This window comes from Pirellulales bacterium (assembly GCA_036499395.1).
Classification (GTDB): Bacteria; Planctomycetota; Planctomycetia; order Pirellulales; family JACPPG01; genus JACPPG01.
Window position 1 is genome coordinate 57672 of record DASYDW010000066.1, and the last position, 49820, is coordinate 107491.

At 59.9% G+C, this 49820-nt stretch carries 41 protein-coding genes and 1 other RNA gene (1 of these 42 only partly in view); 11 read left to right on the forward strand and 31 right to left on the reverse strand.

Annotated elements, in window-relative coordinates:
* The 3 genes from VGN12_12320 to VGN12_12330 form a co-directional block, all read right to left on the reverse strand.
* Window positions 1–124: the 5' end (the start) of a YgiQ family radical SAM protein gene (locus VGN12_12320; protein HEY4310227.1), read on the reverse strand. 1784 nt of this gene lie to the left of the window's left edge; only the first 124 of its 1908 coding nucleotides appear in the window; the start codon lies at window positions 122–124; its stop codon lies off the left edge, out of view.
* 609 nt (window positions 125–733) lie between these two features.
* The gene (locus VGN12_12325) at window positions 734–1150 is read right to left on the reverse strand and encodes a hypothetical protein (protein ID HEY4310228.1); all 417 of its coding nucleotides are present in this window, start codon (window positions 1148–1150) and stop codon (window positions 734–736) included.
* 41 nt (window positions 1151–1191) lie between these two features.
* Complete coding sequence (locus VGN12_12330; protein ID HEY4310229.1) at window positions 1192–1515, reverse strand: hypothetical protein; 324 nt, start codon at window positions 1513–1515, stop codon at window positions 1192–1194.
* A 224-nt stretch (window positions 1516–1739) separates the two neighbouring features.
* On the opposite strand from VGN12_12330, the gene VGN12_12335 reads away from it, so the two are divergent.
* Entirely contained in the window at window positions 1740–3821 is a 2082-nt protein-coding gene (locus VGN12_12335; protein HEY4310230.1) for a redoxin family protein, read from the forward strand.
* Between the two features lie 46 nt (window positions 3822–3867).
* On the opposite strand, the gene VGN12_12340 is transcribed toward VGN12_12335, so the two are convergent.
* The 5 genes from VGN12_12340 to VGN12_12360 all read right to left on the reverse strand — a co-directional run bounded on the left by VGN12_12340 (window position 3868) and on the right by VGN12_12360 (window position 14205).
* Window positions 3868–4791, reverse strand: coding sequence for a PfkB family carbohydrate kinase (locus VGN12_12340; protein ID HEY4310231.1), 924 nt, complete (start codon window positions 4789–4791; stop codon window positions 3868–3870).
* Window positions 4788–5990: an iron-containing alcohol dehydrogenase gene (locus tag VGN12_12345; GenBank protein ID HEY4310232.1), complete on the reverse strand. Its 1203-nt coding sequence runs from the start codon at window positions 5988–5990 to the stop codon at window positions 4788–4790. The genes VGN12_12340 and VGN12_12345 overlap by 4 nt, the downstream gene beginning before the upstream one ends.
* Before the next feature lie 32 nt (window positions 5991–6022).
* Window positions 6023–10102 carry a PVC-type heme-binding CxxCH protein gene (locus VGN12_12350; GenBank protein ID HEY4310233.1) on the reverse strand — a complete coding sequence of 1360 codons (4080 nt, stop codon included), beginning with the start codon at window positions 10100–10102 and terminating at the stop codon, window positions 6023–6025.
* Between the two features lie 227 nt (window positions 10103–10329).
* The gene (locus VGN12_12355; GenBank protein ID HEY4310234.1) at window positions 10330–10719 is read right to left on the reverse strand and encodes a hypothetical protein; all 390 of its coding nucleotides are present in this window, start codon (window positions 10717–10719) and stop codon (window positions 10330–10332) included.
* A gap of 432 nt (window positions 10720–11151) precedes the next feature.
* The gene (locus tag VGN12_12360) at window positions 11152–14205 is read right to left on the reverse strand and encodes a serine/threonine-protein kinase (GenBank protein ID HEY4310235.1); all 3054 of its coding nucleotides are present in this window, start codon (window positions 14203–14205) and stop codon (window positions 11152–11154) included.
* A gap of 522 nt (window positions 14206–14727) precedes the next feature.
* Between VGN12_12360 and VGN12_12365 the strand changes: the two genes are divergently transcribed.
* Together VGN12_12365 and VGN12_12370 are read left to right on the forward strand one after the other, a co-directional pair.
* Complete coding sequence (locus tag VGN12_12365) at window positions 14728–15588, forward strand: sugar phosphate isomerase/epimerase family protein (protein ID HEY4310236.1); 861 nt, start codon at window positions 14728–14730, stop codon at window positions 15586–15588.
* Between the two features lie 405 nt (window positions 15589–15993).
* Entirely contained in the window at window positions 15994–16374 is a 381-nt protein-coding gene (locus tag VGN12_12370) for a toxin-antitoxin system HicB family antitoxin (protein HEY4310237.1), read from the forward strand.
* Between the two features lie 49 nt (window positions 16375–16423).
* On the opposite strand, the gene rnpB is transcribed toward VGN12_12370, so the two are convergent.
* Together rnpB and VGN12_12380 are read right to left on the reverse strand one after the other, a co-directional pair.
* Window positions 16424–16877: RNase P RNA component class A (gene rnpB, locus VGN12_12375), an RNA gene on the reverse strand.
* A gap of 69 nt (window positions 16878–16946) precedes the next feature.
* The gene (locus tag VGN12_12380) at window positions 16947–17906 is read right to left on the reverse strand and encodes a TIGR01212 family radical SAM protein (GenBank protein ID HEY4310238.1); all 960 of its coding nucleotides are present in this window, start codon (window positions 17904–17906) and stop codon (window positions 16947–16949) included.
* 100 nt (window positions 17907–18006) lie between these two features.
* Here VGN12_12380 and VGN12_12385 point away from each other — a divergent pair, with 100 nt between their 5' ends.
* The 4 genes from VGN12_12385 to VGN12_12400 all read left to right on the forward strand — a co-directional run bounded on the left by VGN12_12385 (window position 18007) and on the right by VGN12_12400 (window position 22977).
* Window positions 18007–18465, forward strand: a complete 459-nt coding sequence (locus VGN12_12385; GenBank protein HEY4310239.1) for an FHA domain-containing protein — start codon at window positions 18007–18009, stop codon at window positions 18463–18465.
* Window positions 18466–18654: 189 nt separating this feature from the next.
* Window positions 18655–19785 (forward strand): ribosome small subunit-dependent GTPase A, encoded by a 1131-nt coding sequence (gene rsgA, locus VGN12_12390; GenBank protein HEY4310240.1) that lies wholly within the window; start codon window positions 18655–18657, stop codon window positions 19783–19785.
* A 160-nt stretch (window positions 19786–19945) separates the two neighbouring features.
* Window positions 19946–21289 carry a GTPase HflX gene (gene hflX, locus VGN12_12395; GenBank protein HEY4310241.1) on the forward strand — a complete coding sequence of 448 codons (1344 nt, stop codon included), beginning with the start codon at window positions 19946–19948 and terminating at the stop codon, window positions 21287–21289.
* Between the two features lie 233 nt (window positions 21290–21522).
* A complete protein-coding gene (locus tag VGN12_12400) occupies window positions 21523–22977 on the forward strand; it encodes a Gfo/Idh/MocA family oxidoreductase (protein HEY4310242.1) in 1455 nt (484 codons plus the stop codon).
* 88 nt (window positions 22978–23065) lie between these two features.
* Here the strand turns inward: VGN12_12400 and VGN12_12405 are convergent, their stop codons facing one another.
* The 9 genes from VGN12_12405 to VGN12_12445 form a co-directional block, all read right to left on the reverse strand.
* The gene (locus VGN12_12405) at window positions 23066–24184 is read right to left on the reverse strand and encodes a Gfo/Idh/MocA family oxidoreductase (protein HEY4310243.1); all 1119 of its coding nucleotides are present in this window, start codon (window positions 24182–24184) and stop codon (window positions 23066–23068) included.
* Window positions 24181–24987: an acyl-ACP--UDP-N-acetylglucosamine O-acyltransferase gene (gene lpxA, locus VGN12_12410; protein ID HEY4310244.1), complete on the reverse strand. Its 807-nt coding sequence runs from the start codon at window positions 24985–24987 to the stop codon at window positions 24181–24183. Before lpxA ends, VGN12_12405 begins: the two co-directional genes overlap by 4 nt.
* A gap of 127 nt (window positions 24988–25114) precedes the next feature.
* The gene (gene lpxC, locus VGN12_12415) at window positions 25115–25990 is read right to left on the reverse strand and encodes a UDP-3-O-acyl-N-acetylglucosamine deacetylase (protein ID HEY4310245.1); all 876 of its coding nucleotides are present in this window, start codon (window positions 25988–25990) and stop codon (window positions 25115–25117) included.
* 78 nt (window positions 25991–26068) lie between these two features.
* Window positions 26069–26821: an OmpH family outer membrane protein gene (locus VGN12_12420; protein HEY4310246.1), complete on the reverse strand. Its 753-nt coding sequence runs from the start codon at window positions 26819–26821 to the stop codon at window positions 26069–26071.
* Between the two features lie 321 nt (window positions 26822–27142).
* Complete coding sequence (locus VGN12_12425) at window positions 27143–28636, reverse strand: hypothetical protein (GenBank protein HEY4310247.1); 1494 nt, start codon at window positions 28634–28636, stop codon at window positions 27143–27145.
* A gap of 71 nt (window positions 28637–28707) precedes the next feature.
* Window positions 28708–29289, reverse strand: coding sequence for a hypothetical protein (locus VGN12_12430; GenBank protein ID HEY4310248.1), 582 nt, complete (start codon window positions 29287–29289; stop codon window positions 28708–28710).
* Between the two features lie 222 nt (window positions 29290–29511).
* Entirely contained in the window at window positions 29512–30345 is an 834-nt protein-coding gene (locus VGN12_12435; protein ID HEY4310249.1) for a DUF4339 domain-containing protein, read from the reverse strand.
* 37 nt (window positions 30346–30382) lie between these two features.
* On the reverse strand, window positions 30383–31672 hold the full coding sequence (gene mtaB, locus VGN12_12440; protein HEY4310250.1) for a tRNA (N(6)-L-threonylcarbamoyladenosine(37)-C(2))-methylthiotransferase MtaB: 1290 nt from the start codon (window positions 31670–31672) through the stop codon (window positions 30383–30385).
* A 115-nt stretch (window positions 31673–31787) separates the two neighbouring features.
* The gene (locus VGN12_12445; protein ID HEY4310251.1) at window positions 31788–32144 is read right to left on the reverse strand and encodes an ATP-dependent Clp protease adaptor ClpS; all 357 of its coding nucleotides are present in this window, start codon (window positions 32142–32144) and stop codon (window positions 31788–31790) included.
* A gap of 315 nt (window positions 32145–32459) precedes the next feature.
* Between VGN12_12445 and VGN12_12450 the strand changes: the two genes are divergently transcribed.
* Both VGN12_12450 and serS read left to right on the forward strand, forming a co-directional pair.
* A complete protein-coding gene (locus tag VGN12_12450; protein HEY4310252.1) occupies window positions 32460–33830 on the forward strand; it encodes a dipeptidase in 1371 nt (456 codons plus the stop codon).
* A gap of 95 nt (window positions 33831–33925) precedes the next feature.
* A complete protein-coding gene (gene serS, locus VGN12_12455; protein ID HEY4310253.1) occupies window positions 33926–35212 on the forward strand; it encodes a serine--tRNA ligase in 1287 nt (428 codons plus the stop codon).
* Here serS and VGN12_12460 read toward each other — a convergent pair.
* The 6 genes from VGN12_12460 to VGN12_12485 all read right to left on the reverse strand — a co-directional run bounded on the left by VGN12_12460 (window position 35168) and on the right by VGN12_12485 (window position 40549).
* The gene (locus VGN12_12460) at window positions 35168–35926 is read right to left on the reverse strand and encodes a DUF2238 domain-containing protein (GenBank protein ID HEY4310254.1); all 759 of its coding nucleotides are present in this window, start codon (window positions 35924–35926) and stop codon (window positions 35168–35170) included. The two genes, serS and VGN12_12460, sit on opposite strands and share 45 nt — an antisense overlap.
* A gap of 20 nt (window positions 35927–35946) precedes the next feature.
* A complete protein-coding gene (locus VGN12_12465; GenBank protein ID HEY4310255.1) occupies window positions 35947–36144 on the reverse strand; it encodes a hypothetical protein in 198 nt (65 codons plus the stop codon).
* 17 nt (window positions 36145–36161) lie between these two features.
* Complete coding sequence (locus tag VGN12_12470; GenBank protein HEY4310256.1) at window positions 36162–37001, reverse strand: hypothetical protein; 840 nt, start codon at window positions 36999–37001, stop codon at window positions 36162–36164.
* Between the two features lie 51 nt (window positions 37002–37052).
* Window positions 37053–37229: a hypothetical protein gene (locus tag VGN12_12475; protein ID HEY4310257.1), complete on the reverse strand. Its 177-nt coding sequence runs from the start codon at window positions 37227–37229 to the stop codon at window positions 37053–37055.
* A gap of 21 nt (window positions 37230–37250) precedes the next feature.
* Window positions 37251–38186 carry a hypothetical protein gene (locus VGN12_12480; protein HEY4310258.1) on the reverse strand — a complete coding sequence of 312 codons (936 nt, stop codon included), beginning with the start codon at window positions 38184–38186 and terminating at the stop codon, window positions 37251–37253.
* Between the two features lie 539 nt (window positions 38187–38725).
* Window positions 38726–40549: a phospho-sugar mutase gene (locus VGN12_12485; protein HEY4310259.1), complete on the reverse strand. Its 1824-nt coding sequence runs from the start codon at window positions 40547–40549 to the stop codon at window positions 38726–38728.
* A gap of 202 nt (window positions 40550–40751) precedes the next feature.
* On the opposite strand from VGN12_12485, the gene glmM reads away from it, so the two are divergent.
* Window positions 40752–42098, forward strand: a complete 1347-nt coding sequence (gene glmM / locus VGN12_12490; GenBank protein ID HEY4310260.1) for a phosphoglucosamine mutase — start codon at window positions 40752–40754, stop codon at window positions 42096–42098.
* Window positions 42099–42202: 104 nt separating this feature from the next.
* On the opposite strand, the gene VGN12_12495 is transcribed toward glmM, so the two are convergent.
* From VGN12_12495 to VGN12_12510, 4 genes are all read right to left on the reverse strand, one after another.
* Entirely contained in the window at window positions 42203–43144 is a 942-nt protein-coding gene (locus VGN12_12495; protein ID HEY4310261.1) for a hypothetical protein, read from the reverse strand.
* A 55-nt stretch (window positions 43145–43199) separates the two neighbouring features.
* Window positions 43200–43487, reverse strand: a complete 288-nt coding sequence (locus VGN12_12500; protein ID HEY4310262.1) for an acylphosphatase — start codon at window positions 43485–43487, stop codon at window positions 43200–43202.
* Between the two features lie 332 nt (window positions 43488–43819).
* Window positions 43820–45184 carry an aspartate aminotransferase family protein gene (locus VGN12_12505; protein ID HEY4310263.1) on the reverse strand — a complete coding sequence of 455 codons (1365 nt, stop codon included), beginning with the start codon at window positions 45182–45184 and terminating at the stop codon, window positions 43820–43822.
* A 325-nt stretch (window positions 45185–45509) separates the two neighbouring features.
* Window positions 45510–45731, reverse strand: coding sequence for a hypothetical protein (locus VGN12_12510; GenBank protein ID HEY4310264.1), 222 nt, complete (start codon window positions 45729–45731; stop codon window positions 45510–45512).
* A gap of 295 nt (window positions 45732–46026) precedes the next feature.
* On the opposite strand from VGN12_12510, the gene VGN12_12515 reads away from it, so the two are divergent.
* The gene (locus VGN12_12515) at window positions 46027–47346 is read left to right on the forward strand and encodes a hypothetical protein (GenBank protein HEY4310265.1); all 1320 of its coding nucleotides are present in this window, start codon (window positions 46027–46029) and stop codon (window positions 47344–47346) included.
* A 16-nt stretch (window positions 47347–47362) separates the two neighbouring features.
* Here the strand turns inward: VGN12_12515 and VGN12_12520 are convergent, their stop codons facing one another.
* Together VGN12_12520 and VGN12_12525 are read right to left on the reverse strand one after the other, a co-directional pair.
* Complete coding sequence (locus tag VGN12_12520; GenBank protein HEY4310266.1) at window positions 47363–48532, reverse strand: sugar phosphate isomerase/epimerase; 1170 nt, start codon at window positions 48530–48532, stop codon at window positions 47363–47365.
* Window positions 48533–48640: 108 nt separating this feature from the next.
* A complete protein-coding gene (locus tag VGN12_12525; protein ID HEY4310267.1) occupies window positions 48641–49516 on the reverse strand; it encodes an alpha/beta hydrolase in 876 nt (291 codons plus the stop codon).
* Window positions 49517–49820 lie beyond the last annotated feature (304 nt).

A 49820-nucleotide genomic window follows, 5' to 3' on the forward strand; every position in this document is an offset into this window, starting at 1 on the left:
CGCTCTCGAGCAATCGTCCCAATAGCGCCATGGCGAAACTGGGATGATCGACGTAGGCATCGCCCGTGACAAAGACGACGTCCACATCGTCCCAACCACGATCGCGCATTTCCTGCCGCGACATGGGAAGCGGCGCCGTGGGAGCCGAACGAAGCGGGCCGGAAGCTAGCGGCGCGCAGGAATAATTTGATCCAGCCGGATCATCTATGATCGGCAACAAGCCAGCAGGATAAGGGGCAGACGGTGATTGGTTGCTATTGGACACGATATGGCAAATTGCGCCGCGGACGGATTTGTGAAAACGCACACATTGGACTGCAATCATTCTAGTCCTAAGAGGCCTCAGGCGACAGTTGATAAGCGATCCATTTGAATCATTGGTCAGGGAGAGCGTTCTCCCCATTTGCCATAGGCGCAATTTCTTCTGCATCCGGCCCTGCAGTTCGGCGGAATGCCCTCACAATGCAGTTGGGAATGCGTCTGCGCAGCGCGACAACGTCCTCCACCGTAAGATTTGGAGAATTAAGTCGTAACTCTTTTAAAGAGGGGGCGTGGTCGATGCCTGCGACTCCCTCCTTCAGCCAGTTCTCTTGATAGGGTTCCTCAATGGAGAGGATTTCTACCGTGGCCGTCGAAATGAGTTCGGGCAGGGGAATGTCCTTTCCACTCGCGGGAGCGGTTCCTAGACGCCGCAGGCTGGGTGACGACCGAAGTTGATCAAGCCCCGAGCCAGTCAAACCAAGATGGTACAAGGTAAGTGAGTCGAGGTCGGGTAGCGCCGGATGTGCTTTAGTCCTTCCTCGGACAGAGGCGTTTTGCCAACGATGATAAACGTGACTCCCGCCAGACCGCGGATGCCGGCGAAGAGCTTGTCTGCTTCGCGCCCATATTCCACCTGCAACGTAACATCATGGGCGCCGACGAGCCGTCCTTGCTCTTTGACGAATTCGTCTCTCTCTGTGTCGTCGGATAGGAAGATCGTACAGCCACTGCGCAGTTTTGCCTCGTCCATCATCTGTCGAACATGGGCGCGCCGACTTCGTTCGGGGCCGTTTTGCAACTCGTCAAAAACGAGATAGCCGCAATAGAGAACTGCCGCCAGCGCTGCTACGAAGATGAGATAGTCAAACAGTCGAGTTGAGAGTCTCATCAGTTCTTACTCTCGCGCGATCGTCGGTGCGAGTAGGAACGCTACTTCTCGGGTTGCACCAACGAAATGGATCCTGCCTCGGGAAAGAGCCGATTCGCTTCGGCCAGTTCTTCCTGGGTGACATCGAGTGGCAGTAATATCCAATGGACGTTCGTGTCTCCCATAATCAGCCGCCAGCGCGGCACGGCCGATTGAAAGTTTTGACTATCAAGCCCCCAGGAATCATGCACCCTTAGCCACGCCTGACGCTGGCGAATGAAACTCAACTCCCAACCCAGCCAAATTGCAAATGCAGTCACGACCAGGAACACGGTTCCCAGGCCGAATTGAAGCCATGGACGGCGGATAGCAAACGGTTTCGACATACTGCAACAATCTTAACGTCATTAGTTCGGCAGTGCATGAAACCATTGCTGCATCGCACTGGTAAGGGTTGGCAACCAACTCATTTCCGTGGAATTTCGCTGTGATTCGGCGATTGGCTTTGATTTCTGTCGTCGTCGTCGCGACAATGCCGCTTCCGGAAAGTACGTCTATAGACCACGAGTGTCTCGACATCAAAACTCGCAATCTTTAAGGGACCGTTTGCATGAGATCTGCCTTGGAGACGAAACGGCTCTGGATCGCGTTGAAGATGCTTTCCTTGGTCGCGGCCTGCTTGACCCTGTCGCTCGTCGGTGTTGCCGCCGCGGCGGATGAAAAAGTCGAGGCCGGGGCGGCCCCGGTTTCGCCGGCCCGGTTCTTGTTCGCGCTCGATTTGGACGGCAAGACTCATAACATCGGCGACGGCGACGGCTATCGGGCCGTGGCGGTCGTTTTCCTGGCCACGGATTGTCCTGTCTCGCGGGAATATGTGCCAACGTTGAACCGACTGGCTGCCTCGCTATCCGATAAACCCATGAAGTTTTACGGTGTCATCTCGGACGATACGATCACGCGAGCCCAGGCCGTGAAGTTCCAGAAGGACTTCGACATCAAGTTCCCGGTATTGTTCGACGCGTCAGGCGAGATTTCCGACGTGCTCGCGCCCACGCACGTGCCAGAGGCCTTTGTGCTGGACGCGGCCGCGTCGGTGGTCTATCGCGGGCGGATCGACGATCTGTACGGCGAACCGGGCAAGAAGCGACCGCAGGCAACGACGCATGACTTGGCTGATGCAATCAATGCGGTCGTCAAGGGCGATCCCGTCGCGGCGGCGCGAACGACTCCGGTCGGTTGTCCGGTGGAAAGGATTCCCGGCAAGGAAGCTGCCACGCCGACGTTTAATCGTGACATCGCCCCGCTGTTGTTCGCAAAATGCGCCGAATGTCATCGTCCGGGTGAAGTCGCGCCGTTCTCGTTGCTTTCGCACGGTGACGCCGCGAAGCGGGCCGGCTTTCTGGCAACCGTATCGCGCAGCCGCAAAATGCCGCCGTGGACGGCCGAGGTCGGTCACGGAGATTTTCTCGCCACCCGACAAATGACCGAGCAACAAATCGGGCTATTCGAGGCCTGGGCCAAGGCCGGAGCGCCCGAGGGCACGGCTGATGATCTGCCGCAGCAACCGCAATTCGCCTCGGGCTGGCGACTCGGCAAGCCGGACCTCGAATTGATCGCGCCGGCGCCGTTCACCGTGCCGGCCGATGGCCCAGATATCTTCCAGCACTTCATCATCCCACTGAACCTGGACGAAAACAAAACGGTCGTGGGTTGGGAGTTTCATCCAGGTAACGCCTCGGTCGTGCATCATGCGATCCTATTCCTCGACACGATGGGAGTGGGGCGCAAACGCGATGCCGAGACACCGGAGCCCGGCTATCAGACGTCAGGTTCGATTGGCATACCCGTGGCCGGCATCGTGGGAGTCTGGACCCCTGGTATGATTCCCCGTTTCTTTCCGGAAAACATCGGCCTGCCGATCCGTAAGAATGCGGACCTGGTGATTCAGCTACACATGCATCCCAGCGGCAAAGAGGAAACGGATCAATCGAAGATCGCGTTGTACTTCGCTGACAAGCCGGTCGAGCGCAACATGGCCGGGGCACCGCTTGTGATCGGGTCGCTGATGATCGACATTCCGCCCGGTTCGCAAGATCACACGATCTCATCCTCGGTGACATTGCCGATCGACGTAACATTGATTTCACTGCTGCCGCACATGCACCTGGTGGGCAAGGAACTGAAGCTGACTGCGACGCTGCCCGACGGCGGCGTAAAATCGCTGGTATGGATCAAGGATTGGAATTTCTATTGGCAGAACAACTACATGTATCGCGAGCCGGTTCGCCTGCCGCAGGGGACTCGCTTGGATATTGTCAGTCGATATGACAATTCGAGCGGTAATCCACTGAACCCCAGCAGCCCGCCGCGGCGCGTGCTGTTCGGCAATGGCAGTACCGACGAAATGTGTTTTGGCATTTTTCAGGTGTTGGCGGATCGTCCCAGCGACGAACAAAAGATCGGTATGGCCTTGATGCAAAGCGCCTTTAAACAATGGAACGAATCGACGATCGACGCCGAAGGGCGCAAGTACATCCTGGACGAGGCCGGCAAACTATTTGGCACTGACGGCAAGACATTAACCGGTCTGTTGAACGCCGGCCGCCGCAACAGTCCGCGTAAGTCGGAAGAAAAGCCCTCGGATAAACCGGCCGATCCACAAGACAAGCCGTCGGCTGATGGCAGCAAATAGGGCGCACGCACCAGAGTCGAGCCGGGCCCGAGCGTTATGGCTCGTATTAAAGCTCGATCGCGGCAATGCGCCGCGCGATTTGATCGACGTTTGTCGAATCGAGGCGCGACGGCAAAACGACGCGCAAGCGATCGGCGGCCGCGGCCATTCCGTATCGCACAGCGTCGATCACGTCGGCGCCGCGCTCGATGGCCACCGCAGTGCCAGCCGCCAAAGCGTCGCCGCATCCGATCGGATTGACGACCGTTTCCACGCGCGGCGGAATCAGACGATAGGCTCGTTCGATCGAGGTAACCAGTACAGCGTCTTTGCCGGCAGTCACGACAACCCACTGAGCTCCGGCGTCGTTCAACTGTCGCATGGCGGCAACCAGATCCGTTTCGCCACGCAATTCACGACCGACCGTTTTGCCAAGCTCCTCCCGATTTGGTTTCACTACCAGTGGCCGGTGCGTTAGCGCCGCAATTAATTCCGGCCCGCGCACGTCCAAAACCGCCTGGCCCGGCGTGCGGTCAAGCAACTCTCGATAAAAGCTGCTCGCCACGCCCGCTGGCAGCGAACCGGTCAATACGACGATCTTTGCCTGGGCTGCCTCTTCGGCAAATGCCGCGGTGTACGCAGCTACCTCGTCGGCCGAAAGCGGCCGCGCGTTCTCAACCAACTCGGTGGTCGTGCTTGTCGCCTGATCCAGGATGGTCGTACAGACGCGCGTCCCTTCACGGCAGGCGATCGTTCTGAGCGGTGCGCCCAAGGATCGAAATTCTGCCGCGATGGCTTCGCGCGCCGCGCCCCCCAGTGGCGAAAGTGTGCAACAATCGGCGCCAAGTTGCGAGATTGCGAGTCCGGCATTTAATACTTTGCCCGAGCCGCACCAGTACGCTTCGCGCGCGCGATTGACCTCGCCCGAGACGAATTCGTCGAAGACAAGGATTTGCTGCCAGGCAGGCGAGAGACCAGCGGCGACAATCACCACATCTGCTCCAGGATTGATTGCAATTGCTCGTCGCCGACTGCCACCGGGTTGCCGTCCAGGCTGTTGCCGTGCGAGGCCTGCACGAGCGCCGGAATCTGCTCTTGCTGTACGTCGATATCTCGCAGCCGTCGCGGCACGCCGACGGTACGACAAAGTGCTTCGATGCGCGCGACCAAAGCATCGGCCGCGGCGCCATCACTGGTCCACGACTCGTCCCAAACATGACGAGCCAGCGCTGCCAGCGCCGCTTCGCAATGCGGACGGTTGGTCGCCAATGTCACGGGCAGCATCACGGCGCACGCCAGGCCATGCCGTGTTCGCGCGATTACGCCCAGGGCCGCCGCCACGCCGTGAGCCATGCCCAAGCCGGAGTTTGCCAGCGCAATGCCCGAGAGCAACGCCGCGTATGACATCGCTTCGCGTGCTGCGCGATTCGCCGGTTCGTTGACAGCCGTGACGATCGCGGGTACGGCGCGGCGCAGCCCGTCGGCCGCCAGAGCGCAGGCCATCGGCTTCGCACGGCGCGAGATATAGCTTTCGATGCACTGCGTGATCGCGTCCATGCCACAGGCGGCCGTGATCGACGGAGAAAGCGAGACGCTGAGTTCCGGATCAACCAACACTGCCCGCGGAACCATCAGGTCTGACCGCAGACTTTTCTTGAACGGTGGGTCGTAATTCGAGATCACGGCGTTTTTTGTCGCCTCGCTGCCGGTACCGCCGGTTGTCGGCATCGCCACTAGTGGTAGTGGTGGGCGCGTGATCGAAAGCCCTCGGCCTACTCCTTCCAAATAATCGACGACGCTTTCGCCTGCGCTGTTAGTAACCAGGGCGCCCGCGGCCTTGGCAAGATCGATCGCCGAGCCGCCCCCGACCGCGATGATGCAATCGTTTTCGCCGGCGTGCTGTTCGCGTAAGAATGCAACCAGCCGGTCGACATCGGTGACCTCAGGTTCGTGCGAGTTGGCGTCGATGCGCACCGATTCGAGGCCGGCCGCCTTGAGTGAGGCAGAAATCTCGTCCAGGGCACCGGTCGCCGCCAGCGTGCGCGAGCCGGCTACGACGAAGGCACGACGGCTGCCTAGCGATCGGCTGATTGCGCCGATTTCGCGCCGCCGCCCCCAGCCGAAGGCAATGCGGGAAGGAGCGAAAAAATCATAGCCTGCCGATAATTGATTACCCGAGGAAGCAGCCATGCAGACGTCGATCCTTACAGCGGCAATGGTCTTTAGCGTCCGACGGCGTTCGCTTCGCTCTTTGTGACCGGTGTGAGTTGCAGGTTTTTGAATCGCACTTCGGTCGCGTCCCCCGAGTGCAGTTGCAAAGCGAATATACCGCGCGGCACGCCCGAGTTATCTTCCAGGTCAACGCACGAATGGCCGTTGATCCAGGTGTGAATATGGTTCCCCTCGGCCGCGATCTCGTAGTGGTTCCAATCGTCGGGCTTTACGAATTGCTCGCCCGACTTATCCCACAGCAAACCGCGCCGATTTTCTTCGTACAGCTTGCCCCACCAACCGACACCGATATCGGCCTGATAGCCGCGCATCTCACCTTCGGGCAAGGCTTCGCTGCGGAATTGAACGCCGCTATTGCCACGATTGCCGACCAACTTCACGTCCAAAGACAGGCGGAAATCGTCGGCTGTGAGGTCGCTGCGCAGAAATTCGTTGCGTGGCAGGCCGGTTGTCCGACCGACAAGCTCGCCGTCAACGACGCTCCACAGTTCGGTATTCCCTTGCCAGCCCGTGAGATCGCGGGCGTTAAAAAAGTTCTGGGCGTTCTCGGTCGTGAGCAGCGCGGGAATCTGCTCGGGGCTGGCTAAATATGCGACGAGCGAGCGCACTTCGTGATCCGAAAGGGGCTTCCACAGATCGTCAGGCATCATCGATTTTGGACTTAATATCCGCTCGTCGATTTCCCCCTTGGGGACGATGACCGTTTCATTAGCCGTGACCAGCGTTACCGCGTCGTTATCGTCGCCGCGTACGATGCCGGTTAGCACGCGACCGTCGCTCGTGGCGATGACCGTCGTTTGATAATCCTTGCCCACCAGGGCGCTGGAATCCAAGACGTTCGACAATACATAGTCGAGGTTCGCGCGGTTCGAGCCGGTCAACTCGGGGCCCACCTTGCCGCCCGTGCCGAACAGCGTGTGGCACTGCTGGCAAGTTTTGGCAAACACGGCGCGTCCGAGCGCGGTATCGGCTCGTTGCGGCCCACGAGTGGAAATCAGCTTCTTGTACTGGGCGATTGCCTGCTGCTTGTCTTCGGCCGTGTCACGCACGGTGCCCCACACTTCCGCGATTTTTTGATCGAGCTTTTCATTTTTCAGATTATGAAGTTGCCGAATAAGGTCCGCGGAAAGGTCGGCCGCTGCGATATGCTTCGCGGCCACACCGTCGAGCAAAGCCTGAGCGTAATCGAGCCTCGAGCCGAGCGTAGCGAGGGCGTCGCGCTTTTCGAGCGAATTCAACGATGAATAAACGTTCAGAATAGCCGCGGGGGTGCCGGCATCGTCATACTGTGCCAGGCCGCGCAAAGCCGCGGCGCGCAGACCTGGTTCGCTTAGAAGGGCTTGCAACGAAGTCGCCAGTTTCGGATCGCGCACCTTCAGAAGGGCCGCTAGCGCGCCTTGCCGCTGATCGACGGGGGCCGTCGCGTTTGCCAAGGTTGAGCGCATGCTCTCTACCGCCGTGGCATCGTTGAAAGTCACGGCCAAGGCCATCGCCTGAGCGGTCGTGGCCGGATCTCCGGACTGTTTGATGCGCGTAAAGGCCTCGGGCCACTCCTTGGGCATGTCGACCTGGCGGCGCCCTCGCACAGCTTCGGTCAAACCATTCACGAGAGCGGCGTGCGATTTTTTATCGCTACGGTTCGACATCGCTTCCACGACCAGCGCCAACGCCTCGGGCGTTCCCTGAGCTGCAACGCGACGCGCCATGAACGACGAAAGCTGCGGAATGCCGCCATCGAGCGCCAAATTCAACGCCCGTTTCGCGTCCACGGCGGCAAGCGGTTCGGCCGCGTACCAGATCAGAAGCGGCAAGTTGTGGTCGCCCGCGTCTTCGGCATGGCGCGCAAGTGGTCCGACTAGCTCCCAGCGCGCCTCAACCGGTAACCGTCCGGCGGCCGATGCCAGGTAAAGACGCACGACCGGCGACGGATCATGTTCGGCCAGTTCCTGAAACGCCACGACTGTTGCGGCCGAGGGCTGTCGATCTTCGCAAGCGAATTGCACGGCCCAGGCACGCACGTAAGGAGCGTCGTTCTTCAGGGCCCGCAAAATCAGGGCTTCGTCGAGCAGCCCGGCGGCATGTAGAGCCCACAGCGCGCGCACGCGCCGCGACGCCTCGAGATGCGTCAACGCCATTTCGACGAGATTCTGGCGGGCGTCTGCGTCCTTCAATCCACGCTCTTGAATGACGCGCCGCGCGTGACGCACAAACCAATCGTTGGGGGCCAGCAACAAATTGACCAATTCTCCTTCGCTCAGCCTCTGGACGTCGACTGGCGCGGGACGGGCGTCGCCGTAACTGACCTTGAACACGCGGCCATTCGAGCGGTCGTGCCCTTCGGTATTACCGTGATGACATTGATTGCGGTCGTACCAGTCGATCATGTACATCTGGCCGTCCGGGCCGTATTGCAAGTTGATGATTTGCGACCAGCTATCGTTGGCGAACAAGAAATCGGGAGATCGATCACCTGCGAAGCCGGATCCCGTCGCGGTGAGCTGATCGACGTTCAGGCGTGCGCCGTGAATATTGTTCATCACGAGCTGGCCGCGATATTGCTCGGGCCAGGTGGCGCCTAGGTAGATCATCGCGCCGGCGTGCGCGTGACCGCCGCCGGCGGCGTCTGAACGGTTGTTCCCTGAATGAGGTGTGGCGCCGATCCAATGCCGATGCTTGGCGATCGTCTTGATGTCGTCGTAGGTGAATTTGTTGTAGTGCTGACCGGCCTGACGTTCGTAGCGGCCACCCTGAATGATGTGATACAAGTGCGGAATCACGCAGGCCGTGATAAACGCTTGCCCCTGATCGTTGAAGTCGATACCCCAAGGATTGCTCGTTCCTTCGGCGAACACTTCGAAAATGTGTTTCGTCGGATGATAGCGCCAGATGCCGGCATTGATCGGCGTGCGATCTTCCTTCTTTGTGCCTGGCTTGCCGACGTTCGAGAAGGTGAAGACACCGTGGCAGCCATATAGCCAGCCGTCCGGCCCCCAGGTGAACGTATTCAGCGTCTCGTGCGTGTCTTGATAGCCCCAGCCATCGAGCAGTACCTGCGGCGGACCGTCGGGCCGATCGTCATGGTCGGCATCGGGGATGAACAGTAGTTCCGGCGCTGCGCCGACCCACACACCGTCAAAGCCAATTTCGAACCCGCTGACCAGGTTTAGCTTGTCGGCGAAAACCTTGCGCGTGTCGAAATGACCGTCGCCGTCGGTGTCCTCGAAGATCAAGATGCGATCGCGCGCCTTTTCCGCCGGCACGCGCATGGGATACGAATAGGCCTCGGCCACCCATAGCCGTCCGCGATCATCAATGGCTTGCGCGATTGGTTGTTGCACGTCTGGCTCGCCAGCAAAAAGCCTCACCTGAAAACCGGCGGGCACGGTCATGGCCTTCGCGGCAGCCTCGGCTTCGAGGCCGGCATGTGCGTAGACGTCGAGCGGTTGTGGTCCTGCGCGATCCGGCAAATCCGGTTTGGCATCGTGCAGGCGGAAGTCATCGAAATTCAGATGCCCCCAACCGGACGAACTTTCGTCGACCAGCCGAAGATAGATGTCCTTGCCGACAAGGCCCGTCAGATCAACGACAACAGGTTTGAGATTCTCGGTATCGTCGCCGGAAATCTGGTAAACGATTTTCTTTGTCTCATCGTTCACGATTTCCACGCGCGACGTCGGACTCGATCCACCGCCTATCAAAAAACTGGCATAAGGACGCGTGACGCGGAATGCCCGCGACGTGAGCGTTCCCTGTGGCTTGTCACCACCGACTTCGAACGTGCCGACCCAGTAATTGCCGACGTGATCGCTGCGCATATCGGCGCGGCGGGCGTGAATCAGATCGTCCTTAACAGGTTGACCTTTGAAGGCGTCGCCGATCGCCTGCCAGTCGCGCAGGTCACCCGTTTCGAAATCGAAATTGAGCGGGGCTCCCTTACTGTCGGTCGGCAGTTTTCCGCCGGCTCGTGCGGTGGCGACATCGGCCGCGTCGGCTGCGGCGACCGACAATACGATGTTGACAACGAATAGAATTTTTACTGAATGCAGATAGCAATCGCCCAGTCGATGCATGGTGGTTGGCTCTGAAGGAAATGTCGCGCGAAAATAATAGAGGGCGCGGGCCAAGATTGCTCGCCGAGATTACGACAGATTGCAACCGCCCGGGGCTTCCGCCTGCCCCCTAGAGTAACAGATGGCGAAGGGAAAATCGCGAGCCCGCTGGCCTCGGTCGTGCGCAAAAAAAAACACCGTGCCCAAGGGCACGGTGCTTGAAAGAGTCTTCGGTTAACAGTGGCCGACTACTTGTCGGAGGGGAGCTTGCCTTCAGAGAGAAGCTCGCCAAAGGTGGGCGAACTGGCATCGTCAGGGTTCGACTTTTCCTTGGCGACTGTTTCCAAAGCGGCCCTGATCTTCTCGACGTTCTTGGCGTCGTCTTTCTTGTCCAACAGCTTATCGAGCGCCTTGCCGTAGGCGTTGCGGACCTTCTTGTCTTCCTTGCCCTCGGCGTTCTTGCCGTGGCAGATCAGGCAGTTGGCCTTCTTGGCGGCGGCGACAAACGCTTCGTTCTTCGAGTCCTTCACATACAACTCGTCGAACTCCTTCTTGAACGGAGCGATGGCGCGGGCCGTGTTCAGGGACAGACCGAACACGAAAGTTACGGCCAGCATCGTCAGTGCAAACTTCTTCATGCGCACTACTCCCAATTCTCACAGAGGTTTTGTGTTCCGAACTCGGCCATGCTCCGCGGCCCGGCAGCGTCTGGCTTCAGCGTCAGGAAATACTGATTTGGTCGGGTCGCCACGTCCTGCCTATACCAGTGCCAATGGGGCGTGTCGTTCGCACGACGCGTCCAACAAACGGTATCGTCAGGCGGATGGCAGCGGTCGGTCTCGGGGTGGGCCATTCCGTTCGCACCAAGCGAACGTGAGACCGGGGGGGTGGGGTCTCCATCCATCACCGCCACGAACAGTAAAACCGCCTCGTTCGCCAGTGTCAAGTCTGGGAAGGGCTCGGTGCAATTCCGTGCGGACCCCAACCACCGGACGTCAAACGGTCTACCTATATATAGGTCTAAGGATAGCGCGACTACTGTGCATCGTTGCGCGCTGGTCGGTCGGCACTTACCGCTCAGCGGGGGAACTCAGCGGTCCACGCTGTCCCGTGCGCGAGGTCTCGCCGTCGCGAGGGCGTAGCAGCGGCAACGGTTCGGCCGGCAAATCAGGGAGTCGTCGCGCGGACAGTCCGACCTCGCCCATGTCACTTGCTTCGTAGGGACCGCCCGGCCCCCGCCAGCGATCGGCCAACATGAAATCTTCCGTGCGCATGGTGCTGACGGCTCGGTCGTCGACGTCTGCATGTTTCCAAACGCGTTCGTGCAACGGCAGCAGATTGTCCCCTTGCCCCATTTGCGCTTGCCACTGCGAGGCAGAGACCAACCGGGGGGCGTTCGGCGCGTTGGTGTCGACCAACTGCCAGAATACGGAAAAGCCTTGGCAGAAATTTCGATCGCCGCTCCATTGGAACTGCTGCTCGAGCATGGCCGTACGCTGCGGTCCGCGCTGCTCTACCAGCGGGGCGTTGCGCGTGATCAGAAGGCTATTTGCGCAATTGACTTCGGTCTTCAACAAATAGGGAGCGTCCCCGGCCGCGAGCAAGCGGATCAGGCCGCCGCGCGCCACGGCCGTCAAATGATTCAATCGAATCTCGACGCGCTCGCCGAGTGGCGGCGACGTCGAGCTTCCTTCGGCCAACAGCAGCGAATCGCTTGTCGCCAGCAGCCCATTGTCCCAATCGAGCGCCACCGGCTGCGCATCGGTCGAATGCACGAAGACGGCTTCGCCGCGCGCGATGCAGTTTTGCAAATCGAGGTTCAGGGGGTGTACCGGGGGGGCTTCGGGATTCTTCATCATGGTGTCGACGCCCGGAGCTGCCTTAATGGCGAAGAAGGCCACGTTATCGTGAAAGCCGTTACCCCCAGCGCCCGGATTGCGAATCGTCAATGAACAACCCTCGAAACGGAGTTGTTCAGCCTGGCGAGTCTCGAAAAGTGCCCAACCTTCGGCCGCGGTGTCACGCGAGATATCGAGAACCAAACCGACGTTCAACAATGTCAGCCGTCCGCCGGTCACGGTAATCATGCTGCGGCCAAACCCGGCCAGGCCTAACTGGCCCGGGCGGAACACGATCACCGGTCGAAAACCGGCGCCGCCACGAATCGTTAATTTCAAATTCGCCAGCTCGAGCGGTTCCTGATCGCGCGGCCCATTGTACTGAAGCTCGATGACGTCGTTATTTCTGGCAGCGCTGCAAGCGGCATGCAGACTGGCGAATTGGCGCCGCTCGCCCCCTTCGCCCGACAGAATCGAAACTCCACTCGTCGTAGGAGCGGCCGCGGTCGACGGCGGAGGAAGCAGACTCGTCTTCGTAGGTGAGGTGGGCGCGAGGGCCGATTCCTCATCGTCGCGCTTTGTCGAAACGATGGAATCGAGTTTACGATCGCCAGTGACCGAGAATTCGGCTCGCTGGTCGGCAGGCGACACCGGCTGACGGTTTTGCTGTTTGTCGTCATTGCTTAGTTGGTTACGTGACGCGTTGCTTTCGACGACCGTATTGGGCAGCGGCAAAATTGTTGCCCGACTATCGGCATCGCGTGCGATGGGACTGACGGGGCCCGTGGCGGAAGAGCGTGCTTCCGTTTCGTGACTGGCGGGATCGCGGGACAGAGAGTTCTCGGACGCGGCATTTCCAGATGGCTTATCGCTAGTCGTTTTGCCGACAGGAGCCGTACCTCTTGTTCCATTGTCGACAGCAACAGCTTCCTGCTGCGCCAAACCGTTCGATCGGCCCGCCGGGAGGCGTGAATCGTTATCCTCCGGACGAGAGCGTTTATCGCTAACGATCGCATCGCGCGACTGCTCGTCCGCGGCGCTAATCTGCTTGCTCTTTCCAGAAGCGCCGGCATTCAACGGGCGAGGATCGTCAGGGTTCATCAAACCGGGGGGTGCAGATGACGAACCGAACCATTCGAGTCCCAGCAGAATGAGCAGTAGCGCCGCGACCGGGGCGATCCAGGGCAGGTGCCGCTCCCAAAAAGCCATCGCTTGATGCTGGGGAGCGATCCAGAACTGGCCAGTGGTCATGGGACGCAGGTCCAATCGATCGGCAACAACCAACAATTCGCCGATTAATTCGCCTGGCTCTTGGAATCGATGCTTGGGATCCTTGGCCAGCATGCGGCGAAGAATGGCCGCGATCTCTTCGGGGATATCGGGATTGATCTGGCGAGGGTCGGGGACCTCGTCCCCCTGATGCTGCAACAGCTTTTGCAGCACCGTCCCTTCCGGGAACGGTGGCCTGGCCGTGAGCACGTAGTACAGTGTGCAGCCGAGCGAATAAATGTCGCTACGGACATCCGCCATCCGCGGATCGCGCGCCTGCTCGGGAGATATATAGTCAAAGGTTCCGAGCGTAACGCCGCTAGCTGTCAGATCGTCGTTCGAGGTGCGGGCGTGCAAACGAGCCAGCCCCATGTCGACCAGCTTCGCCTTCCCTTCGGCCGTGACGATAATATTCGAGGGCTTAATGTCGCGATGCACGACATTGCGCTCGCAGGCGTGGGCCAGTGCCTCGGCGATCTGCAAGGTGAAGCTCACGGCGTCGCCGACGGATAGGGCGCCTTGTCGCTCTACCAGGTCGCGGATGTTCTCGCCGCGGATGAACTCGAAGACGATGAAGTTCAACCCCTGGTCCTCGCCCACGTAATAAACGCGGGCGATATTTTGATGGTCCAGGCGGGCAGCGGATTGGGCCTCGACGTGGAATCGCCGGCGAGTCTCGTCGTCGGCCCCTTGCGCCCGGGATAGGACCTTCAGGGCCACTTCGCGGTCGAGCATCGTGTCTCGGGCGCGAAAGACGGCCCCCATGCCTCCGCCGCCGACATATTCAAGCAGTTCGAAATGCCCTAGCCGGTCGCCGGCCAGCAGCTTGCCGAACTCGAAAGGGTGGGCAGGCCGGGACTCGTTGCCAGCCGGAAGCGGTAACCGATCCGAAATGACCGTGCGGTCGTCTGGTTGCGGAAGGCTGCCGCTGTTGATGGGCGCAGCAACTGGTCCGCCGCCAGCGGGCAATGACCCGGGCGTGCTAATGCGAACCTGGCTGGAACTCGAATGACTCATGCGGCTACGCGTCTGTCAGGAAACAAACCGACATGCCAACGGCCAGCTACGGACTTGATCGTAGCGCCAAGATGGGATGCGCCTGCGATCATTTGTGCGGACGAACGCCCGGGCGGACGAGAACCGTCTGCCACGCCGTACTTCAATCCATGATAGTTGAAGCCGGCTCAGCACGTCAAAAGAGAAGGCGGGGGGTAGGCGTTGTGTTTGATAGGTTGCCACACGCGGCGGACGGGGGCCTTGCAACTATCGCATGCCCGTTCAGTTCGTGGCTGCTGCGGCATTCCACCGGGGAATAGGATGCTACGCGAAGGCGAGAGATCTGCAGCAGCGCCTGCAAATCGCAATGATTCGATAGCGAACGAATCTCGTTGCCCGGCCTCAGGGGGGCACCTATACTAGCCCACGTCTTGGGTTAAATCCCCCCTCAACTGCCTCGCTCGTGCCGAAGGATAAGCCATGTCGCACTACCTTGATCGTCGCAATTTTCTTGCCGCTAGCGGCGCCGCTGCCCTGGGCGCCATGCTGCCCATGGCTCGTCAGGCCTCGGCCGCGGCCGCCAAGGAGCCGCTCTACACGCTCTCGCTCGCCGAATGGTCGCTGCATAAGACGCTGTTCTCGGGCAAGATGAAGAATCTCGATTTTCCCGCGGCGACCAAAAATGATTACGGCATCGAAGCCGTGGAATACGTCAATCAGTTCTTTAAGGACAAAGCCAAGGACACGGCCTATCTCACCGAACTTAAGCAGCGGGCCGCCGACGTTGGGGTCCAGAACGTACTGATCATGATCGACGGCGAAGGTGCGCTAGGTGACCCCGACGAGGAAAAGCGCAAGAAAGCGGTTGAGAACCACTATCCCTGGATCGAGGCCGCCAAGTTCCTGGGCTGCCACGCCATCCGCGTCAATGCGTCCAGCAAGGGGAGCTTCGAGGAACAACAAAAGCTGGCGGCCGATGGTCTAAGGCGAGTGTCGGAGTTTGGCCGGGACCACCAGATTAGCGTGATCGTCGAGAACCACGGCGGTCTGTCGTCCAATGGCCAATGGCTGGTCGGCGTCATCAAAGCGGTCGGTTTGCCAAATTGCGGTACGCTCCCCGACTTTGGGAACTTCCGTGTCTCGGCGACCGAGAACTACGACCGGTACAAGGGGGTCGAGGAGTTGATGCCCTTTGCCAAGGCCGTGAGTGCCAAGAGCCACGACTTCGACGAGGCCGGCAACGAGACCAAGACCGACTACAAGAAGATGATGAAGATCGTCATCGACGCCGGTTACCACGGCCGGGTCGGCATCGAATACGAAGGGGCGAAGTTGTCCGAGCCCGAGGGCATCCTGGCCACCAAGAAATTGCTCGAGCGGGTCCGGGACGAACTGTCGGCCTAAGTCGGCGGACCATTACCCAACCCCCCCCGAGTCGTACGGGCCGGTCAGTAAAGATATTCGAACCGCGTGGATCACCCGATCCACGCGGTTCTTTTCTTTTTGCCCCGCTTCACACGGCCAGATCATAAATGACTGTCGTCGCGGCTTTTCTTGAATCTTTTCCGGTCTCCTTTTACGGGACACTTTGGAAATGGGAAAAAGGCCAATGCACAACAATTAGGCACGGCCTCCGATGCCTCGACTAAAGCAGCCCTGCTCAATTAACAGGCGTTCGCCCTAAGTGCTAGCGATGACATGACATCCGTGCTGTGCTTGACTTGCTTAGATCATTGGGACAAACCGGCGACCAGAGGGGTCGTCGACGGAAAGGATTCGTTTGCCCCGATCGATAGGAGACAGGACGCGATGATGACTAAAGAGCAAGAAGTTCTGCGTGTTGCCGATGAGATGTTTCAACAGAGCCCGGACTGGGTGACTTTCTTCCGCGAGATTCTTGGACTGGAAGGCGTGGTTCGTCGGGCCTTCCCCTCCCCCGAACTTTTGAGCCGATTCGAGCAGACCGCCGAGTACGGCGAGATCCAGCAGCGGTTGGCCAAGCTCCGCGCCCGCGGCGACTTCTTTGCTAGCTCGCGCGAGCCGACGCGTGTGATCACGGTCCGGCTGCCGAAGAGCCTGCACGAGTCGTTGCGTGCCGAGGCGCACGAGCGTCATACCAGCATGAACAAGCTCTGCATTTCAAAGCTGTTGCAGATGGTCGACGGCGACCTGGTTCCGGTCGACGCCTAAGCGATGGCCGAATGGCGTCTTGACCGGACGGGGTAAATCGAAAAAACGGGTTCGGAGTGGACTTGTAAGCCGGGTTCTGTCCCCGTCGTGTCCTGTAAGGGGCACGACGGGGGATGGTCATTTCTCTAGGGGGCCGATTGCTCGGCTCCTCAAGCGACCTACCCGGAAGTCATAACGGCCCGGACGGTCCGTGCGTGCTTGGAATGGCTTGCGCCATCCCGAGTCCGCTGCTCCCTGTTTGGTCTTGCACCCGGTGGGGTTTGCCAAGCCAGGCCGGTCGCCCGGTCTGCTGGTGAGCTCTTACCTCGCCGTTTCACCCTTACCGCGTCGAACGAGTCCGGCGCGGCGGTTTACTTTCTGTTGCACTTTCCCTGGCCTCGCGGCCGGTGGGTGTTACCCATCACCGTGTCCATGAAGTGCCCGGACTTTCCTCCCGCCGCTAGGCGTGCGAGGCGGTTAAGCCCTGCGCGCTGGTCGCGGCCGGCGACCATCGGGTCCACTCCGAACCCAAGCTCTACGATAGCCGAGCGCGGGCCGGCCGTGAACGGAGAGGCAAAGAATCCTGGTCGGTCTCAAGCGGACACGGTCGACTGCCATTGGCGTCCCTGCCAGGTGTCGCGACGGCGCAGTTCGCCATCCAATGCTTGACGCAAGGCCGGCTTGTCCAGGCACCAGGCTGGCCCTACTAGATAGTCCGGAGGGACCTCGCCGCTGACGCGCTCGACGATGCATCGCGGTGGGAGGAGTTCGAGGAAATCGACGAGCGTGGCGACGTATTCGTCCCGCTCCATCAATTGCACATGGCCGGCCGTTACCCAGTCAGCCAGCGGTGTCCCTTTCACGGCGTATAGATTGTGAATCTTTACCGCGTCCAGGCCGAGTCGGGCGACTTCTCGGGCTGTGTCCAGCATGTCTTCGTGTGATTCGCCCGGGAGCCCAAGCATGATGTGGGCACAAAGTTCGAACCCTCGACCCTGGCAGCGCTCGACCGCATCCACGAAAGCGTCGTGATGGTGACCGCGATTCATCCAATCGAGCGACCGGTCGTGAATCGTCTGCAATCCAAGTTCGACCGACAGGTACGTCCGCGTCGCGATGTCAGCCAGCAGGGCCACGACGTCGTCCGGCACACAGTCAGGACGCGTGCCCACGGCCAGCCCCACGACCTGAGGGTGCTCGAGCGCCTCGTCATAGACCTGCGCCAACCGGTCCAGCGGCGCGTATGTATTCGTGGCCGGTTGAAAATAAGCCAGAAACCGATCGACGTCATAACGCCATTTCAGTCGGCGAATTCCCTCATCGAGCTGCGCACGGATTGCTCCGCGCGGCACCCGGCGGCTGGGACTAAAGCTGCGGTTGTCGCAGAATACGCACCCACCCGTTGTGACCGTGCCGTCGACGTTCGGGCAGGTAAAACCGGCATTCAGGCTGACTTTTTGAGTGCGCTGGCCAAATCGCGAGCGCAAGTAGTGATTAAGCGTGAAATAACGAAGCCCGGCGGCGCGCCAGTCTGGAAGGACGATTGCAGGCATAGCAGGAGATTATTGACGCATTCGCAAGGGCTGCATAGACTCAAGTCCGGAGGGGGTAAGTGGTTTTAAACTACGTTCTTCGCGTTAGGTAGCCTTCTACATGTATGGTGAACTGATCCCGCTTGGCGGAGGCGACACCATCCCGTTGCGGAAGAAGACTCTCCTCGTAGGACGACGGGAAAGTTGCGATATCGTCCTGCGGTTTCCCAACGTCTCGGCCCATCATTGCCAATTGCAGATCGATTCTGGCTATTGGTACGTCCACGACCAAAAAAGCCGTAACGGGCTGAAGGTCAACGGTAGCAGGGTCACCGAAAAGCGGCTCGACCCAGGTGACGTACTGAGCATTGCCACGCACCGTTATACGGTGCAATACTCGCCGGCAGATCTGGGTGCCGTTGGTCCGCCTCCCAGCCAGGGAGCCCCCAACGCCGAAATCTTTTCGAAGTCGCTCTTGGAGCGAGCTGGTTTGGCGAAGGAAAAAGGGAACGCCAAGGATCGCTACGACGTTCTCAATAACGAAGCCGGCCAGATCAAGGACTTCAACAAGCCTCTGTGAGCCACCGCGCCCCATGAGCAAACGCTTGCCGCCACGCTGGAATTGCCTGGGTCCGCGGTCTGCGTCTAGAGCTTGCAAGCGATCTATTCGTTTGCGATCTTCATCTCTGTCCCGCCTGCGGCGTTTCGTCAGCGGCGACGCACTGAGCTTTTCTAATTCGATCTCGTTGGGGTAACGCGCCCGCGCCGCATGGCCAAAAAGAAAAAGATTCGCGCTGAGTTTCGCAAGAACCGGGTGACCCGGGCCAGGACCTCCGACTGGACGAAGCGATTCCACACCGAAGACACGCGTCAGGACGACGCGATCAAGGGGGAGCGGATCAGCGGTCGCGGCGAGCTGACTCGCAAACGGACCATTCTGGTCGATGATCCAACGGCGGTTGACCGCGACGCGACCGAGTCGAACGTCGCTGCGACGGAAAGTCTCGCGGGTCGAGTGCTTTCCGTGCAAGGATTGATCAGCACTGTACAGGCGATCGACGGACAACTGTACCGATGCGCTACCCGGCGACTGTTGAAGACGCTCAGTACCGACCTGCGGCACGTAGTGGCCGCCGGGGATCGGGTTGCTTTTCGTCCGTCCCCAGGTAACGAAGGGATCATCGAGCGCGTTGAGCCACGATATGGCGTCGTCAGTCGCGAGACGCGCCGTCGGCAACACGTCCTGGTGGCAAATGTCGATCAATTACTGATTGTCGGCAGCGCCGCCGAACCGTATCTGAAACCGAATCTGATCGACCGCTTTCTCGTCAGCGCCGAAAAGAACAAAATCCGTCCCTTGATCGTCATCAATAAGGTCGATCTGGTCGATCGCGCCACACTGCAGCCGATCGTCGGAGTGTATAGCCAGATGGGCTACCGCGTTCTGCTCGTCAGTGCTCGAACCGGCCTGGGCGTCGATCGGTTACGAAGAGCTGTGACTGGTTTTGCGACCGCGGTCGCCGGACAGAGCGGTGTCGGCAAGTCGTCGATTCTTAATGCCATTGAGCCTGGTTTTGCTCTGCGCGTGGCAGACGTCAGCGAAGAGACACAAAAGGGACGCCATACCACGACCACCGCTCGACTATTGCCGCTGGCGGCAGGAGGCTATGTAATCGACACACCAGGCATTCGCCAGTTTCAATTGTGGGACGTGGTGCGCGAAGAAGTTGCCGGATACTACCGAGACGTTCGCCCCTTCGTCAGCAAGTGCCGCTTCCCGGATTGCACACACACGCACGAAGCCGATTGCGCGGTGAAGGATGCGGTGGCTGACGGTTGGCTCGACGCGCGCCGCTATGAGAGCTATTGCAACCTGCACGCGGGCGATATGGATTCCTGATAAATATCAACGAAAGGCAGTCAGCAATGCTAGCGTCCGATCAGGCACTCATTTTTTCGATATAGAACCCGAACCGACTAGACGTCCGCTCTGTCCCAATCCTTTGCGCGACAAATAACGATCACGCATTTCGCCCCCTGTAAAAGGATTCGCCGCCATCGTGAAAGAGATGTACCGCTCAGAGACCGTCGTCAGTGAAGCGGCCGTATTGGTCGGCGTCGTGCTTCCTTCGCACAAGTTTCCAGGCGAACCTTTGGAGGAATTGGAGGGCCTTGCCCAATCGGCCGGTGCGCGTGTGGTGGGCCAGCTCACGCAGCGCCGTGAGACGCCCGACAAGACTACCTATCTCGGCAAGGGAAAGGTCGAGGAGCTGCACGCGCTGGTCGAATCGCAGGACGCCGATGTCATTATCTTCGACAACGATCTATCCCCCGCACAAACCCGCAACCTGGAGCAGGCGACCGGAGTGAAGGTGCTCGATCGTACGGAGTTGATTCTCGACATCTTTGCAAGCCGCGCTCAAACGCACGAGGCACGCCTGGCCGTCGAGCTAGCACAGCTGCAATATTCGTTGCCGCGATTGAAGCGGATGTGGACACACTTGTCGCGGTTGAAGATGGGAATCGGCATGCGTGGCCCGGGTGAAAAGCAGCTCGAAGTCGATCGCCGGCTGGTCGAGAAGAAGATCCACGACCTGCGCACCGAGATGGCGACGATCGAACGCCGCAAGGAGCGTCAGGTCGCTGCCCGACACGATCGCATGACGGTCTCACTCGTGGGTTACACCAATGCGGGCAAGAGCACGCTCTTGAACGCGCTCACTGGCGCCGAGGTCCTTGCCGCGCACAAGCTTTTCGCCACGCTCGACACGCGCACCAAGCGTTGGCAACTGCCAGGCTGGGGGCCGGTGTTGTTGAGCGACACGGTCGGTTTCATTCGCGACCTGCCTCACCATTTGATTGCGAGCTTCAAAGCTACGTTGGAGGAAGCACGCCAGGCCGACTTGCTGTTGCACGTCGCCGATGCCAGCAGTCCGGCGGTTTACCAGCAGATCACCGCCGTGTACGGGGTGCTTGAAGAATTGGGCATCGAAGAGAAAGACACGTTGCTGGTGCTCAACAAAATCGATGCGATCGAAGACGCTGCGCAGCGTGATGGACTTCTGGAGAAATATCCGAATGCCATTCCGATTAGCGCCCGGCGCGGAACGGGGCTCGCTCAACTTGCCGGCCGAACCAGCGAAGCGCTCAGTCGCGGTTTCCTCGATGTTGACATCGAGACCGAGGCGGGTAACGGCCGGTTGTTGGCATTTCTGGCCGCACATGCCGAGGTATTGTCCCAGCAATATCACGAAAGTCGGGTAACGATTCACTGTCGGATTCCGCAACAGCACCTCGGTCCGATTCGCGAATCGGCCACCAGCATTCGCCCCCACCACCACGAGGGTAACGGGCAAACGGTACCCGTAGAGATCGTGAATAAATCGATTGAGGACGTGGCTTAAAACGGCCTGCCGGTGAGGATTTCGACGTTCACTTAATTGTCCGTGCAGCCGTGATCGTCATTCGCACGGGACAGGCGAGCGACAATCGACCGCAATAATCGCCCGTCTCGGAAGCCGGAAGCACTTTGCATCGCGTCACGGCCTGTTAAACTTGACAGCTACGTTTCCGAATTTGCCGCGCACCCCTACCCGCCCTCAGCCTGACGCGGGCTTCTACTTTATCGGAGCTTTGTATGTCGTCATTGTCACGCCGCCGGTTTTTGGAAGACTCGATGTTGGCTGCCGCGGCGGCCGTTGCTGCCGGAGGGATCGGCAAGCTGCACGCCGAAGAGGCGGGCACACCGGCTAGCAAAAGCCCGAATGAGAAACTGGGCGTCGCTTGCGTCGGCGTGCGCGGGCAAGGCAACAGTCATTTGCAGAAATACTCGACGCGCGAGGACACCGAGGTCTTATACGTGTGCGACGTCGACGAATCGGTCGGCCGCCAGCGCGTCAAAGAGGTCGCTGCGCGACAGGGTCGCGAGCCGAAGTATGTTGCCGATCTTCGGCAATTGCTCGAAGACAAATCGGTCGACATTGTCACGACGGCCACGCCGAATCATTGGCACGCACTGGTCGCCATCTGGGCCATTCAAGCGGGCAAAGACGTGTATGTCGAGAAGCCGGTCAGCCACAACGTCAGCGAAGGACGTCGCATCGTCGACGCCGCGCGGAAGTATGGCCGCATCTGCCAAACCGGAACGCAATGCCGCTCGATGAAGGGATCGATCGATGCGATCGACTATGTTCACTCCGGAAAGATCGGTCAGTTGAGCATCGCTCGTGGACTGTGCTATAAGCCACGCCCCTCGATCGGCCCGAAAGGGGATTACCCGATTCCGTCGTCGGTAAATTACGACCTATGGTCGGGCCCGGCGCCGGTGAAGCCGCTGACACGAGAGAAGCTGCATTATGACTGGCACTGGATATGGGACTACGGCAACGGTGATCTCGGCAATCAGGGTATCCATCAAATGGACCTGGCGCGATGGGGTCTGGGCGGAAAGACGCTCAGCACGGAAGTCGTCAGCTATGGCGGCCGTCTCGGTTATACCGACGCCGGTGAAACCGCCAACACCCAGGTCATTATTCACGACTACGGGGATCAACAGTTGGTCTTCGAAGTGCGCGGCTTGCCGACCGAGGCGCTGCGCGACGCGCGGGTGGGCGTGATCTTCGAGGGGGCCGATGGCTTTGTCGTCCTCACCGATTACAAGGCCGGCGCAGCCTTCGATCTCAAGGGAAACAAAGTCGCCGAGTTCCAAGGAGGCGGCGATCACCACGCCAATTTCTTGAAGGCCGTGCGCAGCCGCAAATCCGAAGATTTGAATGCGGACATCCTGCAAGGGCATCTCTCGAGTGCGCTGTGTCACATGGGGAATATTTCGTATCGCCTTGGGACGCAGGAAAACATGAAGCAGGTCGAGATGCGACTGGCCGGTAACGACGATGCCGTCGACACCTTCGAGCGATTTAGCGATCATCTGAAGGCGAACGGCGTCGATCCGGAGAAAACCCAGATCACTTATGGCCGAGAATTGCACTTCGACATCGACGACGAGCGATTCGTCAACGATTCGCAGGCAGATGCCATGCTGACGCGCGAGTATCGCGCACCGTTTATCGTGCCCGAGGCAGGTCGCGTCTAAACGACGAACGAGCCTCATTCGAGAGAGTATTGACGGGATACGAAGGCGCGATGCCGATGGTACTCGATGTACCGCGGGCGGACGTTCGTTAGCCCGCTTCGCGCCGTTCGATCGGCGATGTGGCCGGCTTCCGTCCCCAATGCGGGCCCGGAATGATTTGCCGCGTGGGAGCGACGTGCGGCCCGACAGGTCCGTCCGGCGTGCCATCCCAGGCGTGCCGCGCCATCTTTGCGAGGATGCGCTCCGCGACGTCCACGGCATCGCGCCCTGCCTCGCCCGTGACTTGCGGCGCGCGGCCTGTCGTAATGCTCTCGGCGAAATCCTTGAGCTCGGCGGTTATGGCGTCGCGCGGCTCGATTGTCATTTGTTCGATGGGCAAATGATCAACAAGCAGCCGATCTTTGAGTGCCGTGCGATCAGCAGGCGACATTCGTTCGATGTCGACCTCGCGCCGCACGATCGCCTCGCTGGGACGCACGAGCGCCACGGTGCGCGACGTGAAATCAAGGCTCGCCATCGCTCGCGATGACCAGATATCCATCGTTCGCGCGGGCAGCCGGCTGGCGCGAGATGCGCTCAGCTCGGCAATACAGCCATTCTCGAAGGCTAGCCGCGCGTTGGCGACATCTTCATGCCGTCCGAAAAGCGACAGGCCCAGCGCCTCGACATTCCGTAACGGCGAACGGACCAAGGACAGCACCAGGTCGATGTCATGAATCATCAGATCCAATACGACGCCGATATCTGTCGAGCGAAAGGAGAAGCCCGAACGGCGCACGGCCGTGACGTACTTGGGCGCGGTTAGATGCGGTAGAGCGGCACCAAAGGCCGGATTGAAGCGTTCCACATGGCCGACTTGCAGCACGACGCCCTGCTCGTGAGAGAGGTCGACCAGTTCACATGCTTCGGGGTACGTGCTGGCCAAGGGCTTTTCGATCAGCAGATGCATGCCGCGGGCCATCAACTCGGTCGCCACCTGGTGGTGAAAGCGAGTGGGCGTGGCAATGATCGCCGCGTCGATGCCGTCGGGCAACTCGCGCGGATCGCGAAAGCCGGGGGCGTGAAAATCGTTTGTCGCCTGGGACAGATTCTCAGGCACCGGGTCGACAAGCCCGACGAGATGGAACTCGGGCAGGCCCGAGATAATTCGAGCGTGGATTCGTCCGAGATGTCCGACGCCGACCACGGCCACATTGACCGGTTTCAAGCAGCTCTCCTGCGCTCACGAGCGCGGCCGTGTTTTCCTTCTTGCTGCTGCTCGACGAAGCTGAGCAGATTCGCGACCTCGGGCGAAACCAGATTGTTGCCGCGAAGGATTTCGCGGGCGTGCTCGAGGCCTACCTTAGCGCGGAACAACAGTCGATGCGCCTCGGCCAGGCTGTCGATCGATTCCTGCGAGAAGTCCTTGCGTTTGAGCGCGACCACGTTGATGCAGCGCGGCCGAGTCGGATGGCCGTCGACAAGCATGTAGGGGGGCACGTCGTGCAACACGCGGCTCATGCCGGCAACAAAGCTATACGACCCGATCGTGGCGTAGTGATGAACCCCTACGCCACCCGAGATGGAAGCGTAATCATGAACATGCACATGCCCACCCAGCAACGTGGCATTGGCCATGATGATATGGTCGCCCAGGCGGCAATCGTGCGCCACGTGCGAGCAGGCCATGAAGAAATTATGGTTGCCGACCGACGTAACGCCACTTTCTTTTTCGGTGGCGCGGTTGATCGTGACCCCCTCGCGGATGCAGTTCGAGTCGCCGATAACGACTTGCGTATCGCTGCCGCGATAACTGATATCCTGTGGCTCGCCGCCGATGACGACGCCAGGATAGATATGGTTATTCTGGCCGATTGTAACGTGCCCCATGATGGTCACGTTATTCTCGAGCCGGGTACCGCGACCGATGCGGACGTGAGGGCCGATCACGCAGAAGGGCCCGATTTCTACGTCGATGTCGATTTCCGCGCGTGCATCGATCGCGACGTGTTCCGAAACATAAGTTGCCATGTGCGATCTGCTCCGCGCATCCTGCCGACTTCTGGCGACGTACCGGTCGCTCAGGTCAGGTGGACGATTCGAAGTAATAATCCCTTACACTTCCGCACTCGTACCGTGACGCTCGTTGGCGTAATCATTACGCCGAACGACGATGCGCCACCAGCATGTCACCCTCTTGCAACAGCACGCGTACCAATTCGGCATTCAACCGGTGCCCGCTACGATGGGCCACGAAGTGCCCGATCAAATCGCAGCCGGCCAAGGCCAAATCGCCAACCAGGTCTAACGCCTTATGGCGTACGCATTCGTCGCGAAAACGCAGTTCGTTGTCGATCGGCCCGTCGCCGTCGAAGATTAGCAAGTCCTTGGTCGAAGCGCGGCGCCCTAGCCCCTGCGCCACGAGCCAATCAGCCTCGCTCTTGAGCATGAACGTTCGGCTGGGGGCCAGTTCGCGACAAAACGAATCGGGAGTAATGGGCATCGTCAGCGTTTGGCGTCCGATGGCATTCCCCGAACCGTAGTCAATGCGGAACTTAATCGACATGCCTGGCCCGGCCGACGGCCTAGCCTCGATCCAACTGTCGATATCGCCCAGCCGCGTCACCTCGCGTACGACTAGCGCCGTACGCAATGCATTTTGTGTCACCGCGCCCGCTGCCGAAAGTGCCTCGACGAAGGGCTGGCTCGAGCCGTCGCAGCCCGGCATCTCGACCGTGTTGACCCACACTTCGCAGTTGTCGATTCGTAATCCGGCCAAGGCGGCCATGATGTGCTCGACCATCTCGACGCTCGCCGTGCCGGCGCGAAGCGTCGTGCGACGAGGAGTCTCGACGCGCTGAGCGACGTGGGCCTGGATTCGTTGCGGCTTCGGCAGGTCGTGGCGGACGAACACCACTCCGGTGTCAGGAGCGGCCGGGCGGAATTCGACCCGAACGTCCTTGCCGCTCCAATAACCGAAGCCTTCAACCGTCGCGTTTTTTTCGATCGTACGTTGCTGTCGTTGGATGTACATCAGCCTGCCAAGCGAACGGGAACCAGAAGTAAACCGATACCGAGATGATGCATTACGCGCCCCTTTCGGGCGTGGTGCTTATTGACGGCGTGGCTGCACGCCTGGCCGCTGTGCTGCCGGATTCGCACCCGCGGCGCCGCGCGGCTGCTGACCCTTCATCCGATCGAGAATGATCGGCGTGATGTCAACGGCCGGGCTGTAATACAGCACCATTTTCTGCATTTCACGCATGATCTCTTCCGGATTGTCCTTGTTCGCTTCGTCGCCGTTGAATTTCAGGACCAGCGTAATGCGATTGGCTTCGGCGTAATAACGAACCTCAGCGAGGATCGCCTGATAGACCTCGTAGTAGATCTTGGCCTCGGCCTCTTGGAATTTCTTCTTGGTGATATTCACGTCCACGCTCAGGCTGGCCTGGCGCTTGGTGATTTCTTCTTCGAGCTTCTTGAAGTCGGGGCTGCCACGATTTAGATCGTCGAGCTGAACCATCAGCTTTTGAATCGAGTCGCGACTGGCCTTGAGTGCGTTTTCGGCGGCTTCGGCCTCATGGCGAAGCTCTTCCAGGCGGTGATTGAATCCGCCGTGATTCTTCAAAACATAGGGCAGGTCGATCAGGGCCACGCCACCCGTCGGTCCGCCGGCAGCTTGACCAGCGGCATGATGTGCGGGCGCGCCTCCCGGAGCTCCCGCCGGTGCGCCGGCCGGCTGCGATGGACGCAAGGGCTGCTGCGAGGGCGCCTGTGGCGGTTGTTGCTGGCCAACAGCCACGGTGGCGATGGTCAGCGCCGTGAAGAGAGCCGCGAACGAACCTCGGCAAAGTGAGTCAGCCACTTTCAGCACTCCTTGCTTTTCGGCGGATTTTTTCGGGCCGGGTGTCATCCTGACGATTGTTCCGGCCGCGGAGCCCATGACGGGGTTAGATGGGGGTCATCGGCGAGGCGGTATTGTGCCGACAAGCGCCGAACGGGTAAAGGCCAGAAAATTACCCCGTCAAGGGCGGCGTTAACCTGGCATTCCGAGTGGCTTTAGCGACGGCACAACGACCGCCACCGGCGATGTGCCGGCCAGGAAATCTGCCGAGAAAACGCGGGCATTTTTCGAGAGTTGATCGTCGATCGAGACACGTCTGCGATCGCCGAGTGACGGAGGATTTCAACCCGCCCCCATGCCACGGTCGAAAGCGTCTTGATCGCGCTGATAGAGAGCTAGCTGTGACTCGAACGTCTCGCCCGAGATTTTCCATGCGGGCTTGTCATCAGTATGGGCGTTCGAATGCGCCACAAACGCGCGATATAGGAATTTGAACAAGTGCCGTGGCACGCGCAGAGTGCGCAGCGCCGTGATCAGTCGGCGATCATCGACCGTTTCGTCGAACAAATCGCGCAGCGTCGGCGTACGTCCGTTGATGGCGCAGGCCTTGAGCCGGGAATTGGCCACGTCGTATAGCGCCTCACCCGACCATTCCAGCGACGGAACCAGGTTTTGCTTGTCGAGGCGTGCGCGCTGATAGAAATCACGCTCCTCGCGATCGATAAAGTACGACAGCTCGATCGGCAACAACAACTTGAAGCCCAAGCCCGGATGCTTGAGGAACTTGTTATCCAGCATCGGCCATAACAGGCCGCGCATGCGTTCGGCCGAACCATTGATGAAGTGGGGTTCGTCAACCCGATCGACCAGAACCACGATGCCGGTGAATCCTAAGCCGGTGAGCACACCCTGAAATTTCACGAGCAGCTCGAACCGATCATCGGTACGTTCGCGCTCGGGCAGCGGTTGGCCCGCCAGTTGATCGTTGCTGAAGTTCATCAACACATGCCGCAACGGGTTGACGTCGCGCTTGATGACACGCAATTGACGCGACACGCGCCGAGCCCGCCAAAACCAACGCAAGCAGCGCGCCACCCAGGGAACCCACAACGCCGCGATCAAGGCGTAGGGCCAGGGCGTTTCGAACCAATGGGCGCGATCCAAGCCGATCAGTGCGCCAATAACGGCCAGCGTACCGAAAAAGCCGAGCGCGCCCGGCCATTTGGCCCGCCAGTTATGAAAGCGCAGCTTGCGGCGCAATCGATGCCAGCGGCGCCGTGGCGCCTCGGCGGTGGATTGATCATAGCAAGCGGCTAATAGCAACAAATCGCGTGCCTGGTGCCGGTCCAATTTGCGAACTTCGACCGAGCCGACATCGACGGCGGGAGCCCTCTTTTGCGCTTGCGCACCCAGGACACGATCCACGAGCGTTGTCACGCCCAGCGACAGGATCGCGTCCATGTGGTCCCACAGTTTCCATTGCGCCAGCACCTGTTCGCCGCGCCGGCCGCGGGGGCCAGTGTGTTCGACAAATCGATCGAGAAACGGATTGAAGTCGTCGTACTCAATGACGAACAAACGCTGCTGCGGATGCTGGCGATTGTACTCGGTCAGGTGTCGTACGATCTGCAGTCGTAGCGCCGTCTTGCCCGACCCCTTCTCGCCGAACACGATCGATGTCGAGGGCTCGGCGGGATCGCCGTAGACTTTGTCCCAGCTCGGATGGTAGGTGCTGAGAATGCAATGGTCTTTGAAGACCGGATCGGTCTGCGCATCCTCTTCGCTGAAAGGGTTGACGCCAATCCCATGGTGATCGAGAAACTGCTGAATCTTCATCGCTGAACCGGCAGGTCGCCGGAGTTGGGTAGAGAACGAAAAGCTGACACTCGACGCGCCGTTCGGCCCACTTATTTTTGCCGGATGCTGTCGAGCATCTTCCGGAACGCCTCGGCGTTCGCCGTCACGGTCCGCTCAGGACCGTAGAACTTGATGAAGTGATTTCCGTTCTGCTTTGTCTCAATGATGGCGCCCAGCATGCGGTAATTGGGACGCTCGACTCCCGGTGCCATGGGGGCCGGCCGGTCCGTATACGTGCCTGAAAGATCGACGATCGTTACGGATTGCCCACCGATTTCTTTCTTCTCGACTTTAGCTCGCTCTTTCGTGTTTGAACCGTCGGGCTGTGAGAACTGCTGATACCAGCGGTCGATATTGGCCGCCACACCGCCACCCGCCCCCATCACAGTTACGCGGCCATCCTGGTCGTCCCCTTCGGCCTTCGGAACGGCGAACTCGTGTTCGACGATGCGTGTCCGCGGTTCGCGGCTAACCCACGTTTCCGGTGAGTTCAATTGAAACGCGCCGCCGATCGTGAAGGTCTTTGGCGCGGCATCCTCCGCACGACAGCATTGAGTACCGAGCGTACCGGAAACCAACGAGCCGGCGGTGAGTAACACGCCGAGCAGCCCGGCACTGGGGGAATATTTCATGGTTGTCGATTCCTTGCTTCATCACATCCGTTTGAGCAAATTCCAAGACAGAACGCTGCCGAATTGTAGCCTACTCGGGGTGCTCGGCCAATGAACCGCGATCCCCTGCGCATGCGGTTCTCGCGAATGTAATGCAAAAACTGGCACCCCGGGGTAAATCCCCTTGGCACGATTGACCGCCTGAGTGTCAGCCTGGTCGCGTGGCAATCGGCGGCGCGGCACCTACTGATTCAACAGGACGTAGATAAACAGCGGCAGCAAGATAACGATCAGCGTCACCAGCAGTCCGATGATCAGGCTCTGCTGTTGACGCATTCGCTTGCCGCTCGGAGCACGTTTTGGTCCATACTTTGTGCTGCGCTGCGGCGTGCTGGTCACCGGATCATCGATGCTCAGCTCGACCGCTGGTCCCATCGCTGTGTTAACATCGCTATCTGTCGTTGCCACGACGTGCGGTCTTACGGCCGGTGTCGTTGGCACGCTGGGCACGGCGGGAGCGGCTTGTGCCAGTTGCGGGAAAACCGAGGCCGCGGGGCGCCATTGCGGCCAACCTTCGCGCCATACGAGCGCGTCCGCCGCTACGCGTCCCTCTTCGACCCACGAGCGTATGAGATCCCCCTGCGCCGGCCCATACTTCGTCATCGAGCCGGGCGGCAACACGTACCATTGCGAAAGGCCCGCGTCGCCCGACGAGTCACCGGGCGCCGGACCAGTCGCGCCCATCGGTTGCTGTGGCGATGCTACGTTCGGCGGCATGTACGCTGGTGCAGCGTTTGTGATCGCATTCGGCATCGCTTCGCGTGATCCGGCCATCCCCGCTGTCGCGTGAGGGCTATTGAAGCTTCCCGGTCCCATTTCGCGTGTGGCCTGATCGTCGATTACGTTACGCAATTCCACCGCGACAGGGCCGCCTTCGTCAGGGCCGGCTTGGATGGTCGAGCCGTGCGGAATTTCGATCTTCCCCTGGCAATGCGGACAGATGCCACGCTTGCCGGCCAGGAAATCCTTGACATGCAGGATATGCCCGCAATGAACGCATTCGAATCTGATTCCCATGCTCGTCGCCCGGCGCGGCAGGCCCGGCCTCGGTCCTTTAGGTCCTGCCTGGACGGTGATCATGAGTGCGAATGCAGCCATCGACGACGTCCCCTGCAATCACGGTGACGAAGTCGCGAACGCGCGTCCCTTCGATGGGCACTTCAACGGGGGCATACCGGCACGAGGTGCCCAGCCGGAATCCGGGGCGCGCCGCGGCACGCGGTTCGACCAGCACCTGCAGACTTCGCCCGCGCAGGCTGTGATAGTAGCGGTCGCGCAAACGATCGGCATGCACCGACAGCTCATTGGCACGCGCCGCTTTGACAGCCGGCGCGACCTGATCTGACATTTCGGCGGCTGGCGTCGTACGACGAGCGCTGAACGGAAAGATGTGGATTTTCGAACAGCCGATTTCTTCCAATACAGAGCACGTATCAGCGAAGTCCGCATCCGTTTCGCCCGGAAAACCAACGATCACATCGGTCGTCAAAGCCGGCTGTGCGAGTGATTCTCGCACCAACAGACAACGATCCACCAATCGTCGGGCTCCCCAACGACGGTGCATACGGCGCAGAATCCGGTCCGATCCACTCTGCATGGATACGTGCAGGTGCGGACAAATTCGGTCGGGATGGTCCGCCATGACGCGGATCAACTCGCGCGTGATTTCTGTAGCCTCGATGCTGGATAGCCGCACGCGAAAGTCACCCGGTAGGCGTATGATGCGTTCGAGCAAATGCGACAGTCGCAACCACTGGTCTTTCGGCCGGCCGCGATTGTGCTCGATGCCGTAATGCCCCAGGTGAATGCCGGTCAGTACGACCTCGCGATAGCCGTTACCGATCAGTCGCTCGATCTCGGCGACGATCTGCTCCGGTGGACGGCTGGCCAATTCCGGTCGCACTTTGGGAATGATGCAAAACGTACAGTTCAGCAGGCAGCCGTCTTGCACTTTCACATAGGCGCGCTGCCGGCCATCGAGCCCCGATATTCCGGTTGGCACGTCGACAATGCCGAAGCGACCCAATAGGTCGGGCAATTCGCGCTTATCGGTTAAAACTTCGCTGACGGCGGGTAGCGAGGCAACTTCCTCCGGAGCGCGAGTTGCATAGCAGCCCATCACGACGATGCGCGTGCCGGGGTTACGACGGGCGAGCTGCCGGATGATTTGCCTGCTCTTGGCGTCTCCTTCGGCAGTGACCGTGCAGGTGTTGACGATGCACAGGTCGGCCGGCTCGTCGCCGTTCGCTTCGCGGTAGCCGATCCCTTGCAACCCCTCGCGCACGTACTGCGTTTCGTACTGATTGACTTTACAGCCGAGCGTCGCGGTTCGCAGCGTGGGCATTTCGCTCTATGGCAAGTCGAGGTAGAGGGAAGGGAATTCAGTTCTATCAGACCGTCGGGTGACGGAGGTTCTTTATCGCAAGTCACGGCCGCGCGAACAATGCGCTGGCCGCGCGTCATTCTTCTTCGATAGGCTCGATCGAAGCCGACATCGACCCCTGACAATTCGCGATCAGGTCGTCTTTACCATAAGCGTGAATTTGGTCGCGCTTCAATTCCGCGTGCTCGCGCGTGGTCGTGAGCACCACGGCCCGCCCGGCGGTATCGACCTCGGTAGCCAACTGGTAACCCATTTCCAGTTTGTGTCCGAAAAGCTCCTGCAACATGACCATCACGTAGGGATACGAATGATCATCGTCGTTCCATAGAATCACGTTATAGCGGGGCTGGCGTTTCGGCTTTTTGTCCTGCCGCGCTTTGCGCTCTTCGACGATTTCAGCGATCGGCTCTTCGACAGCGGCTTGGCTCGACACGACAGATCTCCCGTGACGGGTGGCTCGGCCTCCCGGCCTTGCTTGGCGGTCGCACGTCCGGCGACCTTCGTAATTCTGACACGGCAAAGCGGCGGTGCAACCGATTTTTGCGGCGCCGGCCGCGCTGTCCGCCGTAGCGGAATCACTGTAGACCATTATATTGGACGCCTGACTGCCGCGGAAACCCTGCGACCTTGAGGGGGCTGCTGACTGCAGATGCCTCGTCACCAACGATTCAGGGTGCCAACACCACGCATTTTCGTGTTCCGCGACCCACCTTCATGTGACAAATCATCAATCGCCCCTGGACATAAAATGGCCACCCTGGACGAATATCTCGACGAACAAGCTCCACGCTTCGAAGAAGAGCTGTGCCAGCTGTTACGAATTCCCAGCGTCAGCGCCATGAGTGCGCACAAACAGGATATTCGCGCCGCGGCCGGCTGGGTGCTGAAGCAGTTCCAATCGCTGGGCTTCAAGTCCGAACTGATCGAGACCGACGGGCATCCGATCGTCTATGCCGAGAGCTCGGCCGTGCCTGGCGCGCCCACGGTGCTAGTCTATGGCCATTACGACGTGCAGCCCCCCGATCCGTTGGGGGAGTGGATCTCGCCCCCCTTCGAGCCGACCGTGCGCGACGGCAACTTGTACGCCCGCGGCGCGACCGACGACAAGGGGCAGATGTTCACGCACATCAAGAGCGCCGAGGGCTGGATCAAGACCGCGGGCCGATTGCCGCTGAACCTGAAATACATCATTGAGGGAGAAGAGGAAGTCGGCAGTGCGAATCTCGACACTTTCGTCGATCGCAATCACGAGCGGCTGGCCTGCGACATTATCGTCATCAGCGACACCAGCCAATTCGCCCCGGGCCAACCGGCGATCACCTACGGCCTGAAAGGAATCGCGTACTTCGAGCTGCGACTTACCGGCCCGAGTCAGGATTTGCACTCGGGCGTCTTCGGTGGTGCGGTCACCAACCCCGCCAACGCGCTGGTGCGCATGCTGACGGCGCTGGTCAACGAGCGCGGCCAGGTCCAGCTTCCCGGTTTCTATGACGACGTGTTGCCGATCACGGACACCGAGCGCGCGGCCATGCGCAAGCTCAATTTCGACGAGAAAGAATTCATGCGGCAGCTCGGCGTCGACGCCCTCTCAGGCGAGGAAGGCTTCACGACGCTCGAACGGCGTTGGGCAAGACCCACCTGCGACATCAATGGGTTGACCAGTGGCTACCAGGGTGAAGGGGCGAAAACGGTGCTGCCGGCCCGGGCGAGCGCGAAGTTCAGCTTTCGGCTGGTTCCCAACCAAGATCCGCACAAGGTAGCGACGACGCTGCAGGCGTTTCTCGAGCCGCGCGTTCCGCCCGGAATCAAGATGGAATTGATTTCGTTTCACGGTGCGCCAGGCGTGGTCGTGCCGCTCGACAGCCCCTACATGGACGCCGCGGCCCGGGCGATCGAGGCCGGCTTCGGGCGTCGCCCGGTATTCATTCGCGAAGGGGGATCGATCCCCGTGGTGTCGACCTTTCACGAAAAGTTGGGAGTCGATACGCTACTGCTGGGATGGGGGCAAAACGACGACAATACGCACAGCCCGAACGAGAAGTTTTGCCTGGCCGACTTTCATCGCGGCATCAAGGCGAGCGCTCACTTGTGGCAGGAAATCAGCAAAATCAAGAAATGACACGTCGTGTGCCGCTGTTGCGGATCGCCGTGTTTTGAGCCGCGACCTGCTCCTATCGGATTTTCAACCAGCAATCCTCATTCATCGTCTTTCACATGCTCGATCGTAAATTCGTTGCTGAAAACGTAGACTTGGTAAAGAAGAATTGCGAACTGCGCGGCGCCAAGGCAGACATCGATCGCTTCTTGCAGCTCGAATCGCAGCGCCGCGAGAAGCAGACCGAAGTGGAGCAGTTGAATCGCCAGGCGAACGAAGTCTCGAAATCGATCGGTCAGGCCAAAGATCCGGCAGAGCGCGAGGCGCGCAAGAACCAGGGGCGCGAGCTGCGCGATAAGACGACGGCCGTGCAGGCCGAGGTCGATGCATTAATCGCTGAGACGGATGCGATCCTGCGCACGATTCCCAACCTGTCGCACCCCGCCGCGCCGACCGGTGCCGACGATCAGTCGAACCTGGAAATTCGCAAGGGAAAGACGCCGCTGCCGAAGTTCGACTTCAAGCCGCTCGATCACGTCACTTTGGGTGAGCGGCTGCAATTGTTCGACTTCGAAGGTGGAGCGAAAGTCGCGGGGCACGGGTTTTATTTCCTGCTCAACGACGCGGTGCTGCTGGAGTTAGCGCTGCAGCGCTATGCGCTCGATCTGCTGATCTCGGAGAAATTCACGCCGACGATTACGCCAGACTTGGCGCGCAATGACATTCTGCAAGGGACCGGTTACATCCCGCGCGGGCCTGAAACACAGATATACAGTGTGGCCGACAGTGACCTGAGCCTGGTTGCGACGGCCGAGATTACATTGGGCGGCCTGCTATCGGATCAGATTATCGAGGCCGAACGGCTGCCGCTGAAGTACTGCGGGATCAGCCATTGCTACCGCACCGAGGCTGGCGCCGGGGGACGCCAATCACGCGGCCTGTACCGCGTTCATCAATTCACCAAGGTCGAGATGTTCGCCTTCACGCTCCCCGAGCAGAGCGACGCGATGCTCGATTATTTCTGCGAGCTGGAAGGGCGTCTGTTCGACGGATTGGGGATTCCCTATCGTGTTGTCGACACCGCGACAGGCGATCTGGGAGGTCCGGCGTATCGTAAATTCGATCTCGAAGCGTGGATGCCCGGCCGCGGCGATGGCGGCGAATTTGGCGAAGTGACCAGCACGTCAAATTGCACGGACTATCAGGCCCGGCGGTTGGGAATTCGCTATCGTAACAAGGGGGAAAAGGGAACCCACTTCTTGCACACGCTAAATGGCACGGCGATCGCCATCAGCCGAGGAATCATAGCCGTGATCGAAAACTATCAGCAGGCCGACGGTTCGATTCTAGTGCCCGAGGTACTACGGCCATTTATGGGCAAAGACCGGATCGTGGCGCCGATTTAGTAACTCGCTGAAAACGGCGTCGCGACCGGTTGTTTCGCGCCGGATCCTTCCGCCACTCTCACGGTCGAGAGATTTGTTGCGGCACCGCTTCACGGCGATGCAGCCGGCAATGGCGCCTGCCAGGGCGAGCGCCATATCCTTCTGCGCATCCCACATATCGCCCTGCTGGCCGTTGTAGGCCTCGGCCTGGTCCGGCGAAAGCGCGATCGCGATGAGCCATTCCAAAAGCTCGTAAAGAGCGCTCGAAGCCAGAATCGCGCCGATCGCCAGCGTTATTCCCCAAGCTCGCGGCATGCGTAACGACTTATCGAGAACATCGCGCACTACAAGGACGAGCATCAGGCCGTAGCAAAAGTGAACGAGCCGGTCGTAATGGTTTCGTTGCCAACCGAGGGAGGAAGGCGCATTTCCACCCAACGCGTTGTACCATTCGCGATACGGCACATTGGAGTAAAGGTAGCGTGCCCCCAGCAAGTGCAGGCACAGAAACGCCAAAACCGCAGTGAAGCTCGCCAGGCTCATCGGCTGGTAACGATCCAGCGTTATAAGCAAAGCGATGGCAATCACCGTCGGAATGTGTTGCAGAATCAGTTCGTACGGCCAGGGGGGATCAATGCAACTTGCGATCCACAATGCGACAAAACCGCCAAGCAGCCACGGCTTGAACGCGGATGTCCGAGACGCAACTCGCGATTCCTGGCCGCGCGAGGACATATCTACACCTCATTGCGAGGCTAGCCGTCGCTGCGTTCACATATCGCCGATTTGCCACGCGAACCGACGTATAGCAACGCGAACACGGCAGCGCCGCACAGCATTACCAATCCGATGCCAAGCGGTTTGGCATAGCCGGTATCAATGCCGTGTATGGCCGCGGCCACGCCGAACAGGGCCATCGTCGAACTGAGCAGGAACAGAGGACGGCGCAGCATGTGCCCCTCCACGGTTGTCAGGAGTTGTTCCTGCTAATACTGATCCGTGGCGAGGAGAGATTATTCCCGCGCGGCAGCATAATCGAGCGACAGTCGCAACTGCTGGTACCAAATGGCCCTAACAACTTTCCAAGGATCGATTTATACGACTCCTTGAACGCACAGTACCAATCCCAGGGCTTATTGACCTCTCCGTAAGGCCACAGCTTCCCCAGGCGACGCCGCATTCTACGCGTCCAAAACGATGGCTTCTTTCCAGGCACAGGCCAGTACCACTGACATACCGCGGCCACCTTATTCAACTCCGTTGATCGCTCGATCCGATCGAGCACTTCGGCCGTGGTCCAGGGGAAAATGTATCCATTGCCGCCAAAACTGATGCCCATCCATCCGATATGGTATTCGACACCAGCTGCTGGGTCTTCGAGCATAATCGGCCCAAACTCCATCGACCAACTATCCGGCACGAAGTCTTCGTCGTTCTCTGGAGACCCGATGCGAGACAACTGTTTGCATAGATCGTCCGTCGCCGGCCCCAGCGAGATGAATGCCCGATGAATTGGTCGTGACTCGTCTCCGAGCGCTTCGACCATCGAAACGATGTCATCTGCCTCGTGCGTCCAATCCCAGGCAATATCCTTGACCGTGCTGATGACAGAATTAATTGGTTCAAGCCAAGATGACGGACGATCGTCCCGGTCGATAGCGCTGCCGAATTTGATTTCGAAATTAGCACGCCCCTCGCGAGCTAGAACGCCTGTTTCAAGCAGATCAAGAAAGAAGAGCCGTAACTCGCGTGGCGTCACGATGGGCGCTGGACGCGGCCGATAGTAAGTCAGCGACGTATAAAACCCCATTCTCGTCCTCTAAAGCCCACACGGAGTTTCGCGTGAGTTGGCAATCCGCTGTTACACCGCGTCCGCCACGGCGGCCAGGTCTGTTTCCATCGCGCTGAGGCGTTCTTCCAACTCGGCCTTCGTGTCGTCGAGGTTCGCCGGTTGTTCGGCTGGCTCGTAGGCAAAGATGACGAACATGATTGTCGGTTCAATGCCGTGGATGGCCGCGGCCACGCCAAATCGGGCCATCGACGAGCTGAGCTAGAACGGTCAGCCTGCTCCGTCCTTCGTCAATTGGGCAAGGATATAACAATTCGATGTTTGCAGGTCCTGGTCACTCATCGTGCGAAATCGCCGCGCCAGCCGGTGACGACTCAGACCTCCGTCAGAGCCGTAGCATTCGTCCTGCAGGATTTTAAATCCTAGCCGCTTCAAACTTTCGACATGCACAGAATGAGGTTCACGGTTGATTAAGAATCGACGAGAGCCAACCACTACCCGCCATAATAAATCGCCGTAGGCCCAATGCCCATTCCATTCGTTTGCGGTCTTATGACATCGAAAATCAATGGCGTGGCTCGTATAGCCGCCTGGCCGAATCCATTTTGCGATGGCATCATAAGCCCGCGGGACATCTCCGACGTGTTCCATGACAGCTTGGCTGATCACCGCATCGGCAACGCCGCGCATAATCACATTGGAGTCATCCCATGGTGCTGCATAACGGATCGTGCTATCGGCATCGTCGAGGCGTGTCAGGTCTCGACGAATCAGTGCCAGGCGCTCCGCATCGAGGGCGTTGCTCGGAATTATATCACTCGGAAAATCGTAGTCATCAAGGAGCGGGCGTACCCCCGGAAACTCATCAGGTCCGGGAATGGGCTCTCGGCGACGAAACAGTTCAACAAGAGCGTCGAACATCGCCAGATTGGTTTCGACGTCGAAGTACTTTTTTACTTCTAAGCCAATGTACTGGTCGACGCCTGACAGCCGCGATGCAATGCCTGTTCCTAGTGAGTCTCCTGGTCCAAGCTCTCCCAAGACACGGATGTTTTGGGCACCAGCACGCTTCATGGTTACTAAATGCCGCAACCAGACACTGTAGCAGTAGCGGGGCATATTTGAACCACCGCTGGCACGATTCGTAAATCGCTGAACCCCGGGTACAAAGGTTGCCGCTCCCTTGGCGATTGCCTTAAGGCTCATAGACCTCACTCGTATTCTTACGCGGGAAAAGTTTTATGCCGTGCTCACACGCGTGAGTATGTCTGATCGCCGAATAGAGTTCACAATTCAAGTGTGACTTGCGAATGAACTCAAGAATATAACGATAGGTGCTCTTGCGTGAGCTAACAATGTGTTGGAAATCGAATGCACGCGATACTGCAGTTCTGCCAGTGACGCATTTGTATAACAAAGCAAACTGCCGCCCATCTCTTGCCTTTAAAATAGGCAGGGTTGCGGCCGTTGCGAATGCCTGTTCGCGCCAAAGAAACGCGCGCGCCATGACAAACGACCAGCACGCCGGGCCATTACGTTGAGTTGTCCTCTTAGGCAGGGGTCCGTAGCGTCCCAGCCAATCGACGTTGGTTGCTTTGGAGTTACTCTAATTCCCAGCAACATGCCTCGCAAGGTGCCCATCGCCGTGTCGTACTTCATCCTGCCAAGGGCTTCCTCGCTTCCAAAGTGGCATCCAAAAAAAATCCTGAGAGTTATCCATCCTATGCGGGTTTACGCTCGCGTGTTTACGTCGCGTCGGCCACGGCGGCCAGGTCCTTCTCCATCGTCGTGAGGCGTTCTTCGAGTTCAGCCTTCGTGTCGTCGAGGTTCGCCAGTTGTTCGGCGGGCTCGTAGGCAAAGGTGTAGAACTTCACCTTGGGCTCGGTGCCGCTGGGGCGCACGGCGGCGTAGTTGCCGGCCTTTTCCAGGTCGAAAATAATCAGGTCGTCCTTGGGGCCGTCCAATTTTTTCTTTCCGCCGTCAGGCGTCAGTATTACCTGACCTAGATAATCCCGCGCCTGCGCGACTTTGATGCCACCTAGGGATTTCGGCAGTTCGGTGCGCAAACGGGTCATAAGTTGCTTCATACGCGTCATGCCTTCGCTGCCGGGCATCGTTTTCGATACGGTTCGCTCGGCATGACAGCCGTGTTGCCAATAGAGCGCGTCGAGCTTTTCGCACAGGGTCTGCCCGGCAGTCTTGCATTGCGCGGCAAGTTCGGCCATCAACATCGCGGCCACCGCGGCGTCCTTATCGCGGACGTGCGTGCCGACGAGAAAACCGTGCGACTCTTCACAGCCCAGCACAAACTTCTCGGGCCCGACTTCGTCAATAGTTTGCGCGATCCACTTAAAGCCCACCAGTAGGTTACCGTACGTCTTCACGCCGTACGCATCGGCGATGCGGCGGATCATCTCGCTCGTGACGAGCGTTTTAACGACATAATGATCGCTCGTCAGCGTGCCAGCGGCCTTGCGACCGGCAAGGACATATTCGGCCAGCAAAGCACCGATCTGATTGCCGGTAAAGGTGCGCCATTGCGCGCCGAGCGCCGTGCTGGCGGGCGCCGCACAGCCCAACCGATCCGCGTCGGGGTCGGTGGATAAGATCAGTTCCGCGCCGCTCAGTTGCGCACGTTCAATCATGGTGTCGAAAGTGGCTGGGTTTTCGGGATTCGAAACGTGTCCCGGCACGTTGGGGAAATCGCCGTCCGGTTCGGCGTGCGGCTTGAAGACTTCCACGTCTTTGAAGCCGGCCAGCGCCAGCACCGGGCAAACGCTCGATCGCCCTACGCCGTGCATCGGCGAGTAGATGATCTTCAAAGCCCGCGGGCCGGGTAGGCTCTGAGCCAGGATTCCCTTTTGATAAACGGTGTCGGCCTCTTCCTGGCTGTACTTCACTTTGCCCGACGCCAGGGCCTCGGCAAATGGCACACGGTTGATTGCTGAAACGTTCATGACCCGCTCGATCACCCCCTTGTCATGCGGCGGCAGTAACTGGGCGCCGGTGCTCCAATAGGCCTTGATCGCATTGTCGCTGGGTGGATTGTGACTGGCCGTGATCATGATGCCGCACGAGCAGCGAAAATGCCGTACGGCGAGCGATAGTTCGGGCGTGCTGCGAAATCCGTCGAGGAAGAAGACCTCGAAGCCCGCCGCGACCATGATCTCGGCGCACAGCTCGGCGAAATGACGCGAGCGGTGCCGCGTGTCGTAGGCGATTGCGCACGAAAGTGAGTCGCCGGTTGGCCGCTGTTCCTTGACATAATCGGCCAGGCCCTGCGCGCTTTCCCCCATCGTGCGATCATTGATCGCGTTGGAGCCGATCGGATACATCCGGCCGCGTCGACCGCCGGTGCCAAACGGAATAACGGTCCAGAAAACGTCGTCCAACTGCTGCCAGTGGCCCGCGGTAATTTGCTCTTCGACTTGCGGTGCATACTCGGCGTAACGCGGCTCGGTCAGCCAGGCACGAATATTCTCGACGGCGGTGGCCGAAATTTGACCGGCCTTTGCGGCAGCCTGCAGGGCTTCGAGGGCCGTGGCCGATGATTGCGGGGAAGTCGACATGATCGCTCCTGAAAGGGAACCTTCCGTCGCCCGAGGCCGATCAGCCAGGCGTGCGTTTATTGTGCCGAAATGCGGTCTGCAAACAAGGCCGATGGCCTCGCGGTGACCGTGCGACAACGCGACGGCTTTCGAGGTTGCTATACTTGCACGCACTCGCTCCCGCTATTCCTCGCCCAACGCATTGCAACAAGGAACATCGCCTGTGAGTGAACCGATAATCAGCGTCTCGGGTTTGCGTGGCATCGTCGGTGAAAGCCTCACACCCGACTTGGCGATTCGATACGTTTGCGCTTTCGCCGCCACGCTGCCGCCGGGGCGGGCCGTTGTGATTTGTCGCGACGGGCGCGGCACGGGACGCATGCTGGCGCAGGCCGTGGCCAGCGGGCTCGAGGCCGTCGGACGCGACACGATCGATGCCGGCGTCGCCGCGACGCCGACTGCCGGTGTTTTGGTTCGTACGTTGCTGGCCGGCGGCGGCGTGCAAATTTCAGCCAGCCATAACCCGCCCGAGTACAACGGCCTCAAGCTGTTCTCTGCCGAGGGACGCGTCATTCCTGCGGCCGAAGGCCAACAAGTCTTGCAGCGTTATCGCGCCGGGCAGATTTCCTGGGTGCCACACAACCAGGTGGGCCATGCGATTGCTTGCGCGGATGCCCATTCGGCGCATTTGAAACTCGTCCTCGGCACGGTCGACGTCGACCGGATTCGCCATTGCAAGTTTCGCGTACTGCTCGATTCGAACCATGGCGCCGGCAGTATGCTTGGCCGGCGTTTGCTCGACGAACTTGGTTGCCACACGACCATTCTGGGCGAAAATCCGGACGGGCAATACGAACACACGCCCGAACCGACACAAGAGAATCTGGCCGGGGTTTTGTCACGCGTGAAGGAAATTGGCGCTGACATTGGCTTCTGCCAGGACCCCGACGCGGACCGGCTGGCCGTCATCGACGAGCTTGGGCGTTATATCGGCGAAGAATACACGCCCGCGCTGTGCGTCGACCATGTGCTGCGCACGCGGCGCGGTCCCGTAGTGACGAATTGCTCGACCAGTCGCATGACCGAAGATCTGGCCGCGAAATACGGCGTGCCGTTTTTCCGTTCGGCCGTCGGTGAGGCGAACGTGGTCGAAGCGATGCAACGCAACGGCGCGATCTTGGGAGGGGAAGGGAACGGCGGCATCATCGATCCACGCGTCGTTTTCGTGCGCGATAGTTTCGTGGGCATGGCCCTGCTGCTGGATGCAATGGCCACGCGCGGCGAACAGATCAGTCGATTGGCGGACGAGCTGCCACGATATGAAATCGTCAAGACGAAAATCTCGCTGCCGCCGGAGAAGATTCCCGCCGGCCTGGCCGCGCTCAAAAAGCATTTCGCCGATGCGAAATCCGATACGCTCGACGGGCTGCGGCTGGATTGGCCGGGACGCTGGCTGTTAGTCCGGGCCAGCAACACCGAGCCGATCGTGCGCGCGATCGCCGAAGCTCCAACCGCCGAAGATGCACGCCGACTGTGCGATGATTCGGCGAAGGTGTTGGCAGGCGTCTAACAACCAAGATTCAGCCGCGGGGCGCGAGCTGAGAGACTCGGCGCTACCTGTTCGATTCCGGCCAGCAACACAGAGCGCGCCTCGTCGCTTCCAGCACGTTGCGACTAGGCCAGATCGCGATCCTCGAACATCAGGAGCGCCAGCACCATGGCCACCGTGCTGTAGAGCGCGCTGTAGACGGCAGCCCAGCCCAGGTAAACCAGTGGCACCATGCGTCCGGTCGAGACCGCGGCCGGGATGTCGAAATCATCGAGATTCGGCAGCACGGTTGCGAGGAACTGGCCGAAGAACGACACGAGGCGCGACTCGCGAAAAGCATTGGCGAAGGTCGGAGCCAGGTGCCCCAGGGCATAAATCGTTACGCATAGCACCAGGTTCGGCAGCATGGCCAACCGCGTCGAGAGGGCTACGCTGATCGAGGCCAGCATCGTGGCTTCCATGAACTTCAGGGCCAGGCCCGGCACGATTTGCAGCATTTCCGCCTGGCATTCCGCGGCGGTCGGCTCGGGGCTCGATGCTTCACGCGCCTCGTGTTTGACTTTAAAGGAAACGGTCGCCAGGAACAGCGCGCCGAGGATCACGAACATCGAAGCGGTCGGCGCGAGTACACCCAGGAATTTCCCCAGGATGAACTGCCGGCGACTGACCGGCTTGCTCAACAGCGTGAGGGCGGTGCGTCCTTCGATCTCTTCCGAAACCGAGACGCTGGCGGTCCACACGGCCAAGATGATCGATAACACCGTAATCAGCGCTAGGCCTGAGTCCTTGATCATCTTCACGTCTTCGCCGAGCGTGTAGTACGGCACAAACGGAAAGATCAACAGCAGCACGCAGCCGATAGCGAGTGTGACCCAAAATAGCGGCTGGGCCCAAGCCTCTTTGGCCGTGGTATGGGCAATGGCCGCCACCTTCGGCGCAACGGCGATCAGCAGAAAATAGAGGGCAAAGAAGATCGCCGTCAGCGCGGCGACGCCGGCCACGACAATCCACAGCGGCGTGACCCAGTTGAGCGAGGCAGCCAGCAAGGTTGGCAATTGCAAATGCATAGAGAAATGCCCTATCGTTTGTTCCTGAGTCACTACGGCGTTTAGAACTTTTTGTTCAGTGCCTGACCGAAAAATTGGCAAATTCGCCGGTTGCGCGACTCGCCTCTTCGTCCTGGCCGTGAATGTAGCCGGCCATTTCCGTGGTCACGGCGACGATAAATCGATCAACTTCCGGCTTTGCCCCCTCGACCACCAATCGCACGCGCCCGTCAGGCAGGTTCTGAACGTAGCCGGTCACGGTGTAGCGCGAGGCGATATCACGCGTCGTGTAGCGGAAGCCGACCCCCTGGACACGACCGTGAAAAAGCAGGTCCCGCCGAACGGCGTCCTTGGTCTCGGCCAATGGTCTCTCGCCTCCACGAACTACGGTAAGACCAGACCACCAGCCCGGTAAACTGCCAATTATAAATGGGGCACAGGACGGCCGCCAGCGGGTGAAACCCGGTCCTAATGCCTTGTGTGGCCTAGCCAAAGGCAAAAAGGACGAGGCCCATTACGAGACACACGCCACCTGTGGATATAAGAGACAACGGTGAGATGCGAATCACTCGCCTGAGTGGATAGAGCCCCGGCGCGGCGGCACCAATCCCCTCCAACAGAAAGTCGGCAACGACACTCCGATTGTGACGAGGTGAAGTAGCCCTTGGGCGGTTTCCATGCGAATCCTCGCGTCATTTACCCCAGCACCGCTTTGATCGATTCGCCCAGGATTTCCACCATGCGATCGATCGTGGCTTCACTGGTAGTGAACGGCGGGGCCAGGTTGTAAACGTCGCCACGCAGTCGGGTGAACATGCCGCGTTCCTGAGTGGCGGCGTGAATGCGTGGGCCGACTTTTTCCGCGGCGGGGAATTCGGCCTTCGTTTGTTTGTCGGCCACGAACTCGACGGCCGCCATCAGTCCCAGACCGCGCACATCGCCAACGTGTGGATGCGATTCGAGCGTTCGCAGGCCGGTCAGTAGGCGTCGCCCCAGGGCCGCAGCCCGTTCGACCAATCCTTCACGCTCGATGATGTCCAGATTGGCCAGAGCCACGGCGCAGCCCACCGGATGGCCGGAGTAGGTGAAAGCATGCATCCAACTCTTATCGTCGGGCGATGAGTTAATGGCCGCGGCGATACGCTCGTTAATGCCGATGCCCCCCAACGGGAAGTAGCCACTAGTGACTGCCTTGGCGAAGGCAAAGATATCAGGCTCGATGCCGTAGCGCGCCAGTCCAAACCATTTTCCGGTGCGCCCGAAGCCGGTGATAACTTCGTCGGCCAGCAGCAGCACGTCGTACTTATCGCAAATGGCGCGAATGCGCGGCCAGTAATCATCCTGAGGTACGATCACACCGCCGGCCCCTTGAACTGGTTCACCCAGAAAGGCGGCCACGGTGTCGGGGCCTTCGCGGAGGATGGCCTCTTCAAGGAGATCGGCAGCCATCACACCAGGGGTACGCGAATCGTTTGCCGACGTGCCGGCTGGCGGTTGAAAGCGATACGGATAGGGGCTGGCGATGTGCAAAAAGCCAGGCACGCGCGGCTCGAACATCGGCCAGTACGAGGCGATCCCGGTTGCCGACATCGCGGCCATAGTCGTGCCGTGATAGCCCCACTGCCGACCGATAATCTTGATCTTGGTCGGCTGGCCGCTCGTGCGCCAGAAGTAACGGGCCGTTTTGAAGGCAGACTCGTTTGATTCGGCGCCGCCCGAGGTGAAGAAGAATCGCTTGATTCCCTTGTAGCACAGTCCAGCGATGCGCTCGGCCAGTTCGATCGCGGGACGGTTGGTGCTGCCGGCATAGCAGGTGGCAAAGGCTAGCTTCTTCATTTGGCCCGCCGCCGCGTCGGCTAGCTCGGTGCGCCCGTGACCGACGACGACATTCCACAAGCCGGCCAGCGCGTCGATGAATTCGCGCCCCGACTGATCGATAAGAATGGATCCGCGTCCCTCGACCCACTCGTGCGCATGCATTTGCGCGGCGGGGCGATGCAAGGAATGGACCAGGTGCGCCTGATCGCGGGCGAGATCGTTGTTCGTGGCGGCGTCTGACATGGCACGTGCTCGCGAAGGAATGGCAAAGCGGCCATTCTAACCCGCGCGCAGAGCCTTACCAAACGACTCGGTACCCGCGAGGCGCCGCTTTCAGGATGGCGCGGCAGCCCCGCGGGCGTTGTTTTCCGAGGGCGCAGTGTTCTGCGCGCTCGTCGATCCAGGCTTAAATATTGCAGTTCGCGGCGCCAGCGCGCAGTGCGGCGCAGCTAATGATGCCACGCAACGGCGCACGGGGCGATTGAGAGCTCGCGTCGCGATGCAAGGACGATTGCACAGCGCCAACGAGCGTGCGAAACTGCAATCCACAGTCAGGATCTACGAGCAATTAACCTTGCGGGCCGGGTACGTAGGTAGCCGGCGGCGGAGCGACAATCGTCCCGGCCGGAGCGCCCATGTACGGATCAGCCGAGTATGTTGCCTGCGGAGTACCGCAACCGGTCTGAGCGGGCGCGCTCTGGCAGGAGCCGCCACGGTTGAACCAGTGTAAGCAACCGGTCGAGCTGGCCATTACAGCCGCTGCGGCCGTTAGAACGAGAAGCCTCTTCATGAATCGCACCTCCAGTAAAGACTGCATATCACGGCGAGGCAGTGGGTCGAACAACTCTACCCCACTCTGCGTGATGTGCAAACGCAACGTGATGTTTTTTTGCGCGATAAACGTTGCAGATTCCGCACACGACTGGAGAAAGCAATCATCGCCGTACGAAATGTACTTAGCCGCGCGTGAAAAGCAGAGAGCTGACGAGTTCTCTGCCGCACAACCGTGCCATCCGCCGGCCTTTGTTTCGTCGCGCTGTGCTGTTAGTTCCCTGACGACATCCTTCGAGAAGGTCCGCGCCCTCGTGTCGTGCCGCAAGATTCATAGCGCCCGTGGGCGCGTCCGCGTGGGACTGCTCGCAGGCCTATTCGCCATCGCGTCATGCGGTGCCTATTTAAGCGACTCAGTGCGGGCCGAAGACGGCGCGGCCCACCTCTCGTTCGAGCCGGCGCTCTCTGCCGCTGACGGAACAATTGCAAATCAGTCGTCCCGGCGTGACGATCCTAACGATTTAAGGGACGAAGCCGACGACGAGCGACTATTGAGGGCCGCCGCCGGCTTGTCGGGCGGAAGTGTGCTGCAATTCGTCGGTCTGACGACGATAACGCTGGATTCGGGCGCGGACGCTGCGATTGTCGACGAGGACGTCGCTCCCGGCCCCAGCGATCCCGTCGCGCCAAAGGGCGAAGCAGCGCCTGCCAACGTTCGGACGTCGTCGATTTCCGAAGATGCCGACGGCGCCGGGCATGAGCTGTGGATCGTCAGCACACGGAATCTATCGGGGAATTTCTGCGACGTTCCGCCCGATGCGTTTTCGCCGGGCGTCGAGCGGTTTATATGCGGTCAAGGCTGGACTCGTTCCAACTTGGACGAGTTGATCTCGATCGATAATCCGGCCGTCACCACCGCCATCCTAATTCATGGCAACGATACGGATGCCGGAGAGGCCGAGACGCGGGGCCGGGAGTTCTATCGCGAACTTATGACCGGATGTTGTACGACAGGCCCTATGCGCTTGATCGTTTGGTCGTGGCCCAGTGATAAGGTCGTACCATGCTTCCGCAAAGATGCGCAGTTGAAGGCATGCCGTACGAACGTCGAGGGGTACTACCTGGCACGCTTCGTCGATCTGCTCGGCCCTAATTCGCCTGTCACGGTGGGCGGATACAGCTACGGATCCCGGGTAGTCACTGGTGGATTGCACTTGCTTGGCGGAGGCGTTCTCGAAGGTCGGCAGCTTACGGATCGCGTTCACCCGGATCGCCACCCGGCCACAGCTGTGCTGATGGGGGCCGCCGTGCCTAATAATTGGCTGCTGCCCGGTATGCGGCACGATCGGGCCGTTTCGCAGGTCGATCGGCTGGTGGTCCTGTTCAATCCGAAGGACTTCGTGCTGCACTTCTATCCGCGTCTGTGGGGAGGGCGCGGGCCCGAGGCGCTGGGAGCCACCGGGCTGGCCGCAGGCCGGCTTGGCGACGAGGCGGTGAAGGTTAAGCAATTCAACGTGCAACCGCAGATGCACCGCCGCCACGGCTGGGACTACTTCGCCAGCTCGCCGGCCATCATGACGCTTGTACGCCGCGAGCTGTTGTCACCGCCGATCGTTGAACAACGGGCGGAGTGATCGAAGCATCTGATAGCTAAGCCTTCAATTGCTCGTCGTGGCGCATCAGGCTGGGGGGCTGATCCGCATGATGGACATTGGCTAGCGCTCGCTTCGCGCCCGCGTGTTGCTCGACGTCGTTGTCTTCCCATTCGATCGACACGGCGCCACTGAAACCGGCGCGGTTCAGTTCGACGAACAGAGGTTCGGTCGTTGCCGCGTCGCGTGCCGTGCCGGCTGTGACGAAGTTCCAGCCGTTCTCCTTGTCCCCCATCGGACGATGTCCACCTAGGCGGCCATTGCGCGTATAGCCGTCGATGACCTGCACTCCCTTGATGTGGGCGCAGTGAATACGGTCGCCGTATTCGCGAATGAACTGGACGCCCGAGACGCCTTGCCATTCCATGTGCGAGCAATCGAAGTTGAAGCCGGCCGCTTTGGCAAAACCGGCGCCGTCGACCGCGCGCAGGTATTCGCCGGCGCTGGTGATATCACCCATCGCTCGCTCGCTGGGATGGCATTCCAGGTCGTACGTCGTGCCGTATTGCAGACAGGCCTGAAAGACCGGTGCGAAGCGCTCGACCAATAGTTCGAGGCTGACCTGATAGACGTCCGGGATTGGATGACCGCCCAGCGACGACGGTAGTGGCGGGAACAAAAACCAGTGTGACCAGCAATGGGCCGGCGAGCCGACAAAGCCTGAGACCGGGATGACCCGGTCTTGCAACTTGCCGATGAAATGCGCCAAACGCACCATGTTCACCAGTGCCGTCGTGGCCTGACGATGAGCGATCTCGCCCACCTCGGGCGGAACAAAAAAGGGATCAGTGCGCGGCGGATGGTTGCCGGCTTTGCGCCACCGGCTATAGGCCTCGACCGCTTCGCCGCCGATGAACTGCAGAGTCTTGGCCGAGGGCTCGTCCCCCAGCACTTGTCCCTGCAAGTGGCCGGCGATCGAGAAGATTTCCAGTCCGCGCTTCTTGGCGGCTGCCACGCGCTCTTCGGCGTATTTCTTAGCGCCCGCGTCATCGCCGCATCGATCGAGCGCCAGCTCCCAACTGGCCTCTTCCCAGCCGTCGAAGCCGGTTTCGGCCAACCAATCGAGCCAGCGCTCCTCAGGCACATTGCCGAACTGGCCACGGACCAATCCGATTTGGTGATAAGAGGAGCGACCCCAACGATGTTCCTTGGTTTGGTGATGACCCACGACTGATGCCTCTGCGAGTGCGATGTTGCCAAGTCGAGCATCTTACGATGCGCGTGGCTGGTTTGCAAAAGGGGGCGCTCGCAGAAGCGCGGACCGAACGATTGCGTGCTATTTCTTCAGCAGCCCTTGGCCGTCCAGCCATTGGCCGAAGATTTCGATCCAGTGGTCGCTGGGCAACTTCTGCGTCTTCATCCCGAAGCCGTGTCCTCCCTTAGCGTACATGTGCAACTCGGCAGGCTTTTTGGCGGCCAACCATTTGCTGTACAGCTCGACGCTGTCGTCGGCTAGGCCCAAAGGATCATTCGAGGCGGCCAAGGCGAACAGTGGCGGAGCATCGCTGGGTACCGTGCCTTCGCCGATGACGCCGACATAAGCGTAGATCGGCGCAACGAAATCGGGGCGGCTGTCGGCCGAGTAATTGAGCGCTACCCAAGACGTGACCGAGCCGCCGGCCGAGAAACCCATTAGGCCGATGCGTTTGGGATTGATGCCGAATTCCGCAGCGTGATCGCGCACGTATTTCACGGCGGCGACCCCATCAGCGGCGGCCAGAGGGAAATGGCTGCGCATATCCTCTTCGACCTTGTCGCGCTTCTTGCCGATCATCTCGACCACGCCATCCTTGCCCGTCGGGACAAGTCGATATTTCAGCACAAAGGCGGTTACGCCGCGCTCGGCGAGCCACTTGGCGACGTCGACCCCTTCGCTATTGATCGACAGGACGTGAAACCCGCCGCCTGGGCAGATGACGACGGCCGTGCCGTTAGCATTCTCCGCGGCCGGCGCGTACTTCGTCAGCGTCGGCTTGACGACGTTCGTGACGACCTGCGTGTTGAAGATGGGCGAGAAGTACTCTTGCTCTTCGTGCGTCCAGGTTTCCGATCCGGGGGCGGCACCGGAGTAGAGAGGGGTGACTTCCTGAGCGCGGGCGTGCCGCAGCCCGATCGAAAATAATGTGATTAGGATGGCAAGTCTGATTTTCATCGGGCATGTCTCGCGAAGGGCATATGGTGCGAAGCGATCGGACCGAATCACGCGATTATTACTTGCCGCAGGTGTCGCGTCGAGTTGATGCGGCGCGAAGTTGGATTTGAAGTTTCTCTCGTCGAGCGGCAGGAGAGAGTTAATAATGAGCTGAAAGGGCCAGGAATGAGACGGCGTAATGGCAAAACATAGACCGAAACACGTACGTGGAACTCTGAGAGGTGGCCAGTGGCAGCTTTCACCGAGGACGAGATTAGCAGTTCTTGGCCGATATTCCGCTATTTTCAAAACGGCGGCGTTATTC

What these genes read in the sequence shown, in the direction of transcription:
- rsgA (HEY4310240.1), top strand. Translation starts at nt 18,655, where the DNA reads ATGGCCAAAAAGAAAAAGATTCGCGCTGAGTTTCGCAAGAACCGGGTG.
- VGN12_12505 (HEY4310263.1), bottom strand. Translation starts at nt 45,184, where the DNA reads ATGTCAGACGCCGCCACGAACAACGATCTCGCCCGCGATCAGGCGCAC.
- VGN12_12470 (HEY4310256.1), bottom strand. Translation starts at nt 37,001, where the DNA reads ATGGGGTTTTATACGTCGCTGACTTACTATCGGCCGCGTCCAGCGCCC.
- VGN12_12430 (HEY4310248.1), bottom strand. Translation starts at nt 29,289, where the DNA reads ATGAAATATTCCCCCAGTGCCGGGCTGCTCGGCGTGTTACTCACCGCC.
- VGN12_12345 (HEY4310232.1), bottom strand. Translation starts at nt 5,990, where the DNA reads ATGGCTGCTTCCTCGGGTAATCAATTATCGGCAGGCTATGATTTTTTC.
- VGN12_12365 (HEY4310236.1), top strand. Translation starts at nt 14,728, where the DNA reads ATGCTGCCCATGGCTCGTCAGGCCTCGGCCGCGGCCGCCAAGGAGCCG.
- lpxC (HEY4310245.1), bottom strand. Translation starts at nt 25,990, where the DNA reads ATGTACATCCAACGACAGCAACGTACGATCGAAAAAAACGCGACGGTT.
- VGN12_12330 (HEY4310229.1), bottom strand. Translation starts at nt 1,515, where the DNA reads ATGTCGAAACCGTTTGCTATCCGCCGTCCATGGCTTCAATTCGGCCTG.
- VGN12_12325 (HEY4310228.1), bottom strand. Translation starts at nt 1,150, where the DNA reads ATGAGACTCTCAACTCGACTGTTTGACTATCTCATCTTCGTAGCAGCG.
- VGN12_12465 (HEY4310255.1), bottom strand. Translation starts at nt 36,144, where the DNA reads ATGCTGCGCCGTCCTCTGTTCCTGCTCAGTTCGACGATGGCCCTGTTC.
- VGN12_12425 (HEY4310247.1), bottom strand. Translation starts at nt 28,636, where the DNA reads ATGAAGATTCAGCAGTTTCTCGATCACCATGGGATTGGCGTCAACCCT.
- VGN12_12350 (HEY4310233.1), bottom strand. Translation starts at nt 10,102, where the DNA reads ATGCATCGACTGGGCGATTGCTATCTGCATTCAGTAAAAATTCTATTC.
- VGN12_12485 (HEY4310259.1), bottom strand. Translation starts at nt 40,549, where the DNA reads ATGTCGACTTCCCCGCAATCATCGGCCACGGCCCTCGAAGCCCTGCAG.
- VGN12_12335 (HEY4310230.1), top strand. Translation starts at nt 1,740, where the DNA reads ATGAGATCTGCCTTGGAGACGAAACGGCTCTGGATCGCGTTGAAGATG.
- VGN12_12370 (HEY4310237.1), top strand. Translation starts at nt 15,994, where the DNA reads ATGATGACTAAAGAGCAAGAAGTTCTGCGTGTTGCCGATGAGATGTTT.
- VGN12_12495 (HEY4310261.1), bottom strand. Translation starts at nt 43,144, where the DNA reads ATGCATTTGCAATTGCCAACCTTGCTGGCTGCCTCGCTCAACTGGGTC.
- VGN12_12460 (HEY4310254.1), bottom strand. Translation starts at nt 35,926, where the DNA reads ATGTCCTCGCGCGGCCAGGAATCGCGAGTTGCGTCTCGGACATCCGCG.
- VGN12_12435 (HEY4310249.1), bottom strand. Translation starts at nt 30,345, where the DNA reads ATGGGAATCAGATTCGAATGCGTTCATTGCGGGCATATCCTGCATGTC.
- VGN12_12510 (HEY4310264.1), bottom strand. Translation starts at nt 45,731, where the DNA reads ATGAAGAGGCTTCTCGTTCTAACGGCCGCAGCGGCTGTAATGGCCAGC.
- VGN12_12355 (HEY4310234.1), bottom strand. Translation starts at nt 10,719, where the DNA reads ATGAAGAAGTTTGCACTGACGATGCTGGCCGTAACTTTCGTGTTCGGT.
- VGN12_12450 (HEY4310252.1), top strand. Translation starts at nt 32,460, where the DNA reads ATGGCCACCCTGGACGAATATCTCGACGAACAAGCTCCACGCTTCGAA.
- VGN12_12480 (HEY4310258.1), bottom strand. Translation starts at nt 38,186, where the DNA reads ATGAGCCTTAAGGCAATCGCCAAGGGAGCGGCAACCTTTGTACCCGGG.
- VGN12_12525 (HEY4310267.1), bottom strand. Translation starts at nt 49,516, where the DNA reads ATGAAAATCAGACTTGCCATCCTAATCACATTATTTTCGATCGGGCTG.
- mtaB (HEY4310250.1), bottom strand. Translation starts at nt 31,672, where the DNA reads ATGCCCACGCTGCGAACCGCGACGCTCGGCTGTAAAGTCAATCAGTAC.
- VGN12_12385 (HEY4310239.1), top strand. Translation starts at nt 18,007, where the DNA reads ATGTATGGTGAACTGATCCCGCTTGGCGGAGGCGACACCATCCCGTTG.
- lpxA (HEY4310244.1), bottom strand. Translation starts at nt 24,987, where the DNA reads ATGGCAACTTATGTTTCGGAACACGTCGCGATCGATGCACGCGCGGAA.
- VGN12_12360 (HEY4310235.1), bottom strand. Translation starts at nt 14,205, where the DNA reads ATGAGTCATTCGAGTTCCAGCCAGGTTCGCATTAGCACGCCCGGGTCA.
- VGN12_12380 (HEY4310238.1), bottom strand. Translation starts at nt 17,906, where the DNA reads ATGCCTGCAATCGTCCTTCCAGACTGGCGCGCCGCCGGGCTTCGTTAT.
- VGN12_12400 (HEY4310242.1), top strand. Translation starts at nt 21,523, where the DNA reads ATGTCGTCATTGTCACGCCGCCGGTTTTTGGAAGACTCGATGTTGGCT.
- VGN12_12475 (HEY4310257.1), bottom strand. Translation starts at nt 37,229, where the DNA reads ATGGCCCGATTTGGCGTGGCCGCGGCCATCCACGGCATTGAACCGACA.
- serS (HEY4310253.1), top strand. Translation starts at nt 33,926, where the DNA reads ATGCTCGATCGTAAATTCGTTGCTGAAAACGTAGACTTGGTAAAGAAG.